This is a genomic window from Hoylesella shahii, from assembly GCF_937990675.1.
GTDB lineage: Bacteria > Bacteroidota > Bacteroidia > Bacteroidales > Bacteroidaceae > Prevotella > Prevotella shahii.
The window spans coordinates 57672-115342 of sequence record NZ_CALKQY010000024.1 but is presented as its reverse complement, the minus strand read 5'-3'; the positions used below and the strand labels follow the sequence as shown (position 1 = coordinate 115342).

Sequence of the window (57671 nt, the reverse complement as noted above, 5' to 3'; positions counted from 1 at the left end):
CTTGCCGGCCTGCATCTTAAATTCGTCAATCGAGTTATCGATCACCTCTTTAAGCAACACATAAATACCGTCTTCGGCCTGCGTTCCGTCGCCCAATCTTCCGATATACATACCTGGCCGTGTGCGAACATGCTCCATGTCCGACAGATGTCGTATGTTATCGTCGTTATATTCGGGTTGTTGATTATTTTGTTCAGTAGATTTGGGCGTGTTGTTAGCATCCGAACCAGCCTCGTTAGCTGGGTCGAACGCCATTCTTTTTTGATTATCAGGTGTCTCTTTCTTATTCATCTTAATAGCGGTGTCTGTTTGTTTTGCCTGTTAGCTGTAGCCCAAGCGTCAGAAAGTTTTGATGTAGCACTTTCTCCTTTTATGTATGCAGGCATCCAACCATTCCCATTGGCTTTGCACTTTCGAATTGGTTTCCATCTCCACCTGCGTTTCTCCCCATTCAAAACCATACTTTTGGTATCGCGGGATAAGGTCGGCGAAGAGCAACGAGTTAACGCCTTTCATTCTATATTCGGGCAAAACACCAATGAGCAGCAGGTCTACCACCTTTGTTTTATGAAATTTCAATGCTCTAAGCACATGCCACCAGCCAAAGGGAGTGAGCCTTCCGCGACGGCATTTTTGCAAAGCACGTGTAAGCGATGGTATAGAAATGCCCAAGCCCACAAGCTTATTATCGGCCGCTTCGTCTTCGATAAGGGTGATAAGGTCTAGGTCGGCCAGGGGGAAATACTGCTTTACATATTGGTCCATCTGCCTTTCGGTAAGGTCGGAGTAACCATATAGGTGGCCATAGGTTTTGTTTATCACGTCGAATATCTTCCTACCATAACCTCTCTCAAACACATCTTCGCGCGTTAGCTTCTTTATTTTAAGCTGATAACGCTTTTGTATCATATCGGCAATCTTTGCAAACTTCTCGGGCACTTCGTCGGGAACCATCAATTTGTACTCCACATAATGGTTGTCCACCTCGTATCCTTCCAAGCTTTCCATCAGTTGGGGATAGTACTCGTAGTTATATATGGTGGGCATTGTACCCAATTGGTCGAAACCAGTGGTGAGCATACCCTCGGGGTCCATATCGGTAAAGCCCAACGGGCCAACGATTGAGCGCATTCCCTTTGAGCGTCCGTATTCTTCAACGGCGTTAAGCAGAGCTTCCAACACTTCTCTATCATTAATAAAGTCTATCCAACCGAAGCGCACACTCTTTCTGTCCCACTTCTTATTGGCACGATGATTAATGATGGCAGCTACTCTTCCCACCAACTTATCGTTTTTGTATGCGAGGAAATACTCGGCTTCACAGAAGTCGAAAGCTGCGTTTTTGTCTTTGCTCAACGTGTTCATCTCATCGCTGAACAAGTTTGGCGCATCGTATTCGTTACCCTCGTATAGATCGTAATGCAAGTCGATGAACGCCTTTAAGTCGCTTTTAGTGCTGACTTTCTTTATTATCACTGCAGACATTTGCTATGTTTAAAATTTGCTGTTCTTGTTATTTTTAACCTTTTCTCAATGCCTTTGCCATGGGGTTTGGGGCATGTTCGCGTGTATTCAAAACCAGAAAAAAGGGGGCCTAAGCCCAACGTGTTCGTGCTTTAACTTGCAAATGTACAATAAAATGCGCATACTTCAAAGAAGTTTTTTTAAAAATGCACCTTTTATCTCGCATCTTTTTTGTTACTTTGCGCTAACGATGGTAGTGGCAAGCATAAAAAAGCATCACTAAACAATCTTTTTTACTTGTCCAACAACGCCATCCTGGGGAATATCCTGCCGCTTGTTTTGCTGCCAATGGGGCCTAAGAGCGTTTTGTTTTACAACACCCCACCCCAATTTAATATCCCCCTGACCCAACAGCACTGGCACGTTTCGCCTGTCAACTGGGTTATATCACTCATTAAAATAACACGCCATAAACAACAGCCAACTATGGGAAAAGGAAAGAAAGGGGGCAAACGCCTCACTAAAAAACAGGTGGCCGAAAAACTACAACAGTTTTTTGAGCAACAACCAGGAAAGACTTTCAGCTTTAAAGAAATTTTCAAAAGTCTGAAACTCGACACGCATCCGCTGAAGATGCTGGCTATCGATGTGATGGAAGAGATGGCTTGGGACGATTTCTTGACTAAAGTAACCGACAGTTCTTATCGCCTTAACCAGGCTGGGCAGGTGCTCGAAGGGCGTTTCGTGCGCAAAACCAATGGCAAAAACTCGTTCGTGCCCGATGATGGCTCTACGCCTATCTTCGTAAGCGAACGCAATTCGATGGCAGCGCTTAACGGCGACAGCGTGCGCGTGCAGCTCATGGCTCGACGCAAACGACATATTAAAGAGGCTATTGTTATCCAAATATTAAAGCGCGCCAAAGACCAAGTGGTGGGTAAACTGCGTGTCGAACGGGATATGGCTTTCCTTGTAACACCCGAAAACTTATATGTGCACGACATCTTTATCCCTAAACGCAAACTCAAAGGAGGCAAAACGGGCGATAAGGCTGTGGTGAAAATCACCCAATGGCCTGATGCCGACCACAAAAATATCATGGGCGAGGTGGTGGATGTGCTTGGGGCTTCGGGCGAAAACGATGCCGAGATGCACGCTATCCTTGCTCAATATGGACTTCCCTACACTTATCCTAAGGCGGCCGAAGAGGCGGCCGAGCGCATTTCGGCCGAGATTACGCAAAAGGATTACGACGAACGCGAGGATTTTCGCGACGTGTTTACCTGCACCATCGACCCTCGAGATGCCAAAGACTTCGACGATGCACTCTCTATCCGCCTGCTCGACAAGGGGCTTTGGCAAGTGGGTGTGCATATTGCCGACGTGAGTCACTATGTCACCGAGGGTAGTATCATTGATAAAGAGGCGGTGAAACGCGCCACTAGCGTGTATCTTGTCGACCGCACTATTCCTATGTTGCCCGAACGTTTGTGCAACTTTATTTGCTCGCTTCGTCCTGATGAGGAGAAATTGGCTTATAGCGTTATCTTCAATATGGACGAAAACGCCGACATAAAGGCTTATCGCATCGTGCATACCGTGATTAAAAGCAATCGCAGATATGCTTACGAAGAGGTGCAACAGCTTTTAGAAGACAATGGCGTTGTCGACGGAACGGGCAATCCCGCACCGCCTGCTCCTAAGGGTGGATATATTGGCGAGAATGCCGATAGCCTCATTATGCTCGACAGACTGGCCAAAAAACTGCGCGAAAAACGTTTTAAAAACGGAGCCGTGAAGTTCGATCGCGAGGAACTGCATTTCGATATTGACGAACAAGGCAAACCCACACGCGCTTATTTCAAACGCTCTAAAGATGCCATTAAGCTCATCGAAGAGTTTATGCTCTTGGCTAACAAAACCGTGGCCGAAAGTGTTGGCAAACCTAAGGCGGGCCGAACGCCAAAAACTTTGCCTTATCGCGTGCACGATAATCCCGACCCACAGAAGCTTGAAAACTTGCGCGAGTTTATCGTTAAGTTTGGCTATAAACTCAAAACCACTAGCACTAAGGGCGAAACTTCGCGCGCATTGAATAAGCTGATGAGCGAAGTGGAGGGTAAACGCGAACAAAACCTTATCGAGACAGTGGCTCTTAGGGCGATGATGAAGGCAAAATATAGCATTCATAACATCGGACACTTTGGTCTGGCTTTCGACTATTACACGCATTTCACTAGTCCTATTCGTCGCTATCCCGACACCATGGTGCATCGTTTGCTTACGCGTTATGCTGCTGGAGGCCGTAGTGCGAACAAAGAGCATTACGAAGAATTGTGCGAACATTCGTCGGAAATGGAGCAGATTGCTCAGAATGCCGAACGCGACTCTATCAAATATAAGATGGTGGAGTTTATGGCAGACAAACTTGGCGAGGAATACGATGCGCACATCAGTGGCATTGCTAGCTATGGTATATACTGCGAGATTGACGAAAACCACTGTGAGGGCATGGTGCCTATGCGCGACCTCGACGACGATTATTACGATTTCGACGAACGAAATTATTGTCTTATTGGCAGACGACGCCACCGCAAGTACCAACTTGGCGACCCCATTCGCATTCAAGTGGCACGAGTAGACCAAGAGAAACGTCAGCTCGACTTCACCGTTGTAGAGAAAACTAAGGCGAAGAAATAGAGCATACCCACTCCCTCCCCCAACAACTATCCTCCTCTCTAAAGAGAGCGAGAAAGGGGGGAGTAGGATATGTGGATTGACGAGTTTATGGGTTTAGAGGTTAGCATGCCTTAAAAGCAAAAAGACTGCACAAAGCATGTTTACCCTGCTAGGCTAATTTAAATTCAGACTAATATGAATATCGCATTTTTTTGTTCGGCAAATGCCGACATCGACCCACGTTTTTTCACAGCAACCGAGGCCTTAGGTCGATGGTGTGCTGAGCATGGACACACCGTTATCTTTGGTGGAACCAACCAGGGCCTAATGCAATGTGTTGCGAAAGCGGCACACGAGGCTGGTGCGCGCGTTGTGGGCGTGGTACCAAAATTCGTTGAAGAGGGTGGCATGGAGTCGGCTTATATGCACCAGGTGTATCACACCGAGAACCTCACCGACCGCAAAGAGCTGCTTAATTCGCTTTGCGATGTGGCCATTGCACTGCCTGGGGGCGTGGGAACACTCGACGAGGTGTTTACGCTTGTGGCTGCTAACACTATTGGCTATCAGCATAAGCATGTTTTTATCTTTAACATGGAGGGCTTTTGGAATGCGCTCGAACTGCTGCTCCACAACCTGCAGCAGCAGGGTATGATACGTGGCGACTACCGCCAGTATGTTTCTGTGGTGAATAGCCTCGACGAATTGCAACGCCAACTCGAAGATTACGCCTAAGGGTTTGGTCTTCTTTGCCACTCCCCCTCCCGCCTCTGCATGGCCTTTCTACCGAATTTTGCCCGCTTATGTGGCGCAGAAGGTACTCCCAACGGGTCTTTAATCCTTCATCTAGTAAGGTTGTTTTCTTAGCTTTACTAGATGTGCTGCCTGCTGTTTTGTAAAAGTTTTTAACCAAACAACTCGTTAAAAACAGCCCATAAAAGCTTCCAAGCTCACTATCGCCTGCATTTTTGGGCGTATTTCTTAAGTTTATAAACACCTGTGACACTGCAACTTACGCCAAAAACCATGCAAAATACTATGTTTTAGACCCAATTTAGCAGTCAAACCGCAAAAGAAAGAAAAGCCCAAGCCCACTTTGCGCAGAGTGTGAATGTGTCTGGGTTTTCTTCTTTCCGCCTCCTACCTAACATTTTATTGCTTAAACCTTGTTATTCTTGTTAAATGGAAAGACATATAACCATGACTAGATGCAAAACGAAAACAAACAACTATAAACTAAAACATTTTGATAATTCAAAACACGCATTCTACTCTGCTAACTCATGCATTTTACTCTGCTAACTCATGCATTTAGCACTGCTAACTCGTGCATTTAGCACTGCTAACTCGTGCATTTAGCAAGGCTAACTCATGCATTTTGCTGGTCGTTTTGCTGCATTTTGCAAAAAAGCAGGAACGTTTTGAGTGTTCAAAAACATCACTTCGGGCGAAAATCATGAACAGGAAATGAGGTTTTGAACCAATTTTGGGCGACGAAAAAATCCACTTGGCGAAGCTTTGGCAAACGCAAAATGCTGCATTTTGCAAAAAACAAGGGGCAAAATCGTGCTGAACCACCCGCAAAATGTTCGCCAAAAAGGCCAAAATCTATGTTTTTGGCGCGTTATTTTTTCTAGAATTGCTCGGTTTGAAATGTTAATATGTAAAACATTTTTACCAACCACAACATCTACCCCCTACACCAACCCCAATAAACACATCGTTGACCCACGCATAAAGAAAAGCGCACCAGCTTAGACCAAAGTCTTTGCCGGTGCGCCAGGGTTAAATAATGGTGGGTCTTAAGGTTAATGCCCGTGTTGTACCTCACTTAGTACAGCGGGTTTTGTTGGATTTCAGAGTTACCATTAATCTCGTCGATAGGTATCAACGGGAATTGTTTTTTGGAAGTCCAGGTATTATAACTTTGCATATCGGTATTTAATATTTCGTGCCATCCGCGATTAGCCTCCGAAGTGTATCGAGTGATGGTTTCGCCACGACGCAATGCATCGAAATAACGATGGCCCTCGCCCACCAATTCTTTGCGTCGTTCCATGTAGATGCGTGCCAGTGATAGCTTTGAAGTCGATGTATAGAACGGTGTGCGGTCGTTTCCTCCCCAACATATTAGCCTGATAGTTTTGGTGCGCGCCCGTTAGGAAGAGCAATTTCTTCCAGTTGGTCCATCCCGTTGCAGGCTCAGCAGCATAGTTATCAATTTTATTTGCAACACTTTGAGCAGCCTGCTCTTCGATTAGTCGGCCATCATAAATATAGTAATTCTTCAAGCCTTCGAGCAAAACAGCCCTTCTCTCGGGTCAGCTAAGCTGCGTTCGATAGTCAACAACCATATTCGATAAAGTTTCCATAACCCATAACCCCCACTTCTTCGAGCACTTTGCTATTGGGTTCGAGCTTAATGTTCATCTGTTTAGCAGCCTTGAGCGTCTTAGAAGTCATGCCCACGTAGCTAATTTCTAAATTTGCGCCATCAGGAGCATCAATAAAAAACTTACCATCAAGGTCGGTAACTGTGCCCAGAGTGGTTCCAACCACTTTCACAGTGGCACCAACGATGGGTTCTCCGGTGTCGCTTGCAGTCACAACACCACTAAATCGGTCGTCGGCTAGTGCAGTTCCGATAACGAGGAACAATCCAGCCAGAAGCATTGTTAATCTTTTTGCCATAAAAATCCTTTCAATGTAATTTATCCTTTGTCTATCTTTGTATTGACTTTGTAGGCCCATTGTAGTTTGTTCAACATACAATGGGCACTTGCAGACATGTGCCGACGGTTGGCTTGTCGAGTCACAATTTACTTGCTTCGCAAAAATCTAACTTCAAAAAGACGCCCACACGGGCGTATATATATTAAAATAGCATATTATGTACAGGTACTATAACAGTTACCTTTAATTTCTAAAGCAATGCAAAAGTATAATTTATAATCGTATTAACAAAGTAAATCGTTATAAAAAACGCTATTTATCTTGCTTTTTATAGTTTTATGCAGGTTTTATGTAATTCAATACGTGTTTATTAATATGCATTTCGCATATGCAAGTATATGCAACCATTTAATCGTTAACAGCATCAAGCCACGCACTGGAGAGGCTATGGCGAAACGTTGTTGAGCCGTTTACACAAGGTTGGCGAGGAGTTTGTATAAAGTTGGCATATTGATGGTTTAAGATTAGCGCATTGATGGTTTAAGATTGGCGTATTGATGGTTCGAGGTTGGCATATTGATGGTTTAAGATTGGCTAACTATCGGCCCGAGGTTGGCGCGCTGCAGGTTTACTATCCGCGCCACATAGGTTCACAAAAAAACGTTGTTCGCCTAAAAGTAAACGCTGTTGTGATGGGTTTCGGTATAGATGGCCTTACAAAACGCTTTTCATGTAAGTGCTAACCATTAGCAAAACACTGCTAGAATAGCCGCTTTTACTAAAAGATGTTAAAGCCTTTATATATAATAAGGTGTATGCAAAAGTTTTATTTACTTTTGCGCGGCAAATGGTATGCAACAATCTCAATACGCAAACCAATGCAACATGCACAGAACGAAATAACAATAGACCGCCATGCAACAAAATTTAGTGATCGTAGAGAGCCCCGCAAAGGCTAAAACCATTGAAAAATTCCTTGGAAAAGATTTCAAGGTAATGTCTAGTTATGGACATATACGAGACCTGAAAAAGACTGGATTAAGTGTAGACCTCAACTCTTTCGAACCTCATTACGAAATCTCTGACGACAAAAAAAAGGTGGTGGCCGAACTACAAAAGGCCGCTAAAGCTGCCCAACGTGTATGGTTGGCAAGTGATGAAGACCGCGAGGGAGAGGCTATTTCATGGCATTTGTGCGAAGTTCTGGGACTTGACGAAGAGAAAACCAACCGAATTGTTTTCCACGAGATAACTAAACCTGCTATTCTGCGAGCCATCGAACAACCTAGGCACGTGGATATGAACCTGGTGGATGCGCAGCAAGCTCGCCGCGTGCTCGACCGTATGGTGGGCTTTATGCTCTCGCCCATCCTTTGGCGCAAGGTTAAGCCGTCGCTTTCGGCTGGTAGAGTGCAGAGCGTTGCCGTTAGATTGGTGGTTGACCGCGAACGAGAACTGCACGCTTTCAAGGCCGAACCCTTCTATCGCGTTACGGCTATCTTTGCCATCACCAACGAAGAGGGTGGCATTACCGAAGTGGATGCCGAACTGGATACGCGTTTTAAAACGCACGAAGAGGCTTTGGCCTTCCTTGAGAAATGCAAAAACGCTAGCTTTAGCGTGGAAAGCGTGGCCAAAAAGCCATCGAAACGCTCGCCGGCTCCACCCTTTACCACTTCTACTTTGCAACAAGAGGCAGCTAGAAAACTGGGCTTTAGCGTGTCGCAAACCATGATGGTGGCGCAAAGATTGTACGAAAGCGGACGCATTACCTACATGCGTACCGACAGCGTTAACCTCTCGGGCCTTTGTATTAACGCCACTAAAGAGGAGGTTATACAGCAATGGGGCGAACAATATAGTGCTCCACGCAACTTCCATACTCATGCAAAAGGGGCGCAAGAGGCGCACGAGGCCATCCGCCCCACCTACATGAACGTAACCAAGATTGAGGGTACACAACAAGAAAAAAAACTGTACGACCTGATTTGGAAACGCACTACCGCCTCGCAAATGGCCGAAGCGCAGGTTGAAAAAACACGCGTAACGATTAACATCACTGGCGCAAGCGAACATTTCGTTGCAACGGGCGAGGTGATTGTGTTCGATGGTTTTCTCAAAGTGTATCGCGAATCTACCGACGATGAGGATGAAGCACAGCAAGATGCTTCGAGAATGTTACCCCCAATGAAAGAAGGCGATAAACTAGAACGAAGAGAAATTACCGCTATCGAACGCTTTAGTCAGGGGCCATCGCGTTATACCGAAGCTAGCTTGGTGCACAAAATGGAGGAACTGGGCATCGGCCGACCATCTACTTATGCACCCACCATCAGCACCATTCAACAAAGACAATACGTAACACGTGGCGACAGCAAAGGCAAAGAGCGGCAATACGTGGTGGATACGCTTAAAGGACTGGTGATAACCACCAAGAATAAGAAAGAGAATGTTGGCGGAGACAAGGGTAAACTGTTACCCACCGATGTGGGTATCGTGGTGAACGACTTCCTTATGGAGAGCTTCCCCAGCATCATGGACTATAATTTCACGGCACGAGTGGAAGAAGATTTCGACCGCATTGCTGAAGGACAAGAGCAATGGAAGGAAATGATGAAGAACTTCTATGCAGGATTTGGGCCTACGGTAGACACCGTGATGAACGCTCGCTCGGAACATAAAGCTGGCGAAAGGGTACTGGGCGAAGACCCCGCAACGGGCAAACCTGTGCTCGTGAAGATTGGAAGATTTGGACCCGTGGCACAAATTGGTATCGCTAGCGACGACGAAAAACCGCGCTTCTCTAATCTCACCGCCGGACTAAGTATCGAAACTATCACGCTTGAGGAGGCGCTCGAACTCTTTAAACTGCCTCGAACCATCGGAGAATTTGAAGGAAAACCCGTGGTAATTGGCACTGGAAGATTTGGACCCTACATCTTACATGATAAGAAATACACGTCGCTGCCTAGCACAGAAGACCCACATTCGGTGACGCTTGAAACATCGGTGGCCCTTATCGAACAAAAAAGGATGCAAGAAAAACAAAAGCATCTGAAATCGTTTAGCGAGGACGAGAAACTCGAAGTAATAAACGGAAAGTATGGTCCGTACCTGGCTTACGATGGCAAAAACTATAAACTGCCCAAAGAACTGCACGAAAAAGCGGCCGAACTTACCTACGAACAATGCATGGAACTGGTGAACGCTGCGCCCGCAAAGCCTAAAAAGACTGCGCGAAAAACTGCTACCAGCAAGGCTAAGAAATAAAAACCACATGCTTAAAGTGGCCCATAAGCACAACAACAAACAGGGATGAACAACAAAACGCAAAGCGCCATTACCCCCAGCAGCACACAAAGACACTGCCATCGCATCATCCTTATTGGCTATATGGGGGCAGGCAAAACCACTGTGGGCAAGGCTTTGGCGGCCGAACTGGGCTTACGCTTCTACGATTTAGACTGGTATATCGAATCGCGAATGCGCAAAACGGTGGCTCAACTGTTTGCCGAACAGGGCGAAGAGGGCTTCAGGCGCATTGAAAGAAACATGCTTCACGAGGTGGCCGAGTTCGAAGGGGTACTCATTAGCTGCGGTGGGGGCACGCCTTGTTTCTACGATAACATGCAATATATCAATCAACAGGGGCTTACACTCTATCTAAAAGCATCGCCCGAAGTGCTCTACAAACATCTCAAAATGGGAAAATCGGTGCGCCCACTGTTGCTCAACAAAACGCCCGAAGAGGTGCAACGCTTTATCAGCGAACAACTAAAGGCTCGCGAACAATTCTATACACGCGCACAATTCACGCTAGATGTGAACTTGATGGATAATTTCGACAAGATAAAAATATCTGTGGCACAGGCCCGACAATTACTGAATGTATAACAGAGAGGTGGAGAGTTAAACGATAGGTACGCAATAGGCTTAGGCTAATGCCTACTTTACCTGGTAACAAATAGGCTTAACCGCTTCTCCTCCACCACAAATCACAATGGCAAACTCGCCAAAGCGCAACACGAAATGCGCACTTATACTCTGCCACTGGCAAGCATCTGCTGCCCTAGGCCCACATAATAAAAATCATTCATATAAAAGAACCCACAAAAAACAGAAATGAAGAAATGGACGATTGAAGATTCGAAGGAACTATACAACATCAACGGTTGGGGCACTTCGTTTTTTGGCGTTAACGAAAGCGGTGATGTTTACGTGTCACCTTGTAAGGACAACACCGAGATTCACTTGCGCGAAGTGATGGACGAGCTGGCTTTGCGAGACGTTACACCACCCGTGCTGTTGCGTTTTCCCGATATCCTCGACAGTCGCATCGAGAAAACGGCCAGTTGTTTCAGACAAGCAGCCAAGGAATACGACTATAAAGGCGAAAACTTTGTTATCTATCCCATCAAGGTTAACCAGATGCAACCCGTGGTTGAAGAGATTATCTCGCACGGAAAAAAGTTTAATCTGGGACTAGAAGCTGGTTCTAAACCCGAACTTCACGCCGTTATCGCCGTGCAATGCCAAAGCGATTCACTCATCGTTTGCAATGGCTATAAAGACCAAAGCTACATCGAACTGGCTTTGCTCGCACAGAAAATGGGCAAAAGAATTTTCCTTGTAATCGAAAAACTAAACGAACTGGAACTCATTGCTCGCGCTGCTAAAAAACTCAACGTTAGACCAAACCTTGGTATTCGCATCAAATTGGCCTCGTCGGGCTCGGGTAAATGGGAAGAAAGTGGTGGCGATGCCAGTAAGTTTGGACTCACTAGCAGCGAACTACTCGAGGCTCTTGCCCTGCTCGACCAAAAGGGTTTGCACGATTGTCTTAAGCTTATTCACTTCCATATCGGTTCGCAAATCACCAAAATACGACGCATCCAAACAGCTCTTCGCGAGGCTTCACAATTCTATGTGCAGCTGCATAAGATGGGTTATGATGTGAATTTCGTGGATTGTGGCGGTGGCTTGGGCGTTGACTACGATGGAACGCGCTCGCCTAGCAGCGAAAGCTCGGTGAACTATTCTATACAAGAATACGTTAACGACTGTATTTACACCTTTGTGGATGCGGCTAATAAAAACGGCATTCAACATCCTAACATCATTACCGAAAGCGGTAGGTCGCTCACTGCGCACCATAGCGTGCTGGTTATTGATGTGCTCGAAACGGCTTCACTGCCCGAGATGAAGGAAGAGTTTGAGCCTTCAGAGAACGAACACCAACTGGTGAAAGACCTTTACGACATCTGGGACAATATCAACTCGCGCTCGATGCTCGAAGATTGGCACGACGCCGAACAGATTAGAGAAGAGTCGCTCGACCTTTTTGCACATGGTTTGGTTGACCTTCGCACGCGTGCCGAAATCGAAAGCATGTACTGGAGCGTGTGCAGAGAGATTAACACCATCGCTAAAGGCTTGAAACATGTGCCCGAAGAACTGAGAAACATGGACAAACTGCTTGCCGATAAATACTTCTGCAACTTCTCGCTCTTCCAATCGCTACCCGATAGCTGGGCCATCGACCAACTTTTCCCCATCGTTCCCATTCAACGACTAGACGAACGACCCACTCGTAACGCCACCTTACAAGACATTACGTGCGACAGCGATGGCAAAATTGCTAACTTTGTTACCAATAGACATATCTCGCATGTGCTCCCTCTACACACGCTTCGCAAAAACGAACCTTACTATCTGGGCGTGTTCCTCGTGGGTGCTTACCAAGAAATACTCGGAGATATGCACAATCTCTTTGGCGATACCAATGCCGTGCACGTCTCGGTGAAGGATGGTAAATATCATATCGACCAGATTTTCGACGGCGAAACGGTTGAAGAGGTGCTTGCTTACGTGCAGTATAACCCCAAGAAACTGGTTAGACAATTGGAAATTTGGGTAACAAAGAGCGTTAAACATGGTAAGATTTCGCTCGAAGAGGGTAAGGAGTTCCTCTCTAACTACCGCTCCGGTCTCTATGGTTACACTTATCTTGAATAAGATTTACGTGTTTCTCAACTTTGTTTTCATGGGTTGGCCGCGCAATAAGCAGCCAACCCATGAACTTTTTTAGCACTATTAAGCCCCCAAAAATGCCTTTAATGGTTACTTCGCCATGCACCGAGTCGTGCATATGCCACGAAACAACCATTAAAGGCCTTATTATATAAAGTGTACACAGCCTTCGTTAGCGCCACATAAAGAGCCTCAACACACAACCTTGCACACTCATGTTAATTGCATTTTGCACCTATTCCTTCACCTCTTGCTTCTTAAAAGGCAACCAACTTTTGGGTTTTGGTGTCTCTTCTTGCTTTTGTTTCTTTTTCGCTTCCATGTATTTCAGATATTCGTAAAGCCCCTGTCGCACAGAACGAAGCCCAAATTGCTCGGTGTGAATGTCTTCGGGAGCAAGCCAAAAACACTCTGCAGCATCGTCCATGGCCTGCACAACGCTGTCGTCTTCGACCTCGCAATGGAAAAACAAATCGAGTGTTTGCACGTTCATTCCCGAATAAAGGTAAACGTTGGGCTGACTAAAAAGATAGGTACATTTAGTAACCGTGAGCCCAGTTTCTTCTTTCACCTCGCGCCTAACGCCCTCTTCAGCCGTCTCAGTGATGTCGGCAAAGCCTCCAGGTAGGTCCAAAGTACCCTTCCCTGGGTTTTGTTTTCTGCGTTCAACAAGCAATTCGCCCTTGGCATTTACAATAAAAGCCACGTTGGCACTGCTGGGATTGAGAAAGTATTCGAAACCACAATTCTTACATAGCTTACTCTTCTCACTGTTCTCTTCAAAGCGCGAATTGCCACAACTGGGGCAATACTTGAACTTATCTAATGGGTGCATATCCTTCTAACATTTGTTATTCGATTGCAATATTACAAAAAAATCACGAGCTTAGCAAGCCTTCAAGTAATTTTTGACTTACAACAAGTGTTTAAAGCCCTGCAACGCAAAGGCCATTTCAACTTTTATTGCTATCTTTGCAGTGTAAGCGCATGCCCCCAATAACGGCAAACATGATAAACACGCGGTGCTTACACACACCGCAACAAAATGTTTTCAGGGCCTGCACACACAAACAATATATCATAAACTAAAGAGATGAGAACCAAAACTTTACTTTTTGCTGCAGCCTTGATGATGGCTTCGGCAACTTCGGCCTTTGCACAACGCCCCATAACCATCAACTTATGGCCTTCAGAACCTGCTGTGGCCAGTACTGACGATAAAGACACAGCGCAGGTGCAGGTGTTCTTGCCACGCGAAAAAATGGCAACAGGTAGGGCTGTAGTGATTTGTCCTGGTGGCGGATACCAAACATTGGCCATGGATAGCGAAGGGCGCGACTGGGCTACTTTCTTTAATAACATGGGCATTGCTGCCATTGTGCTGAAATATCGCATGCCGAATGGCAATAAAATGGTGCCTATTTCGGATGCTGAAGAGGCCATGAAACTGGTTAGACGCAAAGCGGCCGAATGGCATATCAAACCCAACGAGGTGGGAATTATGGGCGCTTCGGCTGGCGGTCACCTCGCTTCGGTGCTGGCAACGAAAGCTACGGGCGACGCACGACCCGACTTCCAAATATTGCTCTACCCTGTTATCACCATGCAACCTGGTCTTACTCACCGCGGTTCGCGCGACCGCTTCCTGGGAACTAAGCCCTCTAAGGCCGAAGAACGCGAATATAGCACCGACCAACAGGTTACGCGTTCCACCCCTAGGGCATGGATTGCACTGAGCGACGACGACCGTACGGTGATGCCCATTAATGGCGTTAACTATTATGCGGAGCTTTATCGACACGATGTTCCCGCATCGTTGCACGTCTATCCTGGTGGACGCCACGGCTGGGGACGTAAGCAAACGTTTAAATATAACCTTGAGATGGAACTCGACCTTAGGGCTTGGCTGCAATCGTTCTAATTGCTTCTACGCACCGTTTTCGGGGGGCGTATTCTCAATGGGCCATTAATACCTGTACTGTTTTTGCCTACCTATAGGCTGCAAGCAACCAAATAACAAATTGGAAGCTATTACACCCACGCCAAAAACGAGCTAAGTGATGGCATAACGCATCAATATTTCATTACATTTAACGCCTTTTTCGTGCTGTTCACCACATCCTGTGCACGCAAAAAGGCGTTTTTCTTTGCGCTGGTCTTGGCTAAAAGGCTGCTCGCTGCTTGCCATAGGCACTACCATGGGTTTGTCTTATTTGCCTGAACACCTTGAACAGATGCTCGCAATCGCATCTACAAGCAACCTAAATACCTGCTGCCCTTTACTCTACACCAGCAAACACAAATAGCCTTCCCAACCTTTGGATTAGCCAAATGCTAAGCACAAAGATTGGGAAGGCAACAAATAAGGCACTTGAACACTATTTCACAGAGAACTTAACAAGCAATCCGCGGTGGTCGGTGGGCCATGTTCCGCCCTTTGGAAGCAAAATGGGGTCGTCCCATTTGTCTTGAACAGGCTGCGAACGACAAACACAAACATTGGGCCCAAATATCTGTGCCTGTTCTACCTGCATGCCTCTACCCTTGAAATAGATAAGGTCTATACGCTCACGCTCATCGGCTTTGGGTGCCCAAGTAAGCTTTGAAATGTCGGCTGCAATGTTAAAGCAGGGGTAAGTAAAGCCTGGATGGGTTACTGGATTAGGATAAAGTTCGCGATAGCTATCCTTAAAGCCGGCACGAGATAGCATACTCGACACCGTCCAATGAATGGCCATCCCGTTATGGTCGAACATATTGGCCGTGGCGTGTATCCAATCGAGGTGCGAAGGCTCGTTAAAATCGCCCCCAAACACCACGCAACGCCCTGCGGCAATATCGTGGCGAGCCTCGTTAATGAATATCTGCACAGCATTGTCGCGCCAGGATAGGTCGTTCAGTCGCAACACTTCGTCGATGGTTTCGGGTTTGGTGGTTTCCTTAAAGGTGTTACCATCGTAGCCACGCACGTTGTAATAGGCACAATCTAGATAGTCAAGATGCCCCGTATACACAGCCACTTCCACGCCTTGAACCTTTGCCAGCAACTTATAAATGCTGCCATGGTTGCGATTTTCGGGGAAAATGGGCGTCCAATCCATTATGGGGTGCTTGCTTAGTAAGCCCGAATCCTTACTGCGAAACGAATAATAAGTAAGGCCTTTTTCTTTTAATGCCTTGCAAAGCTTATTGGTAAAATCCACATCATCGTAGTTGCGCACCTCACTCAGTGTAACAAAGTCGGGTTGCAAGTTGACCAATTCGTTTACGATGGCTTCGAAACCACCTGGAATAAGTGTTCCTTCTTGCCAGATGTTCCACTGCAAAACAGTGAACTGCACGGGGCGTCGTGCAGCGCCTTGGGTTGTTTTTTGGGCTGTTGCCGTACAGGCTAAGACGGCCAACAGTAGCGAAATCAATAGTTTTTTCATTGGATTATATTTTTTATATTAAGCTCTTTTACAGAAACAAAAACTCTTTCGAAGACTGCGCGCAGAGCGAGATGATATAACGAGGCTGTGGCCTTATTCATCCTGTTCTTGGTCTACTTGCTTGCTATCTAGGCGTGGTGGCTGTTCCAGCACCCATCCTTCGTTGTATCTTTGGTTGTTAGGCAAATCGGCATTACCCACACCTTGCAGCATAAGGGCTTGCAAATGGGGCAGGAAATGGGTATAAACCTGGCGTGGGTTGGCCTTATGCTCTTTACAAACAGCGGCAGCCATACCCACCACTTCGCCCATCATACCCGTTGTTCGCATCACGCGCACCGACCCAAGTGCCACATGGGTAACGCTAATGTTGCGCCCAGCCATAAACAAATTGCTAACATTGCGCGAGTAAAGGCAACGATAGGGCACGGCATAGGGATAGATAACGCGCTGTCGCGACACGGCTTTAAAGGCGCCTGTGGGGAAGTTTTGGGCGTTGATGGTGTCGGGATAATGCAGGTCGATACTCCATGTGGTGGTGAAAGTGGCATCTTCGTGGGGCATATTCTTCACAATGTCTTGTTCGCTCAGCACGTAATCGCCCAGCAATCGGCGCGACTCGCGTTTGCCTGCCACATATGCCAGCCACTCCAATTGTTGCCGTTCGTAGCGCTGACGGTCTTTACTGCGGTTTTTAAGAAAGCTCCAATTAGAATAAACCACCAGCATACCATAGTCGCGCACACGCTCCAAATTATCTACAATGCAGCTATTCAGTCCTGTTTCCCAAGTCCATTCGCCCTTCAAACGTTTCTCGGCGGTTTGCTCGTTAAAGCTAACGCCATATTCGAAGAGGGGGAATTTGCAGGCCTTATCTTTCTTTTTGGCATACCATTGCATCGAAACGCCCATCGTCATATGGTCTGCTAGCTGTGGCGCAAGGTCTTCATCATAGTCGGTTTTTGCTTCTCGGCCCATGGCATACCTTGCTCCGGCCAACACGCCCAGCGTGGCGTCGCCAGTGCAATCGGCAAAGAGGGGTGCCTCAAAACTTATTTCTTCGCCTGTTAGTATGTTCATCGCCACCACGGCTTCAATGGTGTTGTCGTGGTTAATAGCGGTGTTTGAGGTGGTGCAAGCAGCGCTTTGGGTGTTCGAACAGTATGTTTTTTTGCTCGCCGACCCACCATTCGCATCGCCACTCGCCTCACAGCATCCAGCATTCGAAGTCTTATTGCCCTTTAATCTCACACCATATACATGATGATTGAGAAAGAGCGACACGTTGGGTTGAGCCTTAACAAACTGCAATTTGCGGTCGTCGGCATAGTTCTCGGCAGGCATGGCGTTTCCTTCTAGCGTGGGTGCAAACTCTTTTTGCAGGTCGCCCAAGCGCGGATACTTACCCGTGTTGATGCGTCCGCCAAGATGTACGCGTACTTCCGAACTGTTGTTGCCGCCCAATACGGGTCTGTTTTGCACCAAAGCCACCTTTAAGCCCAGGCGTGCAGCAGCTACGGCGGCACTAATACCGGCCACTCCGCCACCAACAACCACGAGGTCGAATACCCCTGCCGACCGCCTTTGCGCCCCTCTTCGCAACATTTTATCGCGATATTGCTTCAGTTCGTCAAGGTTATCGGGTGGTGCTACTTCGGCTGTTGTTAGGCAAATGGCGTCGCAACGCCCATCAAAGCCAGTGAGGTCGCACAGCGTTAGTTTAGCCATTCCCTGCTTAAGATTCACAGTTCCAGCCTTTTGCCATTGCCAGCTATCACCCGTTTGCCCCACAATGTGTGGCAGGCGCTTGCCATTAATGGCCACCTTAAACCCGCCTGGACCTGCTGCGGCATACCAAGGAGCGGTCCAATTATAGGTACGAACATACACGTTATAGATAGCCGTCGTGTCTATTCTCACATTTGTTTGGGCATCTTTAACGGGCGTTCCCAGTCCGTGAGCGATGAGATAAGGCGAACCCATCCCTTCAATCATTTGTTGGTCTACCTGCCATCCGCCTTTATGCTGAAAGCTTTCGGCCTCTATCCACACATTGGCAGCAGCAATCGGCTTGGCCAACCATGCTATTGAGAGCAGTGCAAGGGCTATTATTCGAGTTGTTCGCATGTTATTTAAATTGACAAGTTGATGAGTTGGAGAGTTATTGTGCTTTTGAATGGGCAAGTGATTGAATTTGATAGTTTGAAACACAGCTAAGCGCCAGCATCAAACTCAACAACTTACCCACTTAAAAACGAAGAACTCCCTTTAACCAAATCGGTTATTAGAGCCTAAACATATTTTGTTTTCTTGTCGGCATCTTGCCTGTCTTTGTCACGCAGGCGCAGTGGGCTACGTCAAGTTGCAAAGACAGGCAATCTGCCGACAAGAAAATAAAGGATGTTAGGAAACAACACAATAACCAGAATTCTGGAAACAGTTTGGTCTAATTACCGATTTGGGTTTAATATCCAGGGTTTTGTGTAACCTTTCCAACCTTCACTTCTTTTTCGGGAAGTGGCCAGAGATATTGTCGGTTGTCCCACTTGCGTTCCGAAAGCACGCGTATTAAGCCCGTGGCTTCCATCTCAGCAAAGTCGGGTAGGCCATATTGGTCAATCTTAGGCGTAGTGGGCCAGAACCATTTGTTGGCATGTACCAGTTTTTCTAAGCATTCTTTGGCGGGGTCGAGTATGCCGTATTGCTTTCGGTTGAGTGCCACCTCGGCCAGTCTCCAGCGCACAAGGTCGGCAAATCTCAAGTCTTCGCCTGCCAGTTCCATACGCCTTTCGGTGCGCAAGTCTAGTCGCATGTCGGCTTGTGCCTTGATGGTAAAGGCAGGATATTTGTCTGTTTGGGCAGCACTTACGCCATAGGCGCGAGCCCTAACAGCGTTCATCGCGTCTACAACACTTTGGTCTATCTCGCCTAACTCAATTTTTGCTTCGGCGTACATCAACAACACATCAGCATAACGCACAATGATTTGCGGACTCTCTACGATGTATTTGTTGGCTATCCAACTTTCGTCGATGCCTTTTTTCCACACCAAACCATTGTAAGGGGCATGTGTGGCCACCATACGCGTGTCTTGATTGCGAATCATCTTGCCCGTATTCTTGTTTAACACCAAGGTATCGGCAGGCGATGGACTATAAACCACGCCGAGGAAAACCGAGTCGAAGGGCACGATGGTGGCCATACAACGGGGGTCGCGATTGAGGAAAGGTTTGCGCGGATTAAACAAAGGCGACTTATCTACGCTTAAACCATCGGTGCAGGTGTAGGCTGCCAGCAGCTGCCAAGATGGTTCGCGACCTGCCCAACCGCCAGCATTACGGGGCAATCGGTGGTAAACACCATTGCCCTTAAGCACATTATAATCTAGTGCAAGCGAACGGGGAAGAGCAAAAATAAACTCGGTGGAGGTGCGAGTCTTCTGCAAAAAGAGGTCGGCATAACTGGGATGTAGCTGATAAACGCCCAAGTTCATCACCGCCTTGGCTGCTTCGGCCGCCGTTTTATAGTCGGCTAGATACAATGCGGTGCGTGCTTTGAGTGCCAGAGCAGCCCCTTTGGTGATGCGTTGCAAACCCGAATAGGCCTTAGGTAGCAGTTCGGTCGCCTTATCAAAATCGTCGTAGGCATGCTTTAGCACTGTTTCTTTGCTATCGCGGGGCTTATTCAGGGCTTCGTCGATGCTTATTTCGGTGGTTACATAGGGTACATCGCCATAGCGATACAGCAAACGTCCATAGGCAACAGCCCTATAAAAATGGGCTTCGCCCACATATTGCATCAGCTTTTCGCGGTTGGCACCATTGTTAAGCGCCGTTTCGTAGCGGTTAAGGATGGTGTTGGCATACGAAATCATTTGGTAATTAAGTCGCCAATAGGTTTCAACCAGGTGGTAAGAACTGGTGAGTGTGGCGTTCTCCATCTCGGTTAGGGCGTTGCGATACACGGCATCGTCGCTCCAATCGGTTTGGTTATCGCCTTCGGGACGCCAATATTTGGCCGAGTCTAAGGCGTTAAGCGCCATTTCTATTTGCTGTAAGTCGCGATACCAGTTGCCCGTTGCTGCCGAAGAAAGCGGGTTCATATCGAGATCGTGACAAGCAGTGGCGATGAAAACAAGTGCTACCGCCAATATATTTCTAATGAAATTGCGTTTCATGTGGTGTGGAATGTTTAGAAGTTTACGTTAAGTCCGAACATCAACGAGCGCATAATGGGATAGCCGTTGTCGGTTACTTCGGGGTCCCAGCCTTTGGGATAGTTGCTAATTGCAAAGAGGTCGTTGGCCGAAAGATACAAACGCACTTGCTTGAGCAGGGCTTTTTGGGTGATTTGCTTAGGCAAGGTGTAACCCAGCGTGATGTTTTTGCAACGCAGATACCAACCATTGAACAACCAAAAGTCGCTCATGGTGTAGTTGTTTGCACGACTGGTGTCGGTTAGTCGTGGGTATTGGGCTGATGCATTTTGTTCTGCTGTGTTGTATTTGCTCCAATACTGGCCGTCGATTAGTTCGGGGAAGTTGGTCCAGTTGTTCACCAATCCCTCTATCATCACAGGTGTTTTGCGGCTCCATTGCTTGCCAACGCCTTGAAAACTCAAACTAAAGTCGAAGCCATTATAGGCTGCGCCGAGGTTTAAGCCATACACAAAGTGGGGCAAAGAACCTTTAAGCGGCACGCGGTCGTACTCGGCCGAGATTTTTCCATCGGGTTTTCCGTCGGGTCCTGATATGTCGCGGTATTTCAAGTCGCCCACAGCAACGTTGTTATTAAGCTTTGGCGAGTTGTCCACGTCGGCTTGTGTTTGGTAAATACCATCGCAAACATAGCCATACCAGTTCATAAACTCACTGCCTTCGCGGTTAATCTTCACACCAGTAAATTCTGTTCCGCGCATGTTGCCCATCATCGAGGTGTAGTCTGATAGGTTAAGTGCAGCCCAATAGTCCACCTTTCCTATTCTGTCTCGCCATCTTAGTTCTAGGTCGAAGCCATTGGTGTGCATGTCGCCTGCGTTAACGTCGGGATTTTCGTAACCCAAGAAGATGGGAATTTGCACAGGTAACAACATGTTGCGCGTGTTTTTGCGATACCAGTCGAACGTGATACCAAGGCGGGCATCAAGCAAATGGGCATCAAAACCCACATCCCAGGTCTCGGTTGTCTCCCAAGTAATGTCCTTAACGGCATACTTCACTTGTGCCGCAGAGGGTACGGTTACGGGCGTTGTGCCGTTAAGCAGCAGCGCCGAACCAAACCTTATCGACGATTGATAGGGGTAATAGCTGCCTATACGTTCGTTACCCAGCTGGCCATAAGAGGCGCGCAGCTTCAGATGGGCCATCCACCGCACGTTGTCTTTAAAGAAATTCTCTTCAGAGATAACCCAACCGGCCGATACCGAAGGGAATGTTGCCCAACGATAATCTTTGTGGAAGCGCGACGAACCATCGTAGCGCACATTGGCTTCGAGCAAATAACGATTGGCGTAAGCATAGTTTACACGGGCAAATGCCGAACGATAAGAGTATTCCAGCGCGTTACCACCATTGTTGCGAGCGTCTCTCGGCGAAAGGTCGAGGTACGGAAAGGCTGCCATCTGAAACTTATCGCCACTTGCCCAGAGGTTTTCGTCGCGCATGTAATAATACTCAAAGCCTGCCATGCCCGTGAGACTGTGCAGCCCAAAGTCGTGCGTGTAGTTGGCTAAAGCCTGTGTGGTGATGTCGTAGTGGGTGTTTCGCGTCTCGGTTAGCGACGTGGTGCGAAATCCTCCCACATGACCAGCCACCGTAAGTGGGTCGTCGGCACGTGTGTATGTTAGTTCTTTAACAAAGTCTTTCACATTGTGGAAGGTGAAATTGGGCGCTGCCACCAGCGAGATGCGTAGTCCTTTCAATGGTTTCACCACCAATTCGCCCTTTGCAGCAATGCTATAATCGGATGTTTTCACCGTTCCGCCCTCGTTAATCTTGGCCAAAATGTTCTCGCCGTCCTTCACATCGCCATAGTTGCCATTGCGCCAATAGGCGGCATAGATGGGCGGAATGTTGCGTGCCCCACTTTCAAAGGGGTTGTTATGTGGTGTTGCCAACTTGGTATAAGCAAAATTGGCATCAACATGTGCCTCAATATAAGGGTTGATATCCAGGTCGTTGTTCAGTCGGGCGATATATCTTTCAAAATTGCGATTGGCATATAAACCGGCGTTTTTATCGTAGCGCAACGACAACTTGGTGCGAACGTTCTTGCCACCACCCATGATGCTGAGCGAATGGGTTTGCTGCGAGGCCGTGTTTTTAAACAAATAGTCTTCCCATTGCGTGATGGGATACTTGTCGGGGTCGGTAGCGTTGTTACGTTCGTAATTGTCTATCAGGTCTTTGGCATAGGTTTGATATTCGCCACCTGTAGGGTTGTCGTTGTAATGTGTTTCGTTTACCATTTGCATAAAACGTTTCCAACCCACATACTTGGGCAAAACGGTGGGCTTGGTGTAAGCCTGCTCAAACGAGTAGTTAAGACTTATCTCATTGTTCTTGGCTCGTTTGGTGGTGATGAGTATAACACCGGCTGCTGCACGCGAACCATAGATGGCTGCCGATGCTGCATCTTTGAGCACAGAGAGTGTCTCCACGTCGTCGGGGTTAGCGTTGGCGATGTCGCCAGGTACGCCGTCGATAATCACTAGCGGACTGGTATCGCTGATGGTTGTAACGCCACGCACCAGCAACGAGGGCTTGCCGTCGGGTGTTCCGTTGTTGCGCGTAACAGTAAGTCCTGCTGCTGCACCCTGCAAGGCCGTAGAAAGGCTGGTGGCATGTGCGTTGGCGATGTCTGTTGCACCCACAGAGGCAATACTTCCCGTGAGGTCTTTCTTCTTCATCACGCCATAACCCACCACCACTAGGTCTTCGAGATCCTTCACATTGTCGCTCATCACGATGCTCATTGTGCGCTGGGCCACCACTTCTTTAGCCTCCATACCGATATACGACACAGTGAGCATTGTACCAATTGGAACATTAATGGCAAACCGACCGTCGATATCGGTCACTGCATTTTCGTTTTTACCCTTGGCCAAGATGCTTGCTCCCACCAGTGGTTCGCCGTTTCCGTCGGTCACTGTGCCCGTAATTGTGGCCTTATTATCTTGTGCCAGTACGGCTGTTTTGCTGTTGTCGTGCCTCGATGCATGACTCTCGGCCATGGCATCGGCCGTGTTAAACAAGCAAAGACAGGCTATTGCCCATGCAAGGGATTGGCGCGAAGCGCGTAGACCACGGCCAAATGGCTTCTTACTTTTAATTTGCGATAAACAAGTCATTGATAGTTGTTATTGTTTTTAGTTAATTTTCGTGGTTAGAATGGGCTTTTATCTCGACTCCAACGTCTTGTTGGGTGCCGTTATTTTTAGCCTTTGGTTTCATGATTAGCACATTGCCACCCCTATTTTGTGCTACAAAGATGAACTAACATGCAACGAAGGTATATGAAAATGTGGCCCTAACGTGATAATACTTAGATTACCACCGCTGTACCGCTAACAGCCACCATGAGCATCGAACTATTTTGGCCCACTGTTTCGTAGTCTATATCAACACCAACAATGGCATTGGCTCCCAATTCTGCTGCTCGCTGTTGCATCTCGGCTAGAGATGTGTCTTTGGCTTCGCGCAAAACTTTCTCGTAAGAGCCACTACGACCACCGATAATATCGCGTATGCCAGCCAAAAAATCTTTAAATACATTGGCGCCTACAATCGTTTCGCCTGTAACTACGCCCTTATACGCTTGTATGGGACGCCCTTCGATGGTGGGAGTTGTTGTAATTAACATCTTGATACCTATTATTATTGTGTAAAAAATTGCTGTTAAGATTGTTAGCGTGTGCTTCTTGGCATATTTATTAAGTGGGGGAATGCCTCACGGCTAGGCCCTTATGCAGAGCTATATTTTAGTTATCGTGGACAAAGATAAGTATTTTTTTTGAGTTCGTAAGTGACTAGGATGATAATAAAGGTGAAAAAACGAAAAGCCTATTTATTGCTTTTGCAAGGGCTAAACATGGTTATGGTTGTAAACTTGTGGGCTTGTAAATGAGCGAAAGGGGGTTAATCGCAATGATAAAAAAATACAACGCCAACTTAAACTCGCAACATGCCTCACACATCTTCGCCCATTGTGTTTGCCCTAAACCATAATTATATTTGCCACTTAGCAGCCTAAACAGCATAACTGATTATAGATAAACACATAACGGCTATAAACAAGCAATAACGAATACAACGGTTTGCCATTTTGTCACATCGTTTTGCCAATTTGGCGTATATTATTTCGTTGGTACGAAACTTGTGTATAGGCTTGTGAAGCCAAGGCAAAGCCAAGGCTAAGACATAAAACGAAAATTACAAACAACAACTTATAAAGATAGGAGATATGATTATGTTACCAGTAATGAGAAGAAATTCGTGGTTGCCCGAAGTGTTCGACGACTTTTTAAACACCAACTTCATGCCTCGAACCAACGCAACGGCTCCTGCTATCAATGTATTGGAGAACGATAAACAATATACCGTTGAACTTGCTGCACCTGGATTAAAGAAAGAAGATTTCAGTGTTAACGTGAACGAAGACGGCAACCTGAACATCAAATTGGAACAAAAACGCGAGGAAACCAACGAGAACGAAAAAACGCATTACCTACGAAGGGAGTTTAGCTATTCTAAATATGAACAGACACTTGTCCTACCCGACGACGTTAATCGCGAAGCTATCGCAGCCCGTGTAAACGATGGTGTGCTGACTGTTGACTTACCCAAGGTGGTGAAGGAAGAACAAAAGCAGTTTAGAAACATTGAGATTGGCTAAGGCTGATGGTCATAATTTAAATGGTTTTAGTTGTGCCATTGGGCAATGCCAAGCTTGCTTGCGCATTGCCATGGCTAAGAAATACGCTCTCAATAGAGTAGCGACACATAACACTAGTAATGTTTAGTTTGATTGATATTTAGTTTTTATTTGGTAGAATTAGTTTTCCTGAAGTCCGACAGCAGCGATGTTGCCGGACTTATTTTTTAGGTCTTTGCCCCACGCTTTTGGGTTAGACGCTCGTTGCTAATGAACGCTCAAAATGCGATTGTGCAGCATTTAGAAAACATTCGGCACTAAGCGATTGCTCAAACAACTAATGCTCAGCTACAATGGCGCGCTTGTTGATGGGGAATAACCTGTGATTTTCTTGAAAGCGTAATGCGGTACATCAAAAGAATAAAACAAGCAGGATGCCGACAAGCAAACGAAAAATGACGTGGAAGCAATGAAAACAAGATAAAACATGCAAAAAGCGGTATGGCCATCGGTTGAAGTTTAAGAAAGTACACATACTTAAACTGTAAAATATTCGGCAGAAAATTTAACATTATGAGTGGCTTTTTTCTCACCAACTAGTCACTCGGTGGCAAATAATCGATTCTCGCGAGGGGTTTGCTTAACCCAAAAACCACTTCGCCACCCATTGCAAATAAAGCGAATTTTTGATGAAATAAACGGTGTTTAGCGCTAAAATTTGTGCTATTTGTAGCAAAATGCAGTGCTAACTCATGCAAAACGCAGTGCTAACTCGTGCTAAATGCAGTGCTAACTCGTGCTAAACGCAGTGCTAACTCCTACAAAACGCAAGGTAAAATGGTGCATTTTACGGATAAGACAGCATTTTATGGTCGTCGAAACAACTAAAAAATGCGTCTTTTACAGGTAAAAACGACTTAAAAAAGTAGTATTTTAGCGACTGAAACCCATTTTCGGACGGTGAAAAATCGAGAGCAATCGAGCAAATAGAAAGCCTAAATGGTGCAAAATGCCGATATTTTGCAGAAAGCGAATGTAAAAATAAAGTAAAGAGGGCTAAAAAACGGCCTAAATTCATGCTTTTGAGCATCTATTTTCTCTAGAATGCGATGAGCCGAGGGGTGTGTTTTGTAAACTTTTATTACTCTTTTAACATCATAAACACGAAAAATTGGTTTGCGCCATCAACACTATTCCCTTGTGTTTGATAAGGCACAACCCCTACCTTGCACCATTCTCTATTGTGGTGTGGACTATGGGTGCTATCCTATTTTCGTTTAAAAACACATCACCATGCTGCATTAAATACGATTGTAATTTATTGGTGTCCGATAAAACTTTTGGGAGTTATCTGTGTTAGATAAAATAGGCTTAAACTTATGATTTCATTAATTTATTTGGTTATTATAGGGCTTTCCTTGTCAAAATAAGCACATTTTATAATGCTTACAGTTTAAAACTGAAAACCAAGCCCATGGATAAGTAAAACGGCTGCAACACCGATGGATAAAGGGATACAGAGCTTTCAGTTTATTTTTACCGGACAGCAATAATTGTAATTGCAATTTATAATGAGTTGGCATAAGCGTTATCACGTCGCACTAAAAGTAGCTGTTCCTCTCTTCTAAAGCGTAGGTTGCATTATATCGTTATTCTACATCAAACCACAACTGCCAGACACATTTTCTGTTCGCGTTCGTTGTTGCATTATATCGTTATTCTACATCAAACCACAACCGCAGGCATGAAAACCATTCTCACAAACCTGTTGCATTATATCGTTATTCTACATCAAACCACAACTACCCAATGCTTCATTGTTCGCTTGGATGCGTTGCATTATATCGTTATTCTACATCAAACCACAACTAGGCCGGTGTAGGAAATTGTAGGAAATGGGTTGCATTATATCGTTATTCTACATCAAACCACAACCGCAGGCATGAAAACCATTCTCACAAACCTGTTGCATTATATCGTTATTCTACATCAAACCACAACCTGAATGTTCAGCCCCCCAAAAAAACTCGCGTTGCATTATATCGTTATTCTACATCAAACCACAACCAACGCGCTTACATGGAGAACTATTTCGCGTTGCATTATATCGTTATTCTACATCAAACCACAACGATAGGTTTGTAGGAGTTGACGGCGATTGGGTTGCATTATATCGTTATTCTACATCAAACCACAACAGCAGTTATAAATCACGTTTACAAGGAATCGTTGCATTATATCGTTATTCTACATCAAACCACAACAGAGGCGCATGAAGTTCTCGCGGTCGCCGGTTGCATTATATCGTTATTCTACATCAAACCACAACTATCAGCAGCCCGAATACCGCGAACAACGCGTTGCATTATATCGTTATTCTACATCAAACCACAACCACGAGAGAGTTGGAGGAAAGCGCAACTGTGTTGCATTATATCGTTATTCTACATCAAACCACAACCACTCCGCTGCAACCAACACAGGCAACCGCGTTGCATTATATCGTTATTCTACATCAAACCACAACTGACGTGGGCTAATAATGATAAACAATTTAGTTGCATTATATCGTTATTCTACATCAAACCACAACTGCCGCCACTCGCGCCGCTGTCGTTCTTAAGTTGCATTATATCGTTATTCTACATCAAACCACAACGTTTCGCACCTCAATTAAAGACATCATGAGGTTGCATTATATCGTTATTCTACATCAAACCACAACTTATTACTCCAAAAAGTAACATCATTGTAAGTTGCATTATATCGTTATTCTACATCAAACCACAACAGGCTTGCTATTGTAGTTAATAAAAATTTAGTTGCATTATATCGTTATTCTACATCAAACCACAACTTATTCCGTATTCAGACAATGCTCGCAAAGTTGCATTATATCGTTATTCTACATCAAACCACAACCCTCTAAGTCTATATGCTGCCACTTCATTAGTTGCATTATATCGTTATTCTACATCAAACCACAACCCACGAGAGAATTAAAGGAACACGCAATTGTTGCATTATATCGTTATTCTACATCAAACCACAACCTGTTTCTTCGCTGTACTTCTCCATCCAAAGTTGCATTATATCGTTATTCTACATCAAACCACAACCTAGTGCGAAACCCTATCAGAGTAGTTGAAGTTGCATTATATCGTTATTCTACATCAAACCACAACCGCAGCCGATGCAGAAGTAAAGCGCGCAGAGTTGCATTATATCGTTATTCTACATCAAACCACAACTCAATAACGAATGTTTTGTCGCATTGCCAAGTTGCATTATATCGTTATTCTACATCAAACCACAACGCACGCAATGGTGACGAAAAAACATACAATGTTGCATTATATCGTTATTCTACATCAAACCACAACTGATACCTCGTCAAAGAATGCGTTGAAGATGTTGCATTATATCGTTATTCTACATCAAACCACAACAATATATCCTACAGATTTTTCAACTGCTATGTTGCATTATATCGTTATTCTACATCAAACCACAACCGCAATCGATGGCTATCGCCTTGCTGATTAGTTGCATTATATCGTTATTCTACATCAAACCACAACTGTACTTCCCATCATTGCAGGGGTAGAATAGTTGCATTATATCGTTATTCTACATCAAACCACAACTACATCAACACGGCACGCGTGGGGCTTGGGTTGCATTATATCGTTATTCTACATCAAACCACAACGTGTATCACTTAAATCACTGATATTAAGGAAATTTGTTTATGTAACATAATCACACGAAGTGGAAAGATATAGCTTTGTGATGCAAAGTTATTAAAAAAATTCTAACTGGATGGGTTTTGGGTGTTTATTTGTTTCTATCTCACCCCATACATTAACAATGCTGGAATATTGCTTATCTGTTACAGACAATATACTTATAAATCCCTTGCTAGGAGCAAACGATTTAATTCGCTTTATGTGTACATTCATACTCTCATAGGATCCGCAATAACGCACGTATACACTAAATTGATACTTGGTAAAGCCATCGCGTTCAAGATCTTTTCTAAAGCGCGTAGCTTCTTTACGTTCTTTTTGAGTGGACGTTGGAAGGTCGAACATGAGAAAAAGCCACATAATATGGTAGTGATTTAAACGTTCGTAGGTCATTGAAAAATCGGCAATTGCAGTTTATCAATCTCTTTCGAAAAGCACTTCTCTAAGGATGCAGTTGTCATGGTTAATGCTACACTGAGCGGACGAACAACTTTGGACATTTGCACATCACAAAACAACATGGTGATTAAACTACCTTTCGTTGTTTTATCGAGGCTAAGTGCTTGTTCTGCAGCTAGCTTATATACTATTTCATCAACAAAAGGACGGTAGGGTTCCATCACATCGTCGGCCAAGGGGAAAGCATCTCCCCGATTACGGTGAAACAGACCGAAGGCGGGATGTAAACCCGAAGCCATCAAAGCGCGTGCGGTGGCGGCACGCAAAACGGCATAGCCATAGTTTAGTAGGATGTTGAGACCAGGCAGGTCGCGGTCGCGCCGGAAGTCTTTACCAAACAATTCGGTCCAATACAGTTTAGCAGCCACACCTTCCTTATTATCTGCATCGCCACTTTTCACGTTCATATAAAGTGGCTTTAACAGTTCTCCCCGTTTGCCTTGTTTGCTAAGCAAACGCGCTTGATTTCTAATCTTCGCCTCAATAAGTTGTTTCCATAGTACTTTCTTCAACGTTTCGCTTGCAGATACTTGTTCGCGATAACTTTCGCCTTGACTGGCGTTGGCATGTAGGCTAAGTGTAAGGGCGTTAGGCATACCTTTCTGGTCGCAAAAGATAAGGGCAACATTCTCGTCGGCCAAAGCGTTTATCAAAGGTATGGTTAGGCTTACCATGGGGCTATCCACCAACACAACTCCAAGTTCTTCAATGGGAACAGTCCGACAAGCATCGGGCTGTTCCTTTAAAGTTATCACCAGTTGTGCATTCTTCAACGACAGAGTTGCGGGCGAAGTAAAAACGAGACTTCTTTTAAGCATGGTTATCTTTCTTTTTAATCTCGCCAAGAATGTTAAACTCAAAGTCGATGCCCTCAACAAGTGCCTTAAACTGCGTGTGCCTAAGTCTTATGCAAGGTCTAAACTGTTCGTTTTCCATATACGCACCTTTCTTGGGTTTTACATCTTTGGCTTGCCTAGCTTCTTGATTGTATCTTAGATCAATCATAATACAACTACCGTCTATGCTAAGTCCGACAACTTTATACAAACGTTTTACCAAATCGTGTGGTTTGTCAAACTTTATCTCTTCTGACGATTTCTCATAAAGAAGAACTTGCATACCTATTTTCAATATAACAAGTAAAGGCAAATTACCTTTCGGGCTTGTTTTAGGTACAAGCGTTTCAGCATTCTTTCTACGATTACTCCGCTTGAAGAACGATGCCGCAGTGATATTATTAACAAGCACAAAATCGCGTTTCACCTTACCCTTAACTTCCCCTTCATAAATCGCCAACATATAGTTGCTATCGTTAACCACATGAAATTGTTGCTTATATTCTTTATCCGACAAATCACGTTGTTGACGTATATGTAGCGGATTCTTAACACTGTCAGCATAGCACCTCACCTTATTTATCCTTATACCCTTTTCCTTATTCATAAATATGGGCTCGGCAATGGCTGCCTTAAAGTTCTTACCAGCAACAGCCACCTTTATCTTCTCCTTAACGGCTTGGTCTACTATATTTTCAAGTTCCGATTCACTATCAAAGTCGCTTAAAGACTTACGCAACACATAGCGTATCTCGCCTTCTTGCTCGATTGCACCATAATAAGTGTCTTTATGTAGCGAACCTCTGGCAGTGTCGCCTTGAGCAAGATATTTACCCTTAGCTGTACGCACGTGCTTTTTGGCCTGCTTAGGCATGTTATCGTTGGTGAGATGCTTCACCAACAACGAATGTTCTATATCCAATACATCTTCAGCGAATTTGGGCCAAGGTTTATCAAAATGAGGCTTAGATGTTGAACCATGCCAATTGTAAAGTTCCTCGATGTGATAGTATTGCGCCATCCTATCGTACTCGCCTTTACCTATACATGCAATGGTGATAGCATCTATGCAATGATGGCAGTGATTAACGCGCGATTTCTTTTCGTACTCGCCTTGCAATCCCCACATCCGCCTAAACTCGGCTGTTGTTATGCCTTTCACTACGTAGACATTGCTCTTGTTGGGATTTTGTTCGTTGTGGAAGAGAGACTTTAAGAACAACCCCGCATACTTTGAAATCAAACCAATGCCTGCACCTTGACGGCGACTAAAGCCTTCGGGCACCTCGGTCATCGTAAACCTATTGTATTTACCTTGCCAATAATCTAACTCCATCTTCAGCCGATGCCGCTTTTGTATCAACCGGTCTTTCATCCCCTTCTCCATCCCACTAAAAGTACGTATCCTATCTATCTGCTTTCGTAGTTCATCGCACTTATCATTCCAAGGAGAAATTCTAACCAATATATCGTCGTGATTGCTAAGCTGTACGGGCAATTTAGCACCCTTTTCCTGCCTATTAAACTTGGCATCGCAGAGCGTTAGATTCATTTGTGTGCTGTCACCACCAACACTTCGAGGGATGGTATGCTCGATGTCGAACTTCGGATTATCACCTAGAAAATCGCAGATGCCAATCTCGCTGTCTGTGTATAGGCACTTGTGGTTTTGTTCTTCCCATAGTTGAAATTTAAGAATGTCTGTGTCGGTGGGTTCTATCTCTTTGTGGCATTCGTCTTTATACAGTTCAATAATGCGTTTGCGATAATCCGCACGTTTGCGTTCAATATCCTTTTGATAATCGGCTATTGCCTTTCGCTTATTGGCATCATTCAGTTCGCGAGCATATTCCACATGAACTTCGGTGTTTCTGTCAATAATACCATCGCGCAACAATTGGTTAACCACACTGCGCAACACGTGCAGCGAGCGCATGGCCATGGGGTTTCGAATAGAGTTGGTGCGCGGACTACCTAACTGTAATTTACCTTCGGCGTTCGGCTTCGCATCGGGATAGGTTTCTATCATCGAGGGATGATAAAGCGCATCGGCTGCACCTGGACGCAGGTCGATCACATCTTGCAAGTGACTTTTGATGCAGAAGTCTATCGTACCCTCTACGCCACAGTCTTTGGGGTTATAGTTTTCGATAATCTCCAGCAGCCCGGAAAGTATCTGCTCGCGTTTGTGAGCATCATCCCAAACGGCGTTTGAAACAATGTCGGGTATCTTGGCCAAGAGTACGGCGTGGGCGTAGATGAAGCCTTGGCGTAAGAAAGGCAGAATGTTGCGAATGGCTTTAAGGCTTAACGCGGCAAAGCCATGCGGAAGTTTTGCATTGGCAAACTTCGTGGCACAGGCTTCATCGAGTTGCAACTTCTCGGTGGCGAAAGCCTTTAACTTGTCTTTCGACGAGAATGAATGAAGCACGTTCCATGCATCATCTGCCATTTCGTCTATGGTCTTTGTGCCGTTCTTCTTTCCAACGGCCGTGTATGTTTCGGCAATGCCAGCCTTCCAATCGCTTCCGAAGATGTCTATTAACTGTGCTGTTACGGGACAGCCCGACACGCCTTGGTGCATGCGGTAGTTAAATCTGTATGGCTTTTCGCATGATTCATCAAACCAAGCGTAGTTGTTTTTTCCTGCCAATGTCTTTGCAATGTCCTCAAAATCAAAGTTGGGCTTAGACTTTCTGAAAAACAGTGGCCAAATCGTTTCGCGTTCTTCAGCGTTTAGCGGGCGCAACGAAACGTCTTTAGGGGTTCGTATCTTGACGTTATTGATGAAGCAGAGCATTCTGAACGCTTCGTAATCGGGGTGCGACTCAGCACAACGATGCTTCTTGGGTTCGAACGTACACATACCCACACCCTTGCGTTGCGACTTTAACGGGCGTTGGAAATACAAGGCCCTTTGCAGGGTTTCAACCCATTGGGCATCCAGTTCTTGTTTTTCGCAGATGGCAAAGAACTCCTTTTGATAATGTTCTTCCCTATCGGTATATCGGCTTCTTAGCCTCACGGTGTTGCCGTGTTGCTTGTAGAGTTGATAAAAATACTCGCCTAGATAATGACAACCGGCCTTTTCCATCTCAACAGAAAGCTGAGCAATGCCCGATTTAACCTTTCCCGAATCCTCGGAATCGGCACTAGTGTCGAGCCTGTTGCTAAGAAATCCACGACGTTGCGCCAGATGATACATTGCCCTTCCAAGGAGGAAACGTTGCCCTTGGTCGGCCAGATCAAGCTTCTGCGTTAAACATATGTGCCTACAAAAATAAGGATTATCCTCTAAAGCACTACCCGAACGCTGCCAAAGCATAAAGTCGGACATGAGTGGATAAGTCTTTTTCCGTTTCCATTCGGCAAGTTGCTCTCCAGAAAGATAAGGACATAAGTTAAGTTGCACAAGCGCTTTAAGCGTCTCAATTTTGCGTAGTCGCCGTCTATAATAATGCACACGCAAAGCTTTGTGCCCCGTTCGCTCGGCAGCTTTAGACGATTCAATTCCTTTTTCTATCTTTACTCCTTCGGTAAAGATGGTATCGCCATACTTCAAAAGGCTGTATTTGCCGTTCTCATCGCGTTCTACCACAGCCCAAGCTAAACTATTTGTGCCCGTATCTAGGCCTAATATTTTTGTTTTCATAACCAAATGGGGTTAAGTTGATTGTTTTTATCGTTTGTTTTTACACAAAATATAGGCGTAAATTTACTGTAAAAATTTGGTTAAAACAAATATTCTTTTTACTTTTGCAACCATAAGATATATTCTACATCTTATCACAATAAGGCTATATGCCGAAGGGCCTTGACCCTATTGCCCCTCTTCGGAGGGGCTTTTTTTATGTAAAACTTAAGAAAGAAGTACTGCGAAACGTTACATAAACTATCGTTAGACAACATAAAAACGCATAAAAGCAGACAAAACTCGACACAGAGCGAACTATATACCGATGGGCGCAAAACTTCATGGCTGGCATGCATGTGTGAAGGCGGCCATATAATCACACTTATTTGTGAGGAGAAACAATTGCTGAAGCACTCATTTTGCTTTGAAAAAAATCTAATGGAAACAATAATTCGGGATGTATAACGTTAAAAGTCATGGTATGATAGGGCAAATGTGCGCTGTACAGGCACGAAATGCGACGCATAAACAAAATGGGTGGTAGCGGCAATAAGGCTAAACCTACTGCTTTTTCAACATGGTTGGCACACATTATGCTGGAAATTTAATGGATAGCCCCCTTCTTGCTGACATTTTGCAAGTTGAACAAAGCGTTGAATCCAATGATAATGCTCATTGGGCAGGACAAGCCAAACGGCAAATGGGACTATTGAAGAACAATTTTTAGCGGAGACGGCTGGCGAATGTACACCGTTAAGCCATAAAACAAAGAAAAAAGCGCTACGTGAAGAGAAGAGGAGCATGATGCTATATTTTTTAATTCTCTCTCTTATCATACTCACTTCTCCAAACGTAGCGTCTGATATTTTTATTAGAGCAAAGACTGGGAAAGACAAAGTGCGAAGACTGGCTATAAAAGTTGCGCACGCAGTGTGTGGGGCGCTTCTTTGGGGCTTAGTGCTTCGATGTGTTGGGCTTAATCTGGCGCCACTTACTTGTATGTTGGGGTAGATAGCTAATCATTCTCCCCCTAAAAAATAAGCAACACCAATTAAGACTAGAACTGAAAACTGTACTAAAAGACCAGTTTTAGAACGAGTTGGAAAAAATAGGAAAGTTGAAAACAAACATAGGCGCTAGGCTATTGCCATACACGCGACAGCTAGAAGTTTTCAGCTTTCCTATTTTCTCACCCATTTACCTTTCCAATTAAGTGCTCTAGACAGGGCAACCGCTCAGCGGCTACAAGCCAAGACCATTGGTGGTTGGGCGGTTGGGACTAGCGTTTACATGCTAAGTCCACAAGCCAACAACTATCAGTGCAAAGACTGTAGTTGGAATTAATGGAGCAGAGAAGTGGAAAAGAGGGGATTCTGCCCAAACAAAAGGGGCATGAAGACCAACCTTCCCCTCTCAGCTTCTCTGCGCAACCTATTCATCGCGAACCAGTTTCCTGTTCCATTAATTCATCAAACCATTAAATCACAAACATTTTAATATTATTCTATATTTCACTTAATAGCTGTAAAGACATGTAGAATCTGTGAATGAGAGGCAGAAGAGCAAGGAGATAAAGGTGAAAATATGCTTGCTCCACGCTTCATGAGCGTGAGGGCGGGTGATTTAAGGGGTTCGCTAACCCCATCGTATTATATTGATTCACCGCCTTTAAGCATAGGCCATTACTGGTGTGTGCACCTTTTCATCTTCTCACCCAGCGCCCTTTCACCTCTCAACAGCTTCTATTTAACCATTCAGCTTCAACCCTTTATTCTTGTGGCAGCATCTCAACCGTGATGCGGTTGCCACTTTGAAGTATTTGCTTCATCAGCGCACAGAGTTTTTCGGGCGTCTGTTGCTTAATCATGTCGCGATAGCGTGTGTGCATGTTGATGCCATGACGGCGATACATGTTGATAACGCCACTCCAATAAGCATTGGTTTTTTCGGCGCTAGCCACACTCTTGAGCATATACTCTTTCACCTTGTCGAGCATAGCTGCGTCGCAGGTGCGAGTCATGTTATCAGCTTCGCGATAGATGATGGTCATTGCGGTGTCGCTTTTCTCGGGTTTCACTGGGCAAGTAACTAGCACCGAGTAGTCGTGATAGTCGCCATCGATGGTTGCTCCACCTTCAGCCGATACCGAATAAGCAGCAGATGCATCTTCGCGGATGGTTTTTAGGTAGACCATCGAAAGTATCTGACCAATCATATTCATGCGTACAGCGTTTTCTACAGAGTAAGGAACATCGGTGGTATGCCACATCACACAGGCCATTGCCTTAGGCGTTTCCATCTTGCGACGGAACACATTCTCAATTTTTCCTTTGACAAACGAACTGGTGAGATGGCCTTTAACCACCTTACCCTTAGTGGGCAACGAGCCTAGATAACGGCAAATGAGCTTACGCAGCAGCGGTTCGTCGAAGTCGCCAATGAAACTGAAGGTCCATGCGGCTGCATTATCAGTGCGTTCGCGTGCTATTTGCAGAATGCGGTCGTAATTGATGTCGGGTAAATCTTTTTCCAATACGGGCAACAAGCGTGGGTTATGGCCGTAAACGGTAGACACGAGCGAATCGTTGAAAGCGATGTCGTGATTTAAAGAACGGTTCTTGAGAGCCGTGCGCCACGAATCCATGAGTGCCGAGAACGATTGTGCGTCTTTGGTGATGTGGCCAGAGAGGTAGAGATGTGCCAGCTGCAGCATCGTTTCTACATCGCGTTTAGACGAGCCACCCGACATGCCCATATACTTATCGCCCATAGACAGACCAGCATTGGCAATCTTACCAGCAAGAATTTTGGGCAATTCCATGTTGCTAAAACCACCAAGTCCACTAATTGCGACAATGTCGTTGAACACAGCCAAGTTGGTATAATCCTTAGCTCCATAGAGTGATTTACCACCATGACCACTTGCGGCAAAGTTAACTTGGTCTTTCTTAAAGTCGGTTTTCTTCAGGATAACCGTTACCCCATTAGAGAGTTTGAGTTCGGTGTAACCCAGTTCGGCATTCTTCTTTTCCTTAACAATCTTGCCAGGACGAGGCAACTTCGTCATCAATGGTTTCTCTTTTACGGTATCAACATAGGGTTCAACCTTGGTGCTACGAGCAGCATGTACAGCTGCGAGCAGCGATTCGGGTGTGGGATAAACATTACCTTCTTGTTCGTTGTTGAAACTTACGATAACCATGTTGCGGTCGTTATTGGGCAACAACTGAGGAAGGATGCTATTGATGTCGGCCAAGGGGATGTTGGGTACCAACTGCTTCATTATCTCATAATAGTCTTCGAAGGCGGGAATGGGCTCTTGCGAAAGGAAATGACCTTTGTAGTCGTCGGCAAAAGAGGCGTTTCCGCGTTTATCTCGGCCATTATAAGCCTTTTCTAAAGCACTGAGCAAGTTGGCCTTAGCGCGATCGTATTCGCCTTGAGTAAATCCGTATTTGGCAGCTCGGTGAGCCTCAACCAATGCAGCTTGCAATGCAGCAGCCGACCCAGCCATGTCGCGTGGTGTGGCACTGATGGTGAAAGCCCCCTTCGTTTTGGCAAAGATAAAGTTGCCATCGGCAGCCGAAGCGCCAAGATAAGGGCAATCGGCCGACTTTTGTACAGCCTCGGCATAACGGTCGTTGAGCATACCTAGAGCCATATTCTTGGCATAATTGGCAAGAAGATAATCAACATTAGCCTTCTTTGAATCGGGCCAAACCTCGTGCTTGAACGACACCTCCACAGCACTGCTTTGCTGTTCGCGGTCTTTATCCACCACAATGATGGGTTCTTCGTTATCAGGCACAGCCACATCTTCAATCTTAGCCTGGTTTTCGGGGTTCTTTAAGGGGCCGAAAAGCTTTTTAATCATGGCTTCGGTGTGTGCCACATCAACATCACCAACAACGATGATGCCTTGATTAGATGGATGATACCATTTCTCGTAGTAGTCGCGCAACTCTTTAGGTTTGAAGTTGTCTACCACACTCATCAGTCCTATAGGGAAGCGAGCACCGTATTTGCTTCCCGAATATAATTTAAGTAGATTGCGTTCGAGCATTCGCATGTTAGGCCCGGTGCGTTCGCGCCACTCTTCGTGTATCACTCCGCGTTCCTTATCAATCTCGGCAGGGTCGAGCGTAAGTGCGTTAGCCCAGTCGCTTAGAATCAGCAAACACGAGTCGAGTGCTGATTGGCGCATTGTGGGCACGTTAGAAATATTGTAAACGGTTTGGTCGATAGAGGTGTAAGCATTGAGGTCGCCACCAAACTTCACACCAAGCGTCTCCAAGTAGCGAATAAGTTCGTTGCCAGGGAAATGCTTCGTTCCATTAAAGCACATGTGTTCTAGGAAGTGGGCCAAACCTCTTTGGCTCTCTTCTTCCTGTATAGAGCCCACCTTTTGGGCAATATAGAAGTCGGCTCGATGTTCGGGCCAATTGTTATGGCGTATGTAATACGTCAATCCGTTGGGCAGCGTACCAATCCTCACAGCTGTATCAACGGGGATAGGCGGGGCCTGATTAGCGTTTTGCCCACACAAGCTAGTGGGTAAAAGCAGGGCTAAAAAAGCCCAACCAGATAGAATTGTCTTCAAGTTATTCATTTTGTTTCGATAAGTGGTTTAGGTTTTTAGACAGCGTAAAACGTGCCACTGTTGCAAATAGCATCCTAGCAGAGCCGCCCCGGATGTTTTCTCACTCCGCATTCGCAAGGTTATGGGGCTTATCTTATTAGGAAACACCCCTAAGATTATGTTAAGTTGGATAGTGCGACATGCGTATGGAGGAGTAAAACACACCGGGTGCGGTATCATCCTACCATCAACTAAATACGAGTATCATTAGTTATTGGGTGGCCAATGAAGGTTGGCCGCCCCACTCCATTCTGTTGAATTGGTGGTTCATCACTAAGTTTATAGGCATAGTAGGCCTTGGTGAACTATTTTGCGAATGCCTTTGGTGTGGTTTTATACCAACGACGAGGCATAAGCAAAACCCGCCAACTGAATATTACATGATAGCCAGAAGCTAGTGCAAAGAGTTTGTTTTATTCTTTAGCTGCAGGTGTGGTAAACTTCACCTTTTTGAGTTCTCCCCACTTGCCGTCTACGTTCTTGGCAATAGAGCAAGCGTAGTAGGTGGTGAGTGGAGTGGCGTTCCATCTAGCTCTGTCTACACGGTATTGGTTCCAGTAGATATCTTTGGGATGGTCGGTTTGCAACATCTTGATTACGCCAAAATTACCCATGTCGGCCTTATTGAAAGCCTCTTCGGTGATGATGATGTCGCGATGCAAAGCAGCTTGGTCGTTAGGAGTGTAAGTAACATCTTGGAAATAACCACCCTTCTTGCTACCACCAAATTCACCAATCTTAATTTCTACAGTGGCATCACCAGGTCCGCCAAGCTTCTTGGTTGTAACAGGAACCTTAGTAATTTCTTGGAATACACCATTTTTATCCCATGCCAACACACAAATCTCATAGTTAGCATCTGGCACCATTTCGCGCCAAGTGTGTTGCTTTTCGGTGGTATAATCTTTTCCACTAAATTGCTTAATCATATCGTAAGCATTAGAGAAGCCCATCATTGGTCCGTGTTCTTTCACGGTTTGTTCGATAGTTCCTCCTTCAAACTGGCAAAGTGCATAGCCAGCCACATCGGTATTGGGTGTGAACTTCACCGTAACGCTGTCGGGTCCGAGGTTGATAACCTGTGCCAACACTTGCGCCGAAGAGAAACCTTGCCTGCGAGGAGCAACAAACTGTGTACGAACTACCTTACCTGGCTTTCCATCCTTGCCATAACCGAGGGCGATGAGGGTGTATTCTTTTTCGGGAACAACCACCAATCCATAATCCACCAGTTTCTTATCCTTAGCATTATCGGTGTAGTGGGGCTTCTTTTGTCCGGTGAAATATCCGTCAACCACTTCATCTTTGATGATGCCAGCGATGTCTGATGTGAACAAGGCAAGACAATAAGCTTGGCATTCGGCCGACTTCTTAAGCGTGATAGTGGGTGCGCCGCCTTTATTGGCCACGCTAATGTTGAGGTTCACTTTGTCATTCTGCGCTTGCAGTGTAAACGCGCCAGCTAATAGCATCAAAAATGCGCCGGCAGTTCTTTTAAAAACCATCATATTTTGCATTTTATCTATATTTGTTTGTGCAGCTGCCCCACCCTTGTGGTAAGGGCAGCTGCTGTAGTTGTTTTTTTAATACATGTCTACTGAAGCTCGGATAAGGCCTAATTGTTTAATCGAAACAACCTTACCGCCAACATTCAATTTCTTCTTTAATGTAGGATTTTGAAGTTCATCAGCATCATAAACCAAGATGTCTCCATTCTCGCAACCAATCACTAGATGCTGATAATTCGATGTAGTAAATAGGTCATCGCGGTTATAGGTCATACTGGTAATCTTCGAAGTAATACCTTTTAAAGGAAGTTTTATTATCTCATAATCGAACTGTCCAGGCCACATCAAACCACTACGTTTGATACCGTACACTTCATTACCTTCAGAGAAAAGATCGATATAGGTTTTGGAACTACTTCCAGTGAGGCGTGTACCAGCTGCTGTGAGGAACACTGTTTCCTTATTAAACAAGTGACCTGTAACTGGATAGGGATAAGAATATGAGTTGGTCATATTCAACTGTCGCCCACGATTGGTTACAGAGAATGTACCAACAACCGACTGCCCTGCTGTATTGAAGTAAATTTGGAACCAGCTATTTTGGTTATTGTCCCAATACTGGTCGCCATTCATCTGTGTGAGATAGAACACTTCCGTATCGTTTGGCATCTTCATCACAGGCGTTCCAGTCCATCCTTCTGATTTCAGTACAGTGATATAGCTACGATAAGAGCCGTAAGCATTATGTTGTAAGCTAGTAGCTACAAGCACACGTTTATTCTTTTCGTCGTAACAAGGAATGTTTGTAATACCCCAGCAGGTATGTCCGAACATCGTAATCTTGTAGCCAAGCGAGTCAAGATAATAAGGTTCGCTGAGGAACTTTCCACCTAAATAGTGTTTTCCAAACTGACGAGTAAACACACGTCCGTCTTTAGTTGCAACCCAAGTAAAGGCTTGCGATTCTGTTCCACCACCTTCTTGGTCCTTACGCGCGCTAACCTTAAAGTTGTCGGGAATACCTTCATCGAATTGAGAACTCAAGTCCCAAACCTTTTGCAGATTGGCTGCATTGAGAACGTAAGCATCACCCTCTTCAGTAATAGCCGTTGCCGAGCCAATGAGGCTGACATTCTTTGCTGCAGAAAGGTCTAATTGCTTAGGCGTTCCAGGTAAATCTGACGAGAAATGACGATCGCTCAACACGAAATCCGTTTTATATCCACCCGTTTTAGGATCGCGAGCATACTCTAGGCGCATCACATTAACTTTACCAACATGAGGTTCGTTAGGCGACTTAGCAGAGTAAACAAGGAAGTCGCTCTCATCTATCTGCGTATGGAAATAAAAAGTTGTCAGTACCTTGAAACTCACGCCAGTAGACTTTTCAATGATAGCAAAATCGCCTCGCTCGAATGAAGAGATAGGAATTTCATCAAGTCCACATCGTTTCATAAACTCGTCATAGGGAATTTCTGCCTTTAGTTCGTCACAGAAGACCTTTCCGTAGAAACGCCATTCATAACGCACTTCTCCGCTTCGCTGCAAAGAATCAAGCTTTCCCCAGTTAAAGCATTTCGAACCATCTATTCTAATGGGTCTTCCTTCTCTAACTGAAATTTGTATTGGACTACTCATGAAGTCGCGCGTCCATGTTGGTGGTTTGATTGACTCGTATTCGTAGTTTCCTTCATCGCTGAAACATGCTCCTGTCAAGAAGGGTATGCACAGCCACATCATGAAATATATGATCTTCTTCATAATATTTATCCTTTCTATTAGTGAAACACTATACGTTTACTGTAATTGGAGTTACGCCATCTTCTTCAACGGCTTCTCTCGGATGTTCAGCCAACCACCTCTTAAAGTTTCTTACTAATAGTATTGCTTTGGAGGTGTATTTATCCACTAGTTCTTGATTGAACTGCAGTTTAGTATCTACATATGTCACAAAAAGTTTATACTTCTTGCTCGAATATGTACCCAAAAGGTCACGTTCTATGTCTTCTTTCCACCATTTGGGCTTGATGGCATCTTTTGTAAGCACAACCAGCGCCTTTACTCTTTCGCTTTGGCCCAATCGCAATTCGCCTTGTGGTACTAGTTCAAGCATGAGCCTTATCCCATGAGGAAAGTCTTTCAACCTAGTTGAACGATGCATTTTAATGGCAATAGTATCGTTGCGATTAGTAGCATCGGGTTGAGCCTTACGCGCGCGGAATGTATACACGTCCTGTATTTCATACTCTTCAGGTTTAGCCGTTGTTTCTTCTGGCACCACCCTTAGTTTAAAAGTTTCATCGTGTGTTAGGTCTCTTCCTGCCATATGTACCTCCAACAAAGCGTCAATGGTGTTAACATCGTCGTTGTAGAAGAAGAATGAAGCCATTGTCGAGTCTGCTTTCTCCTTTCCAGGAGCATCTGCATCGCGATAGAACTTCTCGAAATAAACATATCTGTCTTCCCCGAATGTTTTCAGCGCGTCTTCAGTACATGCTCCCAACAGAGTTAACGCAGCCATGGGGATATAATAAAGTAATTTCTTCATAACCAAACAGTGTTAAGGGGTTATCTTGATTCGTTGATAGGCAATGGCACTACGCACTCTTCTTTCTTTAAAGGAGCATAAGTACCATCTTCGCGTTTCACATTAAAGTTTAGCCTTTTGTACAAGTAGAACAATTGGCCCTCGCTAATCCATTCACGTTGCCCTTCGCGAACGAGATCTTTTAAGAAGCCTTCCAATGTGGTCTGCGGTGACAGCTCGCTGCTATATAAACCTCTGTTCCTACGCATCTCGTTCAAGATTTCGTAAGCTTTATCAAACTCATTGCTTCTTGCGTATGATTCGGCAATAATATATCTCATTTCGGAGGTGCGCAATATTGGGAAGATATTCAACGTGCGTTTCCTTTCATCAAGATTTCTTGTTTTAACATACCATTTGGTAGAAAGCAATATACCATAAGAGTTAATAGGCTTATAAAGTAGTCTTGCACAACGAATATCGTCTTTTGAGTCATCCACACCACTTACAGTTTTGAAGATGTCTTGTCCATCAACATTCACAGCAAAGAAATTATACTGACCTGGTGATCTCTTCTCACGTGGGAAACTAGACTCCAATGTCGAGAGCTTTTGCTCTGCGTCATTGTCGCGATAGATACCAAATAACAGGTTCTCAACCATACGGACATTTGCCATTTGCTCAGGGTCTTCGGCATAAGCGAATCCTCCAAAGTCTTCATGTTTAAATGGTGAATGTGCATTATCGCCTTTAGCATCGGTACATTTAGCATCAATCACTTCTTGAGCCAGTACTTTAGCCTTATCATAGAACGATGCGTCAAAGCCACCCTTATATTGGTATGCTCTTGCAAGCATTCCCGTTATAGCCCAATAAGAGAATCGGTAGCCACGTCCAAAGAAGAACTCATCAAGGTCGCCTGTTGCTCCGTAGCCTTCCATTCCATATTCAAGATTATTATAGAAGCGCGACCTACCCGATGCATTAGCGCTCATTCCTAAAGGTGATAAGTCATAAGGTTTCACCAACTCGCGAGCTTTCTCCAAGTCAGCAATCACCAAGTCTAACACCGTTTTTACAGGTTTATGCGTTGCTTGAATTTCAGGGAAACTTGCAATATAAGGAATATAAGTAAGTCCATCATCGTTAACAGGAGCAGGAGCAAATAATCTGAGCATATCGAAATGCAAGAAAGCCCTTATGGCTAATGCTTCGCCATAAATCATCTTACGTTCCATTTCACCTCGTTTAAATGCATCATCCTTTGTTTTCTCCACATTGGCAATAAGGTCGTTGGCTGCAGCGATCTTTTTAAAAGCTTCAAGCCAAATTGAGTTTAATACAGGTTGTAGTGATACATTTTTAAACTCACGCTTTCCAGCAGCAATATAAACATTGCTACTCATTTCATCTTGTCGTAAGTCGTTCCTGTATTGATTAGAGAAAAAGTCGATAACACCAAACTGCAATTCTTGTCCATACAAATTGTCTGATGCCAATCCCTTGTATATACCATTGAGCGCCGACCTATATCCTTCAGAACCCGTGAATAATTCATCTGCAGTAGATTTTCCATCTACAGGCACTGTGAGCCAGTCGTTACAACTGCTAAACATCAGCGTTGTCATTGCAGATGCAATCAGAAAATATTTCGTACGTTTCATCTGTCTTAACTTTTTAAGTTGATACATTGTTAGTAACTAGCACGTATACTGAAACTATAGTTATGCGCATAGGGATAAGAAAGTCCGCGTTCTACCCTTATCGAACTCCATCTGCCCAAATCCGAAGCATTGAAAACAAAGGATAAGGCATTAAGCTTCAATTTCGAGGTAATAAACTTGGGGAAGTCATATCCCAAAGTTAGGCTATTAAAGAACACATAGTTATCATTCTGCACGAAACGAGATGTTGCATTCGTCACTGCGTTCTGTCTGATACCGTAGAAAGCTGATACATCGCCCACCTTACGCCAACGTTCGGTAATAATGCGTCGGTCTACGTTCTCGTCTTTAATCTTAGCATTTTCAACCTTAGAAACAAGCGTATGGTTGTAGGCTTGTCCGCCATAGGCGTACTTAAAGGTTGTATTCAAGTAGACTCCCTTATATGCAACGTTCAAGCCGAATGTTCCTTGCACGTCAGGATTGAGGTCACCACAAACAACCATATCGTTTTGATTCCATTCTTTGGTTATTGTTCCGTCTTTCTTGAGGTATAATTCAACACCTGTTGCGGGGTCGATACCCAAAGATGGTACGGCATAGATAGCCGAGGTAGATGCGCCTACGTAATAGAGAATTGGTGGCAACGAACCTCCTCTTCCACCATTTTCAATCTTACTGTTTTCACGAATACGCTTGTTGTACTCTTCAATTGACGAATTTAGTTTCGTAATGCGGTTCTTGTTTGAACCTAAGTTTGCATTAAATACAACAGAGAGATCGCGGTTGCGATAAATATCGACACGAGTCTTTAATTCAAATCCCTCATTCAACACGCCTCCAGCGTTACCGCTATAGGTTTCAAAACCCGATGAGGGACGAATTTTAATTTGGTCAATGGTCCTATCGGTGGCCTTGTGATAGTATGTTGCTTCTAAGAATAGTCTATTCTTAAACATCTCACAAGAGAAACCTAAGTCAAGCGTTTTATTCAACTCCCATGTCAAGTCAGGGTTACCCATTGTTGCCAATGTAACAGCAGGACCTGTATAATACCACGACCTTGTGTCAATATTGTAACTACTAATCACGTCAAAACGTGAGAATGTAACCTTACCTGTACTTCCATAAGTTCCTCTAAAGCGCAAAGAGTTGAGCCAAGAGACCTTCTTCATGAAAGGATAATTGTGCAAATTTATACCCAATCCAATTGAAGCGAAGGGTGCAAAACGTTTTTTAGAACTGAACTGAGATGAACCGTCGAAACGGAATGAAGCATCCAAAAGATATATCTCATTGAAAGTATAGTTCAGTGCGCCCAACCATCCCACAGTTCTTATAGTTGTTTTGTCATCGCCGGCCTTTCCATCTTGCTGTGCTGCATAAATTGGTGTATTCAATTGTCCTAAACTAAAGCCCTCATAACGATGACCACGACTTCTTGCAATCTGCTCCTGAAGGTCAATTGCTCCAGTCAAATTCACAAAGTGTTTATTAAACCGTTGGTTGAAGTGCATCTCACCTTTGGCACTCCAATTCAAGTCTTCTTGTTCTGAAACGCTTAGTGCACCTTTCTTATTAGAGCTAGCAGCCTTGAACACTGCGTCTTGAGGGTCAAGGAACGAGCTAGTCTGTGTTGTTCTTTGTGTAACACTAAACGAACCACGGAAATACAATGTGGGGGTAAAATATACGTTCAATGCAAAGTTGTCACTAAAATCTGTAATTCCTCCTCTGCCTGAGTAACTTGCAAGATATTGTTGTTGCCAAAGAGGATTACCCTTTTTCGACATGGGCAAATTCTTCAACAGTTCACCATCTTCACCAAAAATAGCCTCGTAAGGCATGTAGGTTGAGTAAGAACCAAAGCTACCATAAGGTGAATCTTCGTATGTGGTGCGATTAACCATGGCTTGATTTTGTATTTGAAGCCATTCGTGCAAACGATAGTCAATGCGCATGCCTGCACCCCATCGGTTACGATACGAACCTTTCATTACACCGCCATTCTTATCATAATTCACGTCTAGGGCATAACGAATAGAGTTAACACCACCCGAAACACTTAGAGAGTTACGCCAGTTAGCCGTATTACGTAAAGGACGAGCCAACCAGTCGGTGTTAACACCTCGACGTACTTCGTTCAGTTTATTATTAAACTCGATGTCTTTCTCCACTTGGGCCACCTTGTCTGAGGCGGTATAAATTCCTGCATCCTTTTCTACTTGTAGTTTTTCTGATGCAGAAGTAAGATTATAATCCGACAGGTCGGGGAAGATTAGTTCCAGTGTTGTGTTGTAGTCCACGCGAATTTCGCCCACTTTGGGGGGAACCGAGGTTACCACCACCACTCCGTTTGCTGCGCGCGAACCGTACAGAGCGGTTGCCGCGGCATCTTTGAGGATGGTCATACTTTGGATACGGTTGATATCCATATCGTAAATCTTCTGCACTGGTACTTCGAATCCGTCCAACATAAAGATTGGCATGTTGGGATTTCCTAAAAGACTGGTGCGACGCGTCAGCGCTTGGCCGTTGGCATCGAACTCTTGACGCTGTATGTTCGATGCACCGCGGATGTTGATTTCGTTGATGTGGTTGGGGTCTGAGCCAAATCCACCACGGTCGATAATACGGAAAGAGGGGTCGAATGCCTCCAGAGCTTTCATGGCATCCTTCACGTTTACCTTTCTCAACTCGTCGCCAGTTACCACGGTGGCCGTACCTGTAAAACTGTTTTTCTTCAGTTTTTGAAATCCTGTCACCACAACCTGGTCCAACTGATTGGCGTTGTCTTCCAGATAAACTGTTACAAATCGTTTCTTGCCCACCGTAAATTGGCGCGACTTGAAGCCGATAAAACTCACGTGAACCACATCGCCCACCGACAATCCTGGCATCACGAACTTTCCATCTGCTGATGTCACCGTGCCCTTAAGCCCATTTTTCAGCTTTAATGTTGCACCAACAACGGGTTCGTTCGTGTTGTTGTCGATTACAATGCCTTCAATCGTAATGTTGCCCGAGGTACTCGAGCCCTGCGCATGTGCCTGACTCCAGCACAACAACAGTGCTACAAGCCAGAACATCACATTCATTGGTCTTGATAAGTTTCTTTGCATAGGTATTACAATTTTCGAGTTTGTAAATCTTTTGTTTAACTCTTCTTGTTACATGTTTTGGTGTTAGTTGTTCGCCGGTTGATTGGATTTGCGATGTGCATCCTATCGCTTTCCACTTTGTTACCTTATTTTTGGGCCCTTATATATAAGGTGTTGTTTGGTGGAAGTGTAGCGGTTTAACCACCCCTATTGTCCATGGTATGCGCCACAAAACAATCTTTTGCAAATATACACCATTAATTTATACAAACAAAACGGGATATTCGGAAACAGTATTTTGTGTTGCACTGCAACAACCCTTTGTACAAAGGCGTCCCGATACCATTGGGAGATTTTCAATTTTGCTCGATTTGCAACGGAAAAGCCCAGTTTTTACCCTCTGTTAGCATAAATAAAGTTTGAGAAAATACGAAAAAGAGACCTTTAAAGTTAAATTGCGTCACGGCACTTGCATAAAAACAATACTTACCAAAGACATAAAAAGCGAAGTTTTTGCAGGCGCAATAAGGGCTTTATCTTGTCAATATAAAGAAATTCCCCCTACTTAATACAAGCTCATTTTATACCCTATTAATGCCAATATTGAAGGCCGTTTCAGCGTTTCTACCGTAAAAAGCACCAAAATAACTGCAGAAATCATCTTTTAAGTAGAAAAAATTACGCTAAACGAACTATTTTTCATAATTTTGCTAACAAGTCGCCAATAACCTGTTGTGCTAATGGGGTGAACTTCGACTTTTTTGTGTATGTTGCAACCCTGCAACTGCAACAAAACTTTGTACGAAGTACCAACCTTAATCTATGCAGGTGCCATGGAAGCGGCCTACTATCAACGAAAGCAAAAACAATGATGTGCGCCGACAAACAACATCCTTTACTGACATTGTTTGCACTAATCGCCGTGGTTTGCGCCTGCAACAACCGCACCTCGAGCAGATTGGAGCAGATAGACTCCTTGCTGAGTAAAGACCAGGTGGAGAAAGCCTACGCCATGGTTCAGGCAATCCCTGCCCACGAAATGGACAATAGCGATGAAATGGCCTATTTTACGCTACTTAAAACCGAAGCTGCTTATCGCGACATGCAACCTATCGACAATGATTCGATTGATATTCCTGTTTTTTACTACGAACAACACGGACCCAAAGATCTGCTCGCTCGTGCCTATTACTACAAGGCATGCATCCTTTTTTTCAACCGCAACAACGTTACTGCTGCCGTTAAACTCTTGAAAAAGGCCGAAAACGCAGCTAGGGGATATGGGGGCGTTGCACTGATGCACAAAATTTACTCCACCATTAGCTACGTTAACCTCACCACAAAAAACTATAACACTGCACTTGCCTATGCCGAAAAGGCGAGAAAAATGGCTATTAAGGGGAAAAATGATATGTGGCTGGCCTATAGCCTTACCTACACGGGTAATGCTTACAGTGGGTTGGCGAAACCCGATAGCAACCTTACCTATCTGCTTGAGGCACTTAAATATTACAAACACCTAGACACCGAAACGCAAACGGTGCTCCTAGCTAATATCAGCGATGCGTACAGACAACTGGGAGACACGGTGAAATCGGCCAATTTTATACTTCGTGCTCTTAAAGAACGCCCCGACAGCTACACCTATACCATCCTTACCGACTTGTATATGCGACGTGGGGAATACCAAAAGGCGTTCGACTTACTACAAAAGGCGCTGGCAAGCGATGATGTGTATACACGCGAAAAGGCTTTATACAATCTCTTTAAGCTAAAACAAAAGATGGGCGACTACGCCGGGGCTGCAGATACGGCCGACTCACTACTTATTTTTAAGGAAAAACAACAACAAGACTGGCAAACTAATAACATCTACGAAATCCAAAACCGATTTGATATCGAGGCCAGCGAACGAGAAATTCGCTCGTATCGCATCTATATGGCATGCCTAGCGGTGGTGCTGGTGCTGGCTGTGGTGTCGCTGGTGCTCTATCACAAGTATAAAGTAACCAAAGCTAAACGCAGCATTCTTGAAAAACGTCTCCTCATTAGCGAATATAGCGACCGCCTCGACCAGTTTAAACACTCGCAAACCGAAACAAACAAGGAACTAAGTGCCCTGCGACAGCGCGTAAACAATCTTAAGGATAAAGAACTTAAGGTGCTGAGTAATGGCAAATTGCTCTACGAAAGTATTGTGCAAAACCATTCCACGGTGCACTGGAGCAACAACGATTTCATCGATTTCATCGAGTATTTTAAATTTATCGACGCGCCTTTTATCGCCTCTCTTGATGAAACTTACAACAGCTTGTCTTCTCGCCAATACCTCTTCCTTATCGTTACGGGTAAGATGGGCAAAAGCGAAGCCGATGCTGGCGACATCCTCGGTATCAGTCCAGGAAGCGTGCGCTCTATCAAGAGCCGAATTAAAACAAAAAAGAAGTAGCCTAATGACTTCTACCTGCGCGCTATCTTAGGCCAGAAAGTCTCCCCTTACCTCTGTCTGACGCTTGTTCAACACTTGCCCACTAAGCTATTTCTGTTTTTATTCTTTTACTATGCGCACACCTGCCATATCTACACCAAAGCATGGCCACCCCTACCTGCACTGATGCACCATAGTTCAACAAGTTGATTGTGTTCTTAAACAATGCGCACAGTGCAATTTATCAATTATTCAGAATATAGAAAAACAGAATAACAAATGCGAAATACCAGAAAACAAAGAACTTTAAAGACCAAACGGCACCAAAAACATGCAAATATTTAAACTTTTTTAAACTTTAAATACAACGCCCAATTTGTATTTTTTGTAATTTTGCCATGACATAATAATCATCTGGGACACGCTCTTCAGCTCTGGCTCTGCTGCTAATCGCATCAAATGCGCACGCACCGCTAAAGAAGCAAGCACAATGCCCCACCTAAATACTACGTGGCAAGCGCGAGCAATGCTCGCATAATAAGATGTAAACTCGTGAAAGGCAAATATTAGAGAGTAGAGAACTCAAAATTTAGCCATGAACAAACGTAAAATCGCACTACCAAACACGTAAGATGGCCGAAATGCCACCCTAAGGCGTATCTGCAGCCCATCTCGGCACACGCTCTTTGCCCAACTATGCTACATCTTTTCTAAGGTGTGACTTGGCACAGCTGCCCCAGCGTGCCCCAAGACACCGCTCAACGGCCACCACCCTGGCACAAAGAGCAAATTACTGTGCGCACCATTGCCACCATAGAAAAACGAATTTGAATTTAGAGATAGTATTTAAAAAATCAAGAACCATGCACACCAAACATGCTTTACCTTTATTGCTGCTGGCCTATAGCCTCACGACTGGCGCACAAAGGCAGTTCGTAATCTCGGGAACTATGCTCAACGATTCCCTATGTTACTCTGAGGCTACCGTTAAAAAGGTGTATTTAACACACGAAGTGAACAGCCAAGAGGTGGTGATCGACTCGGCCACTGTTATGAACAAGCAGTTCTCTTTCAAGGGGGAAGCTCCCGAAGTAGTTACTCCTTACACCATCACGGGCTTCGACAATGGAGCTGTTCAATTGTTTCTCGAACCTGGGAATATCGTCATTCAGCCCTTTAACGCCCAATATCCTTCGCATGCTAAGGTTGAAGGCACACTGGCCAACAACACCATCGCAGAATATCAAAGACTTACCGATGAAATGGGCAAAAAAGGAATGCAACGCCTTGATAGTATGAAACGGGGCATGTCGCTGGGCGAACTGGCAAATAAGATGATGATGGAACGCTACCAGTGGTCGGCCAACTGCGCCAATAGTTTCGACCTCCAAGCTGCCACAATGCACTTTGTTTGCCAACATCTCAATTCGCCCGTGGTACTCTACATCATTAAAAATCAGCTCTTGCAATACTTTAAACCCGAAATCATCGAATCGCAACTGTTTAGCGCCATTCCTGCCGAAACACGAAAACACCCCATCTACAAAAAACTCATTAACCTGGTGCGCGCCTCTAACATGCAAATTGGCAACCCCGCACCCGACGTGGAGGGCGAAACGCCCGATGGCAAGACGCTTAGCCTCTCGCAATTGCGCGGCAAATACGTGTTGCTCGACTTCTGGGCTTCGTGGTGTGCACCTTGCCGACGCGAGTTCGCCTTTATCAAGCGGGCACTAAAAACAACGGGCGACAAGGCGCAGTTCGTGGTGCTTAGCTATTCGATTGATAGTAAAAAGAAAGACTGGACAGATTGTATCACAAAAAACAAGATAGCCAACGACGACTGGCAACACATCACTACCCTAAAGGGCTGGGACTCGGAAGCCCTCAAATTGTATAATGCCACGTCGGTTCCTTGCACAATACTTATCAGCCCTAAAGGCAATATCGTTGGCTACGACCTGCGGGGCGAACAACTAATCAACACCGTAAAACGATTAAAAAATGGAGAACAACGCCATGACTAACACCCAACTTAAAAACCCATTGGCCAGCACCAACACATGGTGTCGCACTGGCCTAAAGCTGTTTGCCACCCTTCGGCACGCCACTTTGGCTTTGGCCTGCACGCTGCTTCCGCTCAACACTGTGGCACAAACACCCACGCTTCCCACACCCGAGCCCCCCACGCAAACTTGCGTTATACGCGGACAAATTGCCTCGTTGGTGGCTGCTGGCGCTAAAGCCAAAGTAAAAAACGTGTCGCTCTGCGTTGATTACGGCGATGGCAACCTGGTGAAAGTAGCTTCTACCGTCACTAACAAGGGGCGCTTTAGATTCAACCGCGACGTAACACCCATCAGTCCCTCCATGCTCTACTACATCACTGGGGCTGCAAGCAATGCCATCCCATTTTGGGTAGAACCAGGAGAGGTGAACATCGTGGTGCCTATGCCTGGACAAGAAGGTGGCGTAAAGGTTACTGGCCCAACCACCAATACGCTTTACCAAGCTTATCTGGCGCTTGCCCAACAACGCGATAGAGCCTACAACGATTCTGTTTTGGCCCTGCAACGCCGCATGGGTAACGACTTTATGGCCACTAATGCTGGTAGAGACGCCCGACAGGCTTTGCGAGCTGCCACCGAAGTGGAATGGAACGCCAACCGAATGCAATTCTTACTCGAACACAACGACCTGCCTCTGGCTCCGCTTTTGCTACAACGCGACATGCTACCCTTCTACAACAAAGAGCATGTTAGACAACTGGCACACAGCATTTCGCCAGCTTTGGCTAAACATCCTTACACCATCGCTCTAGAAAACAGTATCAAAGCCTTGAACCTGGGAGAGGGAAACGAAGTGCCCGACATCCGTCTACCTCAAGAAGACGGTAAGACGATTATGCTGAGCGACCTACGTGGAAAGCACGTGCTGCTTACCTTTTGGGCTACATGGGCGCCTGGATGCCTCGATGAAATGGAAAATTTAAAGCGCATCTACGACGAAACACGTAACGCTGCCGACAAGTTTGCTATGGTAAATATGTCTATCGACAGGGAACGTGATGCTTGGACCCGCACCGTAAAGGCGCTGGGCATTAAAAACGAAGGATGGCTGCAAGCCTACGACACGCAAGACAAGGTGTCGCCCTCGGCCAACCTCTTCGGCGTTCGCGATATACCTAAATGCATCCTCATCACCCCCGACGGCAAAGCCATCTCGTTCACACTGATGGGCATCGAATTGTTTGCTCGTGTAAAGCAAATTCTTTCGGGCGACTTGTATTATCTCAACAACGACACGGCCGACAATAGCAAATAAAACGCAGGTCTCCCCTCGCTTCACCCTAGAACTGGACACTTAGCTTACCCAATGATAATGCTTGGTTAGCCACTTCAAGGGGCAAACTATCTGCTCAACATTCAACCCTGGCTATGTGTGGCCCAAAATCTTAAACCCAACTAAAAACAAAGCTTCCAGACAGAGCCACACAACAACTCAATAGAATGTACCTTTTCAACCTGCACCCACGCAAATAATCGTGCAAAAGCAGACTAGCAAGGGCAGCTATACCGCCAAAACAAGCAATTTCGAGTCAAAAACGCTTGCCATTTGTGCGATTGTTATTAATTTTGTGCGCGTTATCCATGGGGTAGCGCGCACATTTTCGTTTATTGCGCCGGTCCATCCCATGCAAACGGGCATCGCACAGCATGCCACGCACTACACAAATGCCATATAAAAAACCCTTTATGCAATGAAAGAGAAAATAAAGACAATACTAGAAGATGCACTACCCTTGGTGGATTTGGATTCGCAATTCTTAATGGCTGAACTTGATTCGCTAGACGTCACAACAATAATGATGCTTCTATCGGATAAATTCAATATCCATATAGATGCCACCGACGCCACCCCCGCCAACTTCAAGACTCTTGACACACTCGCCGAGATGGTTAAACGCAAGATGGCCGACAATGCTTAGTATAGAGGCACGCATTGAAAAACATGCGCAACACACACCCAACAAACTGGCTGTGGTATCCGCCCACGGTGCCACCACCTATCAGCAACTGTTGCAACAAGCCACCACTCAGGCCCAACAATACCAGGGCATGCAGCAACAAGGCGTTGTGCTTACAGCTACTTCAGATGTGAAGTTTCTCGTAAGCTACTTTGCTGTGCACATGGCTGGTGCCGTAGCCGTGCTCTTGCCTGCCACCGCCACCCCGCAACAGGTGCACCAGATGCAAAATGCCTTACAACAGTTCACCTTCCCCGAGGGTTCGGCCGACGTATTGTTTACCACAGGCACCACAGGCACACCCAAGGGGGCTGTGATTAGCACGCAAGCCATAGCAGCCACTGCCGAAAACATCATCCACGCGCAGGCTTATCGCCCTGATATCACCTTCATTATTCCCGGTCAACTCAATCATTTGGGCTGTCTCTCCAAGGTGTTTGCCACGCTGGCAATGGGCGCCACTTGCCATCTAATGCCCAAACTAGACCTCAACGAGCTGTTTGCTGTCTCTGCCCAATGTAAGGATATGGCTGCAGCAGCCTTTCTCGTACCCTCGTGCATACGTATGCTTACCCATTTTGGCGGTAAGCAAATGGAGGGACTGGCCAACAAAATGGCTTTTATAGAGACAGGCGGCGACGCCCTAGATGCAGCCACTATGGCCGACATCCACGCACTTTTGCCCAACACACGGTTATTCAACACCTATGCGTCTACCGAGACGGGGGTTGTTTCTACCTTCGAGTTCACCCATGAGCATGTGGCTGGATGCGTGGGAAAGGCACTTCCTCACACCCATTTCGACATCACCCCCGAGGGCCATATACGTTGTTGGGGGCTTTCGTTGATGAGCGGATACTTGCGCATGGGTGAGCAAACCACCTTCGAGCCCTTAGCCGATGGCCGTTTCACCACCTGCGATTGGGGCGAGATAGACGAACAAGGGGCTTTGCACTTTAAATGCCGCAATAGCGACATCATCAACACTGGTGGCTTTAAAGTTAGTCCGCAAGAGGTGGAATCGGTTGCAAACAGTTTTCCAGAGGTTAAGGCTTGCGTTTGCATTGCTGTGCCCCACCCCATTTTAGGGCAGGCACTAAAGTTGCTCGTGGTACCCAACAACCACATGCCCATAGTGCCCAAAAATTTGGCACGCCAACTAAAAGCACATTTAGAAACCCATCAAGTGCCACTCTTCTACGAGCAAGTGGAAGATTTAGCACTTACCCCCAATGGCAAAATCAATCGCAAATGGTACGCCAATAAATAGCGGTCTTTACTAAGAGGCCATGTTATCGCGCTGATTTATTTGCCCTTATCTACTGCAACACATTGTGGCTTCGCACCATATTGAATTTGCCATTGGCCCATAATGGGGTCGATGGCTTTTTCTTGCTTATTGGTAAGGCCACCAACAAATTGTTAACTCGGTAAATATATTTTACAAAACACACTTCTTTAGCCAACCATTCTAGCTCAAAAGCACCGCCAAAACATAGATAAAATACAGCAAAATGGGAGAAAATGCGAAATGCTTCGCCACCCTTTCGACCCTTGTTTTGGTTATTTACTATGCTTTTACGTTTCTATTTCAAGAAAAATCGCGCCAAATTTACAGCGAGAAACACAAGAAAACGCAAACCCATTCTTTGCCTTTGAAAAGCTATTTGCTGCAAAACGCATTGCTATATGCACCAAAATGCAACGCTATATGCACCAAAACGCAGTGCTATCTCTTGCTAAACGCAACGCTATTTGCTGCATTTTACCCAATAACAAGTGGAAAACCGCCCTAAAATGCACAAAAATTGGGGAAAAGCACCATTTCTGGTGTAATTGTCCAATGAAGAACGATAAGCTTACAAGCATCCTTCCACTTCAATCACCCTACAGTTAACATTCTGATTTACAAACAATTATAAATACGCCATCTATTCTCACCCTCATAAACACCTATCAATCAAATCATTACAAACTTAAAAAATACGCGAGAATTTAAGGCCCATGCCTAGATTTTTTTCGCCGAGCGCACTCACAATGTTAAAATTTGGTGCGAATATTTTACATTCATCACAATATTCGGCCAAGTTATGCGCCAGAATAAATGTTGCTATCAGCTCGTGGATGTATTGCCCTTAACACGAGATTAGCCTTGCCCAGTTAGCCCACTCGGCAGAGCGAGCGATTCTTTGTGCTGCATTGGTTGCATACTATTTTTCGAGAATATGCCCAAGCCATTGCCAGTGCGTATTGAAAAAGCAGGCTACTGAAACTTTTCTATGCTAGCCCTCGCCCCCTTCTTTGGGCGCTTTCTTACCCCAAACGGGTGTAGGCATTGTGCAAATTATAAGCAAGTTGGTAAAACAAAATAACCCCATTACAAGTAAGTGCAACAACGTTATCACTTACTTGTAATGGGGTTACTCGCCTTACAGTGTGCCGCGAAGGGCTATCAATCAGGTTTCTGTATGTTTACTTCGCCTTAACCGCTATTCTCCATTGCTACCACACTTATAGTCAAGCCAAAGCACACACGGCAAATAAAAGCCCAAAGGGCAGTAAACAAGTGAGCATAAGGCATAACACGCCTATTTTATCACCTTATAAAGGCGTTTGGCCTCAGCTCTCGACTTAAAGTTAAAGTGCCACCACTCTGTGCGAAGGGGTTTAAAGCCAGCATAGCGCATCACCTGTCGCAGCAATTGGCGATTTTGTTGAGCCTTACGACTGATAATACCCTTAGTCACCAGTTGCGCTTCGTTGTCGATATGAGCCGCCGTTCCTAAGTGGTCTATTTTTGTACCCATGGGTAGACTGTCGCCTTTGGCATCGCATAAAGTGATGTCGACGGCCAAACCATAGTTGTGCAAGCCACCACCATGAGCAGGATTGCTCACATAGATGTTCATCGATGTATGCTTCACCTTATCCCACATCTTCTGTTGTATGTGCATAGGGCGCGCAGCATCGTATATTTTAAGGCTTAGTTCGGGTCGCAACTGCTTCAGTCGTTGTTGTGCCTTTACAAGCGCAGCAGCCGCATCGGCATGCAAATAAGCCTGGCGCAGGTCGGTATAGAGCACCGAACCCACAAAGTTGTCGGCTCGGGCATACATCAACGACACTTGCAAAGTGGGGTCTAGCTCGCGCACATTTACATAACCAGCTTGACTCAATGCTGTTTCTGTCTTACTGGTTTGCGCTGTTGACGGAAGAACAAAGAACGAAAAAAAAAGGAGAACCTTAAACATTTTTACTATTGAAACAAGTAATTAATAGCCTTACGAGGTAAACAAGTGATGAAGTAATAGCTAATCAAGTAACCAAGTTAATGAAGTAATAGCTAATGGGATAAAAAGGTTAAAGAGAAAAGAGTTAATGAGAGAACAAAACTTGAAGAGGTTAGCCACCCTTTCACCCTTTCACCTCTTCATCTTTTTCCCCTTTTAAATCCCAACATCACCATCTTTCGGGGTAACTCTTTAACCAAAGTAGCCCTTATCTCTCTAGGCGAGAGACGCCAAAACAAGCGATAATGGCGCAACTTACGCATGGTGGCTTCGATGTTATACCGCATGCCAGAGCGCACAGCCGTGTTGGAATGATGCTTACCAAAGTTGCCACCTATAAAAACAATATCGAGAATGGCATCCTGATACTGCGCATCGCTGGCACTAATGGTAAAAGGAAACTCGTTGCCGGGCAAGTTCAACTTATTGATGAGCACAGCCCCAATGGCACAAAAAGCCCGATAAAAGCCCATAGCACGCAGATGCTTTTCGAGCGCAACACGGTCTATTGTCTCACAATGACGATGCAAGAGAACGAGCAAATCGCAGAATTGGCGCAATCCCACCCCTAGTTCCACCAAATGATGATAGAGATGCAGAAAGGTGTAAAGCACGTTGAGCGTGGGCGGAAGCGTGGTGACAGCCACGCCCTCGATAGACAC

33 protein-coding genes and 1 CRISPR repeat array (2 of these 34 cut by a window edge) are annotated in these 57671 nt (G+C 45.3%); of the genes, 12 read left to right on the top strand and 21 right to left on the bottom strand.

All coding sequences use genetic code 11. From position 1 onward, the window contains the following. Nucleotides 1-291 carry the 5' portion of a DNA topoisomerase IV subunit B gene (locus QME03_RS03865; protein ID WP_410521753.1) on the bottom strand. 1755 nt of this gene lie to the left of the window's left edge, so 291 of the gene's 2046 nt are visible here — the first part of the coding sequence; its start codon is at nucleotides 289-291; the stop codon falls past the left edge of the window. A 48-nt stretch (nucleotides 292-339) separates the two neighbouring features. Beyond that, nucleotides 340-1485 carry an N-acetyltransferase gene (locus tag QME03_RS03860; RefSeq protein WP_281723532.1) on the bottom strand — a complete coding sequence of 382 codons (1146 nt, stop codon included), beginning with the start codon at nucleotides 1483-1485 and terminating at the stop codon, nucleotides 340-342. Between the two features lie 465 nt (nucleotides 1486-1950). Here QME03_RS03860 and rnr point away from each other — a divergent pair, with 465 nt between their 5' ends. Together rnr and QME03_RS03850 are read left to right on the top strand one after the other, a co-directional pair. Continuing rightward, nucleotides 1951-4164 (top strand): ribonuclease R, encoded by a 2214-nt coding sequence (rnr, locus tag QME03_RS03855; RefSeq protein WP_281723531.1) that lies wholly within the window; start codon nucleotides 1951-1953, stop codon nucleotides 4162-4164. A gap of 174 nt (nucleotides 4165-4338) precedes the next feature. Beyond that, a complete protein-coding gene (locus QME03_RS03850) occupies nucleotides 4339-4878 on the top strand; it encodes an LOG family protein (protein ID WP_025815869.1) in 540 nt (179 codons plus the stop codon). Nucleotides 4879-5974: 1096 nt separating this feature from the next. On the opposite strand, the gene QME03_RS03845 is transcribed toward QME03_RS03850, so the two are convergent. Next, nucleotides 5975-6202 (bottom strand): RagB/SusD family nutrient uptake outer membrane protein, encoded by a 228-nt coding sequence (locus QME03_RS03845; protein WP_410521752.1) that lies wholly within the window; start codon nucleotides 6200-6202, stop codon nucleotides 5975-5977. 284 nt (nucleotides 6203-6486) lie between these two features. Next, complete coding sequence (locus QME03_RS03840) at nucleotides 6487-6834, bottom strand: carboxypeptidase-like regulatory domain-containing protein (protein ID WP_281723530.1); 348 nt, start codon at nucleotides 6832-6834, stop codon at nucleotides 6487-6489. Between the two features lie 897 nt (nucleotides 6835-7731). Here QME03_RS03840 and topA point away from each other — a divergent pair. The 3 genes from topA (at nucleotide 7732) to speA (ending at nucleotide 12831) form a co-directional block, all read left to right on the top strand. Then, nucleotides 7732-10086: a type I DNA topoisomerase gene (topA, locus tag QME03_RS03835; protein WP_281723529.1), complete on the top strand. Its 2355-nt coding sequence runs from the start codon at nucleotides 7732-7734 to the stop codon at nucleotides 10084-10086. A gap of 45 nt (nucleotides 10087-10131) precedes the next feature. Beyond that, nucleotides 10132-10710, top strand: coding sequence for a shikimate kinase (locus QME03_RS03830; RefSeq protein WP_025815873.1), 579 nt, complete (start codon nucleotides 10132-10134; stop codon nucleotides 10708-10710). A 228-nt stretch (nucleotides 10711-10938) separates the two neighbouring features. Next, nucleotides 10939-12831 carry a biosynthetic arginine decarboxylase gene (gene speA / locus QME03_RS03825; protein WP_025815874.1) on the top strand — a complete coding sequence of 631 codons (1893 nt, stop codon included), beginning with the start codon at nucleotides 10939-10941 and terminating at the stop codon, nucleotides 12829-12831. Between the two features lie 250 nt (nucleotides 12832-13081). Here the strand turns inward: speA and QME03_RS03820 are convergent, their stop codons facing one another. Further along, the gene (locus tag QME03_RS03820) at nucleotides 13082-13681 is read right to left on the bottom strand and encodes an NUDIX hydrolase (RefSeq protein WP_281723528.1); all 600 of its coding nucleotides are present in this window, start codon (nucleotides 13679-13681) and stop codon (nucleotides 13082-13084) included. 258 nt (nucleotides 13682-13939) lie between these two features. Between QME03_RS03820 and QME03_RS03815 the strand changes: the two genes are divergently transcribed. Continuing rightward, the gene (locus tag QME03_RS03815; RefSeq protein ID WP_273148662.1) at nucleotides 13940-14767 is read left to right on the top strand and encodes an alpha/beta hydrolase; all 828 of its coding nucleotides are present in this window, start codon (nucleotides 13940-13942) and stop codon (nucleotides 14765-14767) included. Nucleotides 14768-15224: 457 nt separating this feature from the next. Here the strand turns inward: QME03_RS03815 and QME03_RS03810 are convergent, their stop codons facing one another. The 5 genes from QME03_RS03810 to QME03_RS03790 form a co-directional block, all read right to left on the bottom strand. Next, nucleotides 15225-16277 carry an endonuclease/exonuclease/phosphatase family protein gene (locus QME03_RS03810; RefSeq protein ID WP_281723527.1) on the bottom strand — a complete coding sequence of 351 codons (1053 nt, stop codon included), beginning with the start codon at nucleotides 16275-16277 and terminating at the stop codon, nucleotides 15225-15227. A gap of 93 nt (nucleotides 16278-16370) precedes the next feature. Next, on the bottom strand, nucleotides 16371-18404 hold the full coding sequence (locus QME03_RS03805; protein WP_281723526.1) for an FAD-dependent oxidoreductase: 2034 nt from the start codon (nucleotides 18402-18404) through the stop codon (nucleotides 16371-16373). 337 nt (nucleotides 18405-18741) lie between these two features. Further along, a complete protein-coding gene (locus tag QME03_RS03800) occupies nucleotides 18742-20454 on the bottom strand; it encodes a RagB/SusD family nutrient uptake outer membrane protein (protein WP_281723525.1) in 1713 nt (570 codons plus the stop codon). A gap of 14 nt (nucleotides 20455-20468) precedes the next feature. Continuing rightward, on the bottom strand, nucleotides 20469-23624 hold the full coding sequence (locus QME03_RS03795; RefSeq protein WP_281723524.1) for a SusC/RagA family TonB-linked outer membrane protein: 3156 nt from the start codon (nucleotides 23622-23624) through the stop codon (nucleotides 20469-20471). 194 nt (nucleotides 23625-23818) lie between these two features. Beyond that, nucleotides 23819-24136: a heavy metal-binding domain-containing protein gene (locus tag QME03_RS03790; protein ID WP_110370271.1), complete on the bottom strand. Its 318-nt coding sequence runs from the start codon at nucleotides 24134-24136 to the stop codon at nucleotides 23819-23821. Between the two features lie 600 nt (nucleotides 24137-24736). Between QME03_RS03790 and QME03_RS03785 the strand changes: the two genes are divergently transcribed. Then, nucleotides 24737-25168: an Hsp20/alpha crystallin family protein gene (locus tag QME03_RS03785; RefSeq protein ID WP_232227273.1), complete on the top strand. Its 432-nt coding sequence runs from the start codon at nucleotides 24737-24739 to the stop codon at nucleotides 25166-25168. Between the two features lie 1614 nt (nucleotides 25169-26782). Next, a CRISPR array of direct repeats spans nucleotides 26783-28859; the repeat unit is 36 nt; unit sequence GTTGCATTATATCGTTATTCTACATCAAACCACAAC. Nucleotides 28860-28950: 91 nt separating this feature from the next. Here the strand turns inward: QME03_RS03785 and cas2 are convergent. From cas2 to QME03_RS03740, 9 genes are all read right to left on the bottom strand, one after another. Beyond that, entirely contained in the window at nucleotides 28951-29289 is a 339-nt protein-coding gene (gene cas2, locus QME03_RS03780; RefSeq protein WP_281723523.1) for a CRISPR-associated endonuclease Cas2, read from the bottom strand. Continuing rightward, nucleotides 29286-30173: a type II CRISPR-associated endonuclease Cas1 gene (cas1, locus tag QME03_RS03775; RefSeq protein ID WP_281723522.1), complete on the bottom strand. Its 888-nt coding sequence runs from the start codon at nucleotides 30171-30173 to the stop codon at nucleotides 29286-29288. Before cas1 ends, cas2 begins: the two co-directional genes overlap by 4 nt. Then, nucleotides 30166-33843 (bottom strand): type II CRISPR RNA-guided endonuclease Cas9, encoded by a 3678-nt coding sequence (gene cas9 / locus QME03_RS03770; protein ID WP_281723521.1) that lies wholly within the window; start codon nucleotides 33841-33843, stop codon nucleotides 30166-30168. Before cas9 ends, cas1 begins: the two co-directional genes overlap by 8 nt. 1750 nt (nucleotides 33844-35593) lie before the next feature. Next, nucleotides 35594-38434 (bottom strand): M16 family metallopeptidase, encoded by a 2841-nt coding sequence (locus QME03_RS03765; protein ID WP_281723520.1) that lies wholly within the window; start codon nucleotides 38432-38434, stop codon nucleotides 35594-35596. A gap of 443 nt (nucleotides 38435-38877) precedes the next feature. Further along, nucleotides 38878-39972, bottom strand: a complete 1095-nt coding sequence (locus QME03_RS03760) for a hypothetical protein (RefSeq protein ID WP_281723519.1) — start codon at nucleotides 39970-39972, stop codon at nucleotides 38878-38880. Nucleotides 39973-40047: 75 nt separating this feature from the next. Continuing rightward, nucleotides 40048-41733 carry a PKD-like family lipoprotein gene (locus QME03_RS03755; RefSeq protein WP_281723518.1) on the bottom strand — a complete coding sequence of 562 codons (1686 nt, stop codon included), beginning with the start codon at nucleotides 41731-41733 and terminating at the stop codon, nucleotides 40048-40050. A 28-nt stretch (nucleotides 41734-41761) separates the two neighbouring features. Continuing rightward, a complete protein-coding gene (locus tag QME03_RS03750) occupies nucleotides 41762-42520 on the bottom strand; it encodes a DUF4843 domain-containing protein (RefSeq protein WP_273148332.1) in 759 nt (252 codons plus the stop codon). Between the two features lie 20 nt (nucleotides 42521-42540). After that, on the bottom strand, nucleotides 42541-44163 hold the full coding sequence (locus tag QME03_RS03745; RefSeq protein WP_273148330.1) for a RagB/SusD family nutrient uptake outer membrane protein: 1623 nt from the start codon (nucleotides 44161-44163) through the stop codon (nucleotides 42541-42543). A gap of 29 nt (nucleotides 44164-44192) precedes the next feature. Continuing rightward, complete coding sequence (locus QME03_RS03740; protein WP_281723517.1) at nucleotides 44193-47285, bottom strand: SusC/RagA family TonB-linked outer membrane protein; 3093 nt, start codon at nucleotides 47283-47285, stop codon at nucleotides 44193-44195. 847 nt (nucleotides 47286-48132) lie between these two features. Here QME03_RS03740 and QME03_RS03735 point away from each other — a divergent pair. From QME03_RS03735 to QME03_RS03715, 5 genes are all read left to right on the top strand, one after another. Continuing rightward, a complete protein-coding gene (locus QME03_RS03735) occupies nucleotides 48133-49713 on the top strand; it encodes a tetratricopeptide repeat protein (protein ID WP_273115235.1) in 1581 nt (526 codons plus the stop codon). Between the two features lie 842 nt (nucleotides 49714-50555). Next, on the top strand, nucleotides 50556-51719 hold the full coding sequence (locus tag QME03_RS03730; protein ID WP_274946740.1) for a TlpA disulfide reductase family protein: 1164 nt from the start codon (nucleotides 50556-50558) through the stop codon (nucleotides 51717-51719). Next, nucleotides 51697-53016, top strand: coding sequence for a TlpA disulfide reductase family protein (locus QME03_RS03725; RefSeq protein ID WP_274946741.1), 1320 nt, complete (start codon nucleotides 51697-51699; stop codon nucleotides 53014-53016). Before QME03_RS03730 ends, QME03_RS03725 begins: the two co-directional genes overlap by 23 nt. Nucleotides 53017-53452: 436 nt before the next feature. Further along, nucleotides 53453-53680, top strand: a complete 228-nt coding sequence (locus QME03_RS03720; protein WP_025816685.1) for an acyl carrier protein — start codon at nucleotides 53453-53455, stop codon at nucleotides 53678-53680. Beyond that, entirely contained in the window at nucleotides 53673-54989 is a 1317-nt protein-coding gene (locus QME03_RS03715; protein ID WP_281723516.1) for a class I adenylate-forming enzyme family protein, read from the top strand. Before QME03_RS03720 ends, QME03_RS03715 begins: the two co-directional genes overlap by 8 nt. Before the next feature lie 1318 nt (nucleotides 54990-56307). On the opposite strand, the gene QME03_RS03710 is transcribed toward QME03_RS03715, so the two are convergent. Both QME03_RS03710 and QME03_RS03705 read right to left on the bottom strand, forming a co-directional pair. Then, the gene (locus QME03_RS03710) at nucleotides 56308-56970 is read right to left on the bottom strand and encodes a M15 family metallopeptidase (protein WP_281723515.1); all 663 of its coding nucleotides are present in this window, start codon (nucleotides 56968-56970) and stop codon (nucleotides 56308-56310) included. Between the two features lie 179 nt (nucleotides 56971-57149). Further along, nucleotides 57150-57671 carry the final stretch of a nucleotidyltransferase domain-containing protein gene (locus QME03_RS03705; RefSeq protein WP_281723514.1) on the bottom strand. 561 nt of this gene lie beyond the right edge of the window, so 522 of the gene's 1083 nt are visible here — the last part of the coding sequence; its start codon lies off the right edge, out of view; its stop codon occupies nucleotides 57150-57152.

Excerpts from the sequence above, each read along its gene's own strand:
- QME03_RS03860 (WP_281723532.1), bottom strand. The coding sequence starts at position 1,485 with ATGTCTGCAGTGATAATAAAGAAAGTCAGCACTAAAAGCGACTTAAAG.
- rnr (WP_281723531.1), top strand. The coding sequence starts at position 1,951 with ATGGGAAAAGGAAAGAAAGGGGGCAAACGCCTCACTAAAAAACAGGTG.
- QME03_RS03850 (WP_025815869.1), top strand. The coding sequence starts at position 4,339 with ATGAATATCGCATTTTTTTGTTCGGCAAATGCCGACATCGACCCACGT.
- QME03_RS03845 (WP_410521752.1), bottom strand. The coding sequence starts at position 6,202 with ATGGAACGACGCAAAGAATTGGTGGGCGAGGGCCATCGTTATTTCGAT.
- QME03_RS03840 (WP_281723530.1), bottom strand. The coding sequence starts at position 6,834 with ATGGCAAAAAGATTAACAATGCTTCTGGCTGGATTGTTCCTCGTTATC.
- topA (WP_281723529.1), top strand. The coding sequence starts at position 7,732 with ATGCAACAAAATTTAGTGATCGTAGAGAGCCCCGCAAAGGCTAAAACC.
- QME03_RS03830 (WP_025815873.1), top strand. The coding sequence starts at position 10,132 with ATGAACAACAAAACGCAAAGCGCCATTACCCCCAGCAGCACACAAAGA.
- speA (WP_025815874.1), top strand. The coding sequence starts at position 10,939 with ATGAAGAAATGGACGATTGAAGATTCGAAGGAACTATACAACATCAAC.
- QME03_RS03820 (WP_281723528.1), bottom strand. The coding sequence starts at position 13,681 with ATGCACCCATTAGATAAGTTCAAGTATTGCCCCAGTTGTGGCAATTCG.
- QME03_RS03815 (WP_273148662.1), top strand. The coding sequence starts at position 13,940 with ATGAGAACCAAAACTTTACTTTTTGCTGCAGCCTTGATGATGGCTTCG.
- QME03_RS03810 (WP_281723527.1), bottom strand. The coding sequence starts at position 16,277 with ATGAAAAAACTATTGATTTCGCTACTGTTGGCCGTCTTAGCCTGTACG.
- QME03_RS03805 (WP_281723526.1), bottom strand. The coding sequence starts at position 18,404 with ATGCGAACAACTCGAATAATAGCCCTTGCACTGCTCTCAATAGCATGG.
- QME03_RS03800 (WP_281723525.1), bottom strand. The coding sequence starts at position 20,454 with ATGAAACGCAATTTCATTAGAAATATATTGGCGGTAGCACTTGTTTTC.
- QME03_RS03795 (WP_281723524.1), bottom strand. The coding sequence starts at position 23,624 with ATGACTTGTTTATCGCAAATTAAAAGTAAGAAGCCATTTGGCCGTGGT.
- QME03_RS03790 (WP_110370271.1), bottom strand. The coding sequence starts at position 24,136 with ATGTTAATTACAACAACTCCCACCATCGAAGGGCGTCCCATACAAGCG.
- QME03_RS03785 (WP_232227273.1), top strand. The coding sequence starts at position 24,737 with ATGATTATGTTACCAGTAATGAGAAGAAATTCGTGGTTGCCCGAAGTG.
- cas2 (WP_281723523.1), bottom strand. The coding sequence starts at position 29,289 with ATGACCTACGAACGTTTAAATCACTACCATATTATGTGGCTTTTTCTC.
- cas1 (WP_281723522.1), bottom strand. The coding sequence starts at position 30,173 with ATGCTTAAAAGAAGTCTCGTTTTTACTTCGCCCGCAACTCTGTCGTTG.
- cas9 (WP_281723521.1), bottom strand. The coding sequence starts at position 33,843 with ATGAAAACAAAAATATTAGGCCTAGATACGGGCACAAATAGTTTAGCT.
- QME03_RS03765 (WP_281723520.1), bottom strand. The coding sequence starts at position 38,434 with ATGAATAACTTGAAGACAATTCTATCTGGTTGGGCTTTTTTAGCCCTG.
- QME03_RS03760 (WP_281723519.1), bottom strand. The coding sequence starts at position 39,972 with ATGATGGTTTTTAAAAGAACTGCCGGCGCATTTTTGATGCTATTAGCT.
- QME03_RS03755 (WP_281723518.1), bottom strand. The coding sequence starts at position 41,733 with ATGAAGAAGATCATATATTTCATGATGTGGCTGTGCATACCCTTCTTG.
- QME03_RS03750 (WP_273148332.1), bottom strand. The coding sequence starts at position 42,520 with ATGAAGAAATTACTTTATTATATCCCCATGGCTGCGTTAACTCTGTTG.
- QME03_RS03745 (WP_273148330.1), bottom strand. The coding sequence starts at position 44,163 with ATGAAACGTACGAAATATTTTCTGATTGCATCTGCAATGACAACGCTG.
- QME03_RS03740 (WP_281723517.1), bottom strand. The coding sequence starts at position 47,285 with ATGCAAAGAAACTTATCAAGACCAATGAATGTGATGTTCTGGCTTGTA.
- QME03_RS03735 (WP_273115235.1), top strand. The coding sequence starts at position 48,133 with ATGATGTGCGCCGACAAACAACATCCTTTACTGACATTGTTTGCACTA.
- QME03_RS03730 (WP_274946740.1), top strand. The coding sequence starts at position 50,556 with ATGCACACCAAACATGCTTTACCTTTATTGCTGCTGGCCTATAGCCTC.
- QME03_RS03725 (WP_274946741.1), top strand. The coding sequence starts at position 51,697 with ATGGAGAACAACGCCATGACTAACACCCAACTTAAAAACCCATTGGCC.
- QME03_RS03720 (WP_025816685.1), top strand. The coding sequence starts at position 53,453 with ATGAAAGAGAAAATAAAGACAATACTAGAAGATGCACTACCCTTGGTG.
- QME03_RS03715 (WP_281723516.1), top strand. The coding sequence starts at position 53,673 with ATGCTTAGTATAGAGGCACGCATTGAAAAACATGCGCAACACACACCC.
- QME03_RS03710 (WP_281723515.1), bottom strand. The coding sequence starts at position 56,970 with ATGTTTAAGGTTCTCCTTTTTTTTTCGTTCTTTGTTCTTCCGTCAACA.